At 65.9% G+C, this 57002-nt stretch carries 54 protein-coding genes and 1 pseudogene (2 of these 55 running past the window's edge); 15 read left to right on the plus strand and 40 right to left on the minus strand.

Features of this window, described 5'->3' with window-relative positions:
- On the minus strand, positions 1–81 hold the start of the coding sequence (locus M4J40_RS04505; protein WP_251752459.1) for a hypothetical protein. Its footprint begins 135 nt before the window's first position; only the first 81 of its 216 coding nucleotides appear in the window; it begins with the start codon at positions 79–81; its stop codon lies off the left edge, out of view.
- Positions 82–377: 296 nt separating this feature from the next.
- On the opposite strand from M4J40_RS04505, the gene M4J40_RS04510 reads away from it, so the two are divergent.
- Positions 378–2795: an ATP-dependent helicase gene (locus tag M4J40_RS04510; protein ID WP_251752461.1), complete on the plus strand. Its 2418-nt coding sequence runs from the start codon at positions 378–380 to the stop codon at positions 2793–2795.
- A gap of 16 nt (positions 2796–2811) precedes the next feature.
- Here M4J40_RS04510 and ehuA read toward each other — a convergent pair whose 3' ends face one another.
- The 9 genes from ehuA to ectA all read right to left on the minus strand — a co-directional run bounded on the left by ehuA (position 2812) and on the right by ectA (position 10835).
- Positions 2812–3582, minus strand: a complete 771-nt coding sequence (gene ehuA, locus M4J40_RS04515; protein ID WP_251752463.1) for an ectoine/hydroxyectoine ABC transporter ATP-binding protein EhuA — start codon at positions 3580–3582, stop codon at positions 2812–2814.
- Positions 3579–4271 carry an ectoine/hydroxyectoine ABC transporter permease subunit EhuD gene (ehuD, locus tag M4J40_RS04520; RefSeq protein ID WP_251752465.1) on the minus strand — a complete coding sequence of 231 codons (693 nt, stop codon included), beginning with the start codon at positions 4269–4271 and terminating at the stop codon, positions 3579–3581. The genes ehuA and ehuD overlap by 4 nt, the downstream gene beginning before the upstream one ends.
- 3 nt (positions 4272–4274) lie before the next feature.
- Complete coding sequence (ehuC, locus tag M4J40_RS04525; protein WP_251752467.1) at positions 4275–4946, minus strand: ectoine/hydroxyectoine ABC transporter permease subunit EhuC; 672 nt, start codon at positions 4944–4946, stop codon at positions 4275–4277.
- A gap of 183 nt (positions 4947–5129) precedes the next feature.
- Positions 5130–5993 (minus strand): ectoine/hydroxyectoine ABC transporter substrate-binding protein EhuB, encoded by an 864-nt coding sequence (ehuB, locus tag M4J40_RS04530; protein WP_251752469.1) that lies wholly within the window; start codon positions 5991–5993, stop codon positions 5130–5132.
- 64 nt (positions 5994–6057) lie between these two features.
- Entirely contained in the window at positions 6058–7500 is a 1443-nt protein-coding gene (locus tag M4J40_RS04535) for an aspartate kinase (protein ID WP_251752471.1), read from the minus strand.
- Between the two features lie 77 nt (positions 7501–7577).
- A complete protein-coding gene (thpD, locus tag M4J40_RS04540) occupies positions 7578–8507 on the minus strand; it encodes an ectoine hydroxylase (protein ID WP_251752473.1) in 930 nt (309 codons plus the stop codon).
- 40 nt (positions 8508–8547) lie between these two features.
- The gene (locus tag M4J40_RS04545; RefSeq protein ID WP_251752475.1) at positions 8548–8937 is read right to left on the minus strand and encodes an ectoine synthase; all 390 of its coding nucleotides are present in this window, start codon (positions 8935–8937) and stop codon (positions 8548–8550) included.
- Between the two features lie 15 nt (positions 8938–8952).
- Positions 8953–10242 carry a diaminobutyrate--2-oxoglutarate transaminase gene (gene ectB / locus M4J40_RS04550; RefSeq protein ID WP_251752477.1) on the minus strand — a complete coding sequence of 430 codons (1290 nt, stop codon included), beginning with the start codon at positions 10240–10242 and terminating at the stop codon, positions 8953–8955.
- Positions 10243–10295: 53 nt separating this feature from the next.
- On the minus strand, positions 10296–10835 hold the full coding sequence (gene ectA / locus M4J40_RS04555; protein ID WP_251752479.1) for a diaminobutyrate acetyltransferase: 540 nt from the start codon (positions 10833–10835) through the stop codon (positions 10296–10298).
- Between the two features lie 311 nt (positions 10836–11146).
- Between ectA and M4J40_RS04560 the strand changes: the two genes are divergently transcribed.
- Together M4J40_RS04560 and M4J40_RS04565 are read left to right on the plus strand one after the other, a co-directional pair.
- Positions 11147–11620, plus strand: a complete 474-nt coding sequence (locus M4J40_RS04560) for a MarR family winged helix-turn-helix transcriptional regulator (RefSeq protein WP_251752480.1) — start codon at positions 11147–11149, stop codon at positions 11618–11620.
- Between the two features lie 168 nt (positions 11621–11788).
- The gene (locus tag M4J40_RS04565; RefSeq protein WP_251752482.1) at positions 11789–13423 is read left to right on the plus strand and encodes a bifunctional UDP-sugar hydrolase/5'-nucleotidase; all 1635 of its coding nucleotides are present in this window, start codon (positions 11789–11791) and stop codon (positions 13421–13423) included.
- A gap of 83 nt (positions 13424–13506) precedes the next feature.
- Here the strand turns inward: M4J40_RS04565 and M4J40_RS04570 are convergent, their stop codons facing one another.
- The 6 genes from M4J40_RS04570 to M4J40_RS04595 form a co-directional block, all read right to left on the minus strand.
- On the minus strand, positions 13507–14145 hold the full coding sequence (locus tag M4J40_RS04570; protein ID WP_251752484.1) for a dihydroxyacetone kinase subunit L: 639 nt from the start codon (positions 14143–14145) through the stop codon (positions 13507–13509).
- A gap of 10 nt (positions 14146–14155) precedes the next feature.
- On the minus strand, positions 14156–15157 hold the full coding sequence (locus M4J40_RS04575) for a dihydroxyacetone kinase subunit DhaK (RefSeq protein ID WP_251752485.1): 1002 nt from the start codon (positions 15155–15157) through the stop codon (positions 14156–14158).
- A 19-nt stretch (positions 15158–15176) separates the two neighbouring features.
- The gene (locus M4J40_RS04580; RefSeq protein ID WP_251752486.1) at positions 15177–16211 is read right to left on the minus strand and encodes an ABC transporter permease; all 1035 of its coding nucleotides are present in this window, start codon (positions 16209–16211) and stop codon (positions 15177–15179) included.
- Positions 16208–17755, minus strand: coding sequence for a sugar ABC transporter ATP-binding protein (locus tag M4J40_RS04585; RefSeq protein WP_251752487.1), 1548 nt, complete (start codon positions 17753–17755; stop codon positions 16208–16210). The genes M4J40_RS04580 and M4J40_RS04585 overlap by 4 nt, the downstream gene beginning before the upstream one ends.
- Positions 17756–17859: 104 nt before the next feature.
- The gene (locus tag M4J40_RS04590; protein ID WP_251752567.1) at positions 17860–18843 is read right to left on the minus strand and encodes a substrate-binding domain-containing protein; all 984 of its coding nucleotides are present in this window, start codon (positions 18841–18843) and stop codon (positions 17860–17862) included.
- Positions 18844–18935: 92 nt separating this feature from the next.
- Positions 18936–19922 carry an ABC transporter permease gene (locus M4J40_RS04595; protein WP_251752488.1) on the minus strand — a complete coding sequence of 329 codons (987 nt, stop codon included), beginning with the start codon at positions 19920–19922 and terminating at the stop codon, positions 18936–18938.
- A gap of 200 nt (positions 19923–20122) precedes the next feature.
- Here M4J40_RS04595 and M4J40_RS04600 point away from each other — a divergent pair, with 200 nt between their 5' ends.
- Together M4J40_RS04600 and M4J40_RS04605 are read left to right on the plus strand one after the other, a co-directional pair.
- A complete protein-coding gene (locus tag M4J40_RS04600; RefSeq protein ID WP_251752489.1) occupies positions 20123–21223 on the plus strand; it encodes a LacI family DNA-binding transcriptional regulator in 1101 nt (366 codons plus the stop codon).
- A gap of 147 nt (positions 21224–21370) precedes the next feature.
- Complete coding sequence (locus M4J40_RS04605; protein ID WP_251752490.1) at positions 21371–22243, plus strand: 50S ribosomal protein L11 methyltransferase; 873 nt, start codon at positions 21371–21373, stop codon at positions 22241–22243.
- A gap of 152 nt (positions 22244–22395) precedes the next feature.
- On the opposite strand, the gene M4J40_RS04610 is transcribed toward M4J40_RS04605, so the two are convergent.
- Positions 22396–22608, minus strand: coding sequence for a hypothetical protein (locus M4J40_RS04610; RefSeq protein WP_251752491.1), 213 nt, complete (start codon positions 22606–22608; stop codon positions 22396–22398).
- A 390-nt stretch (positions 22609–22998) separates the two neighbouring features.
- Between M4J40_RS04610 and M4J40_RS04615 the strand changes: the two genes are divergently transcribed.
- From M4J40_RS04615 to recN, 4 genes are all read left to right on the plus strand, one after another.
- Positions 22999–24813: an aminopeptidase P family protein gene (locus tag M4J40_RS04615; protein ID WP_251752492.1), complete on the plus strand. Its 1815-nt coding sequence runs from the start codon at positions 22999–23001 to the stop codon at positions 24811–24813.
- 213 nt (positions 24814–25026) lie between these two features.
- Positions 25027–25956: a UDP-3-O-acyl-N-acetylglucosamine deacetylase gene (gene lpxC, locus M4J40_RS04620; protein WP_251752494.1), complete on the plus strand. Its 930-nt coding sequence runs from the start codon at positions 25027–25029 to the stop codon at positions 25954–25956.
- A gap of 231 nt (positions 25957–26187) precedes the next feature.
- A complete protein-coding gene (locus M4J40_RS04625; protein ID WP_251752495.1) occupies positions 26188–27015 on the plus strand; it encodes an outer membrane protein assembly factor BamD in 828 nt (275 codons plus the stop codon).
- Positions 27016–27024: 9 nt separating this feature from the next.
- The gene (gene recN / locus M4J40_RS04630; RefSeq protein WP_251752496.1) at positions 27025–28689 is read left to right on the plus strand and encodes a DNA repair protein RecN; all 1665 of its coding nucleotides are present in this window, start codon (positions 27025–27027) and stop codon (positions 28687–28689) included.
- Here the strand turns inward: recN and M4J40_RS04635 are convergent.
- Entirely contained in the window at positions 28676–29527 is an 852-nt protein-coding gene (locus M4J40_RS04635) for a helix-turn-helix transcriptional regulator (protein ID WP_251752497.1), read from the minus strand. The genes recN and M4J40_RS04635 overlap by 14 nt on opposite strands.
- A 149-nt stretch (positions 29528–29676) precedes the next feature.
- On the opposite strand from M4J40_RS04635, the gene M4J40_RS04640 reads away from it, so the two are divergent.
- From M4J40_RS04640 to M4J40_RS04655, 4 genes are all read left to right on the plus strand, one after another.
- Entirely contained in the window at positions 29677–30156 is a 480-nt protein-coding gene (locus tag M4J40_RS04640; protein WP_251752498.1) for a GNAT family N-acetyltransferase, read from the plus strand.
- A gap of 76 nt (positions 30157–30232) precedes the next feature.
- Complete coding sequence (pncA, locus tag M4J40_RS04645) at positions 30233–30853, plus strand: bifunctional nicotinamidase/pyrazinamidase (protein ID WP_251752499.1); 621 nt, start codon at positions 30233–30235, stop codon at positions 30851–30853.
- Positions 30854–30978: 125 nt separating this feature from the next.
- Positions 30979–31698: an AzlC family ABC transporter permease gene (locus M4J40_RS04650; RefSeq protein WP_251752500.1), complete on the plus strand. Its 720-nt coding sequence runs from the start codon at positions 30979–30981 to the stop codon at positions 31696–31698.
- Entirely contained in the window at positions 31695–31994 is a 300-nt protein-coding gene (locus M4J40_RS04655; RefSeq protein WP_251752501.1) for an AzlD family protein, read from the plus strand. Before M4J40_RS04650 ends, M4J40_RS04655 begins: the two co-directional genes overlap by 4 nt.
- Positions 31995–32066: 72 nt before the next feature.
- Here the strand turns inward: M4J40_RS04655 and ftsZ are convergent, their stop codons facing one another.
- The 18 genes and pseudogenes from ftsZ to efp form a co-directional block, all read right to left on the minus strand.
- Positions 32067–33881 carry a cell division protein FtsZ gene (ftsZ, locus tag M4J40_RS04660; protein WP_251752503.1) on the minus strand — a complete coding sequence of 605 codons (1815 nt, stop codon included), beginning with the start codon at positions 33879–33881 and terminating at the stop codon, positions 32067–32069.
- A gap of 130 nt (positions 33882–34011) precedes the next feature.
- Positions 34012–35295, minus strand: coding sequence for a cell division protein FtsA (gene ftsA, locus M4J40_RS04665; protein WP_251752568.1), 1284 nt, complete (start codon positions 35293–35295; stop codon positions 34012–34014).
- A gap of 29 nt (positions 35296–35324) precedes the next feature.
- Positions 35325–36233 carry a cell division protein FtsQ/DivIB gene (locus tag M4J40_RS04670; protein WP_251752570.1) on the minus strand — a complete coding sequence of 303 codons (909 nt, stop codon included), beginning with the start codon at positions 36231–36233 and terminating at the stop codon, positions 35325–35327.
- Entirely contained in the window at positions 36230–37153 is a 924-nt protein-coding gene (locus tag M4J40_RS04675; RefSeq protein ID WP_251752505.1) for a D-alanine--D-alanine ligase, read from the minus strand. The genes M4J40_RS04670 and M4J40_RS04675 overlap by 4 nt, the downstream gene beginning before the upstream one ends.
- Positions 37154–37214: 61 nt before the next feature.
- Positions 37215–38159 (minus strand): UDP-N-acetylmuramate dehydrogenase, encoded by a 945-nt coding sequence (gene murB / locus M4J40_RS04680; RefSeq protein WP_251752506.1) that lies wholly within the window; start codon positions 38157–38159, stop codon positions 37215–37217.
- Positions 38159–39571, minus strand: coding sequence for a UDP-N-acetylmuramate--L-alanine ligase (murC, locus tag M4J40_RS04685; protein ID WP_251752508.1), 1413 nt, complete (start codon positions 39569–39571; stop codon positions 38159–38161). The genes murB and murC overlap by 1 nt, the downstream gene beginning before the upstream one ends.
- Positions 39568–40695 (minus strand): undecaprenyldiphospho-muramoylpentapeptide beta-N-acetylglucosaminyltransferase, encoded by a 1128-nt coding sequence (murG, locus tag M4J40_RS04690; RefSeq protein ID WP_251752510.1) that lies wholly within the window; start codon positions 40693–40695, stop codon positions 39568–39570. The genes murC and murG overlap by 4 nt, the downstream gene beginning before the upstream one ends.
- A 3-nt stretch (positions 40696–40698) precedes the next feature.
- Positions 40699–41856 carry an FtsW/RodA/SpoVE family cell cycle protein gene (locus tag M4J40_RS04695; protein WP_251752512.1) on the minus strand — a complete coding sequence of 386 codons (1158 nt, stop codon included), beginning with the start codon at positions 41854–41856 and terminating at the stop codon, positions 40699–40701.
- Complete coding sequence (gene murD, locus M4J40_RS04700) at positions 41856–43265, minus strand: UDP-N-acetylmuramoyl-L-alanine--D-glutamate ligase (RefSeq protein WP_251752513.1); 1410 nt, start codon at positions 43263–43265, stop codon at positions 41856–41858. The genes M4J40_RS04695 and murD overlap by 1 nt, the downstream gene beginning before the upstream one ends.
- A gap of 14 nt (positions 43266–43279) precedes the next feature.
- Positions 43280–44383 carry a phospho-N-acetylmuramoyl-pentapeptide-transferase gene (mraY, locus tag M4J40_RS04705; protein ID WP_251752515.1) on the minus strand — a complete coding sequence of 368 codons (1104 nt, stop codon included), beginning with the start codon at positions 44381–44383 and terminating at the stop codon, positions 43280–43282.
- A gap of 119 nt (positions 44384–44502) precedes the next feature.
- Positions 44503–45930 (minus strand): UDP-N-acetylmuramoylalanyl-D-glutamyl-2,6-diaminopimelate--D-alanyl-D-alanine ligase, encoded by a 1428-nt coding sequence (locus M4J40_RS22595; protein WP_405030717.1) that lies wholly within the window; start codon positions 45928–45930, stop codon positions 44503–44505.
- Positions 45931–45954: 24 nt separating this feature from the next.
- Positions 45955–47388: pseudogene (locus M4J40_RS22600) on the minus strand (UDP-N-acetylmuramoyl-L-alanyl-D-glutamate--2,6-diaminopimelate ligase); the annotation flags it as partial.
- Positions 47389–47496: 108 nt separating this feature from the next.
- Entirely contained in the window at positions 47497–49224 is a 1728-nt protein-coding gene (locus M4J40_RS04720; protein WP_251752517.1) for a penicillin-binding protein 2, read from the minus strand.
- Positions 49221–49598: a hypothetical protein gene (locus M4J40_RS04725; protein ID WP_251752519.1), complete on the minus strand. Its 378-nt coding sequence runs from the start codon at positions 49596–49598 to the stop codon at positions 49221–49223. The genes M4J40_RS04720 and M4J40_RS04725 overlap by 4 nt, the downstream gene beginning before the upstream one ends.
- Positions 49595–50605 (minus strand): 16S rRNA (cytosine(1402)-N(4))-methyltransferase RsmH, encoded by a 1011-nt coding sequence (gene rsmH / locus M4J40_RS04730; protein WP_251752521.1) that lies wholly within the window; start codon positions 50603–50605, stop codon positions 49595–49597. The genes M4J40_RS04725 and rsmH overlap by 4 nt, the downstream gene beginning before the upstream one ends.
- The gene (gene mraZ, locus M4J40_RS04735; protein ID WP_251752522.1) at positions 50602–51069 is read right to left on the minus strand and encodes a division/cell wall cluster transcriptional repressor MraZ; all 468 of its coding nucleotides are present in this window, start codon (positions 51067–51069) and stop codon (positions 50602–50604) included. Before mraZ ends, rsmH begins: the two co-directional genes overlap by 4 nt.
- Before the next feature lie 607 nt (positions 51070–51676).
- Positions 51677–51838, minus strand: coding sequence for an entericidin (locus tag M4J40_RS04740; RefSeq protein WP_251752523.1), 162 nt, complete (start codon positions 51836–51838; stop codon positions 51677–51679).
- A 147-nt stretch (positions 51839–51985) separates the two neighbouring features.
- Complete coding sequence (efp, locus tag M4J40_RS04745) at positions 51986–52555, minus strand: elongation factor P (RefSeq protein ID WP_251752524.1); 570 nt, start codon at positions 52553–52555, stop codon at positions 51986–51988.
- Between the two features lie 107 nt (positions 52556–52662).
- Here efp and epmA point away from each other — a divergent pair, with 107 nt between their 5' ends.
- Positions 52663–53712, plus strand: a complete 1050-nt coding sequence (gene epmA, locus M4J40_RS04750) for an EF-P lysine aminoacylase EpmA (protein WP_251752525.1) — start codon at positions 52663–52665, stop codon at positions 53710–53712.
- 4 nt (positions 53713–53716) lie between these two features.
- Here epmA and M4J40_RS04755 read toward each other — a convergent pair whose 3' ends face one another.
- From M4J40_RS04755 to M4J40_RS04770, 4 genes are all read right to left on the minus strand, one after another.
- Positions 53717–54097, minus strand: a complete 381-nt coding sequence (locus M4J40_RS04755) for a VOC family protein (RefSeq protein WP_251752526.1) — start codon at positions 54095–54097, stop codon at positions 53717–53719.
- Between the two features lie 11 nt (positions 54098–54108).
- Positions 54109–55248 (minus strand): MFS transporter, encoded by a 1140-nt coding sequence (locus M4J40_RS04760; protein ID WP_251752527.1) that lies wholly within the window; start codon positions 55246–55248, stop codon positions 54109–54111.
- A 72-nt stretch (positions 55249–55320) separates the two neighbouring features.
- Positions 55321–56091, minus strand: a complete 771-nt coding sequence (locus tag M4J40_RS04765; RefSeq protein ID WP_251752528.1) for a DeoR/GlpR family DNA-binding transcription regulator — start codon at positions 56089–56091, stop codon at positions 55321–55323.
- Between the two features lie 148 nt (positions 56092–56239).
- The gene (locus M4J40_RS04770; protein WP_251752530.1) at positions 56240–56890 is read right to left on the minus strand and encodes a TetR/AcrR family transcriptional regulator; all 651 of its coding nucleotides are present in this window, start codon (positions 56888–56890) and stop codon (positions 56240–56242) included.
- A 71-nt stretch (positions 56891–56961) separates the two neighbouring features.
- Here M4J40_RS04770 and M4J40_RS04775 point away from each other — a divergent pair, with 71 nt between their 5' ends.
- Positions 56962–57002 carry the 5' portion of an SDR family oxidoreductase gene (locus tag M4J40_RS04775; RefSeq protein ID WP_251752532.1) on the plus strand. It continues 688 nt past the right edge of the window, so the window shows 41 of its 729 coding nt (coding positions 1–41); it begins with the start codon at positions 56962–56964; its stop codon lies beyond the right edge, outside the window.

Consider the following 57002-nt stretch of genomic DNA (forward strand, 5'->3'; position numbering starts at 1 on the left):
TGCGCGGCCGACATTGGCCGGAGGCACTCCGATGAAATAAGTGTTGATTGCGGTAAGCGTCCCATCGGAGGTCATCTTCATGTCCTCTCTCCTTGGAGAAAAGGCCTGATCGGCGGCCAACGAGACGATTTGGCGCCCAATCCTTGAAGGACCGGTAAACGAAAACCGGAAACTCCCTTTCTAGTCTCCGCAAATACGGTTCAGAACAAAACCGAAAACATAGGCTTTCCTTGGACCATTTCAGAAACTACACGACGTTAGTGAAAAATACCAAGGAAACTACCTTCCATTAACCCAACGCGCCCCACCCGAGATCGGTCGACGGTGGAGACACGACACTCTCGCGCCCGTCGCTTCGTTGCTTTATTGTTCTCGTCATGACTGCTTCCCAGAATCACGACGATACCGACTTCGACGCCTCTCCTTCGCTCGGCATCGCCGCCCGCGCCATAGCCGCCGCCCGCCCCTCCGGTGGCGCCGTCGGCTATCTCAGCGGCATGAACCCCGAGCAGCGCGAGGCGGTTGAGGCGCTGGATGGTCCCGTGCTGGTGCTGGCCGGCGCCGGCACCGGCAAGACGCGCGTCCTGACCACCCGCATCGCCCATATACTGGCGACGCGGCGGGCCTTTCCCTCGCAGATCCTGGCGGTGACCTTCACCAACAAGGCGGCGCGCGAGATGAAGGAGCGCGTCGGCCAACTGGTCGGCGGCGTCGTCGAGGGCATGCCCTGGCTCGGCACCTTCCACTCCATCGGCGTCCGCATGCTGAGGAAGCACGCCGAACTGGTCGGCCTCAAAAGCAACTTCACCATTCTCGACACCGACGACCAGCTTCGCCTCATCAAGCAGTTGATCCAGGCCGAAGGCATCGACGAGAAACGCTGGCCGGCGCGGCAGTTCGCCTCGGCCCTCGACGGTTGGAAGAACAAGGGCCTTCGCCCGGCCGACATTCCCGAGGGCGAGGCGCGCGCCTATGTCAACGGCTTGGGGCGCGAGCTCTACGCCGCCTATCAGGCGCGCCTCAAGGTACTCAATGCGGTCGACTTCGGCGACCTGCTGCTCGAAGCGGTAACGCTCCTGCGCCAGAACCCCGACGTTCTCGCCGACTATCACAAGCGGTTCCGCTTCATCCTGGTCGACGAGTATCAGGACACCAACGTCGTCCAGTATCTCTGGCTGCGCCTCCTCGCCCAGGGCTCGCACAACATCTGCTGCGTCGGCGACGACGACCAGTCGATCTACGGCTGGCGCGGCGCCGAGGTGGACAACATCCTGCGCTACGAGCGCGACTTCCCCGGCGCCAAGGTGATCCGGCTGGAGCGCAACTACCGCTCCACCGCCCACATTCTCGGCGCCGCCTCGCACCTCATCGCCCACAACGAGGCGCGGCTCGGCAAGACGCTGTTCACCGACCTGCCGCAGGCCGACGACGAGGACAAGGTGTTCGTCGCCTCGGCCTGGGACTCCGAAGAGGAAGCCCGTTCGATCGGCGACGAGATCGAGCGGTACCAGCGGTCGGGCACGGCGCTGAACGATATCGCCATCCTCGTTCGCGCCTCTTTCCAGATGCGCGAGTTCGAAGATCGCTTCGTCACCTCCGGCATTCCCTATCGCGTCATCGGCGGCCCTCGTTTCTATGAGCGGGCCGAGATCCGCGACGCCCTCGCCTATTTCCGCATCGTCATGCAGCCGGCCGACGACCTCGCCTTCGAGCGGATCGTCAACACGCCGCGCCGCGGCATCGGCGACACCTCCGTCCGCACCCTGCACGACTACGGCCGCGCGGAGAGCGTGCCGCTCACCGAAGCGACGCGGCAACTGGTCGCCACGGAGGAGTTCAAGGGCAAGACGCGCACGTCGCTGCGCGACTTCCTCGAAAGCGTCGAGCGCTGGCGAGACCTCGTGCCGGCGATGAAGCACACCGAACTCGCCGAACTGATCCTCGACGAGAGCGGCTACACCGCCATGTGGCAGAACGACCGTTCGGCCGAAGCGCCGGGCCGGCTCGAGAACCTCAAGGAGCTCATCCGCTCCATGGACGAGTTCGAGAGCATGGAAGGCTTCCTCGAACACATCTCGCTGGTCATGGACCGCGACAGCGGCGAGGAACTCGACGCCGTGTCCATCATGACGCTGCATTCGGCCAAGGGCCTGGAGTTCGACACGGTGTTCCTGCCCGGTTGGGAGGAAGGCCTGTTCCCGCACCAGCGCGCCCTCGACGAAGGCGGCAGGTCTGGCCTCGAGGAAGAGCGGCGCCTTGCCTATGTCGGCCTGACGCGCGCCAAGAAGCATTGCCTGATCTGGTTCACCTCGAACCGACGCATCCACGGCTCGTGGCAGTCGTCGATCCCCTCGCGGTTCCTCGACGAGTTGCCAGCCGCCCATGTCGAGATCAAGGAAACCGGCAGCGCCTACGGCGGCTACGGCTCGTCCTTCGGCAGGCAGAACCCCTACGGCGCCTCCCGCTTCGACAGCGTCGATCGCTTCCAGTCCAACTACGAGACGCCCGGTTGGCAGCGCGCCCAGAAGGCCCAGAAGGCCGCCGCTGGCGGCCGTGGTGGCTTCTCGGCGCCGTCGCAGTCATCCTATGGACGCAGCCAGCCCAAGCTGATCGAGGGCGAACTGATCGCCAAGTCGGTGGTATCGGGCGCGCCGAAGTTCGGCGTCGGCGACCGGGTGTTCCACGTCAAGTTCGGGCCCGGCACGGTCTCCACCGTCGACGGCAACAAGGTCACCGTCGACTTCGACAAGGCCGGCCAGAAACGGGTGGTGGACAGCTTCCTCGAAAAGGCGTGACCGGACCGCGAGTGCGTTAATCCAGAACCGCCTTCAGGAACTCGCGGGTACGGTCCTCCTTGGGGTCGGTGAACAGCTCTTCGGGCGCGCCCTCCTCACGGATCTGGCCCTGGTCGAAGAAGCAGACGCGGTCCGAGATCTCGCGCGCGAAGCGCATCTCGTGGGTGACCAGCAGCATGGTCAGGTCGTGCTCCTCGGCCAGCCGGCCGATGACGGTGAGCACCTCGCCGACCAGTTCCGGATCGAGCGCCGACGTCGGCTCGTCGAACAGCAGGACGTTCGGCCGCATGGCGAGCGCCCGGGCGATGCCGACGCGCTGCTGCTGGCCGCCGGACAGCTGATGCGGGTACTTCTGCGCCTGATCGGCGAGACCGACGAGTTCAAGCAACTCCTCGGCCCGCTCCCTGGCTTCAGCCTTGCTGAGCCCGAGCACCTTGACCGGCGCCTCGGTGATGTTGCGGAGCACCGTCATGTGCGGGAACAGGTTGAACTGCTGGAACACCATGCCGAGCTGGGCGCGCATCTTGCGCAGATGCGCCTCGCTGGCCGGCTTGAGCCCGTCCGGCCCCTGTTCGTGCCAGAGCGGCTCGCCGTTCACCGTGACCACGCCGCCTTCGATGCCTTCGAGGGTCATCAGGATGCGCAGCACGGTGGACTTGCCCGAGCCGGATGGACCGATGATCGACACCTTCTCGCCGCGCCCGACCTCGAAGTCGAGTTCGTCGAGCACGGTCAAATCGCCGAAGCGCTTGATGACCTTGTCGAACTTGATGATGGGGTCGTTCATTTCAAGGGTATCCCCTGCTTGGGCAGCCAGCCGTCGAGCAGGCGCACGCCCGCCGACGCGACCAGCGTCATGACCAGATAAAGGCCGCCGACCATGGAGAGCGGCACGAGATAGTTGAACGTCCTGTCGCCGACGATCTTGGCGACGTTGAGCATCTCCAGCACCGTCACCACCGACAGCACGGGCACGTCCTTCATGATCGAGACGAGATAGTTGCCCATGGCCGGCACGATGCGCGGCACGGCCTGCGGCACGACGATGTGGGTGAAGGTGCGGGACGCCGAGAGGTTCAGCGCGCGCGCCGCCTCGTGCTGGTCCTTGGCCACCGCTTCGATCCCGGCGCGATACACCTCCGAGGTATAGGCGCTGTACTGGATGCCGAGCGCCAGCGTCCCCGTCATGAAGGCGGGCAAGACGATGCCGTATTCGGGCAGCACGTAATAGAGAAAGAACAGCTGGACGAGCAGCGGCGTATCCCGGATGAACTCGGTCATGAGCGACGCCGGCCAGGAGATGACCCGGAACGGAGCCGCCTTCAGCACGGCCCAGATCAGTCCCAGCGCCAACGCCACGGCAAAGCCGATCACCGTTGCCTGGATCGTCACCCACATTCCGATCAAGAGGATCGGCAGGATCGAGGCGGCGTAGGTCGCCGGGCTCGAAAGGTCCCATTCGAATCCGAACAACATGGCCTAGCTCCTCGCCCTGCGCCAACGCGTGACGTAGCGTTCCAGGCCGCGCATCAGAACGGTGAGAACCAGCGCCATGCCGAAGTACATCGCCAGCAGCATCGAGTAGATCGTGGTGCTGTCCTGGGTGTAGTTGCGGATCTGCTCGGCCCTGAACGTCAGGTCGCCCAGGCTGATGAGGGACACCAGCGCGGTGTCCTTGAGATTCTGAACGGCGAGATTGCCGAAGGGCGGCATCATCTCCGGAATGGCCTGCGGGATCACGATGTCCCACAGCGTCTGCCGCTCTGTGAAGTTCAGCGCCCGAGCCGCTTCGCGCTGATCGGGATGGACGGACGCGATGGCGCCCCGAACCACCTCGGCGCCATAGGCGCCAATGTTGAGGCTGAGCGCCAGAACGCCGGCGAGAACGGGGGGAAGCCGCAGATCGATGCCGATCGCACTGCCGGCCAGCGGCAAGGCGAAGTACAGCCAGAAAAGCTGAACCAGCAGCGACGTTCCACGAAAGAGTTCAATATAGGCCACACAAATGGCGTTGATCGTCCGATGGCGGGAAAGCTTGCCGATACCGGAGGCAAAGGCCAACACGGCGCCCAGGACCGTCGAATACAGCGTCAACTGGACGGTGACCCAGGCGCCCTGCATCAGGGGCTCAATATAGTCTGTCAATTGCATGAATTGATCCAGCCTACTTGGGCATCATCCGACCGGAGTGTCGCGAGGATCGATAAGATGATGCTTCAAAACAAATCTTGGAGCGTCGATCCGATGCAACGGACCGAACTCTGCTCCAAAGGGGTAACGCGCCAAAGGCGGGCGCCGTAGCACCCGCCCAAGGCAGCTCTCGGGAGAATGAGGCTACTTGGCCGCGCAGAGCTCGGCCGTCGTGTGCATGCCCGAACCGTCGACATCGGCCTGGGTAAAGCCGTAACCGGTCAGGACCTTGGACCACTCGGGCGTCTTCTTGAACTTGGCGAGGGAGTCATTGACGGCATCGCGAAGCTCTTCGTTGCCCATGGCGAAGGTGAAACCACCCCAGCTGCGCACCGCCTCGCCATCGATGACCGGATCGGTGAACTTGCCGGCGACCTCGACGCCCTTGCCCTGCTTGGCAAGACCGCTGACGGTCAGGCCGGTGGCGGCGTAGGCGTCGGCGCGGCCGGTCGACACCGTCGAGATGGCGTCGGCATTGGAGGCGATCGTCACCAGGTTGCCCTCGGACACGCCCAGCTTCTGCATCATCTCCAGCTGATCGGCGCCGGCCATGATGGCGACCTTCAGCTCCGGCTTGGCGGCGAAGTCGGCATAGGCGTGAATGTCCTTGGGGTTGCCCTCGGCCACCAGCAGCCCTTCGCCATAGGACGTGTTGGGCTCCGAGAACAGCACCTGGCCACAGCGGTCCGGCCGGATCGCCATTTCGGCGGCGACCATGTCGAAGCGATCGGCCTTGAGCCCCGGAATGAGCGAGGAGAAGTTGGTGGTGACCCACTCGATCTTCTCGATGCCGAGATCCTTCATCAGGGCCTTGGCGACATCGGGTCCGGCGCCCATTGCCTCGCCTTTCGGATCGACGTAGCCGTAGGGGATCTCGTTGGCGACGGCGATGCGGATCGTCCCCGCCTCGCGGATCTTTTCAAGCGACGCGGCGCTGGCCGCGCCGGCCACCGCCACGAGAGCCAGCGTCGAAACCGCCAGCATGGCCGTCTTGCTCAAGATGTTCATGTCATCCTCCTGTGTTGGGATAGGAAATGTCCGGCCGCGCCCCGTCGGCGGCGACCGGCAGCGGTCAGGCGACCGCGGATAGCTGCACTGGCTCCGTCAGCGCCCAGTCCTCGACCAGCCCCTTGTGCAGGGCCGATATCGCCGCCTCGAAATCGGCCGGCTCGACGATGATCTGCAGGTCGACCTTGCGGATGAGATCATGCACGCCGAGCGGACAGATGCCGGCCGACGCCAGAACGCCGATGGCGCTGGTCAGGATCGAGATGTCGCCGATGTTGCGGCCGATGGCCGACACGAGCGACACCTTGCGCAGGGTCATCTGGGCAGTCGGGAAGGCCCTGGCGAGGTCGGCCTTGACCGCCTCTATCGCCTTCGCCTTGCCCTTGAGGAAATGGGTGATGGTGTTGGCATTCGACGTCTTGGACAGAATGCCCACCTTGTGCCGCTTCAGCGCATCGAGGATCGCCGAGTCGTAACCCTTCACCCCCACCATGTCCTGGTCGTGGAACTCGAAGGCGAAGACGTTGCGGATGCCGGTGACGATCTCCACCTGCGGCGCTCCGGCCCCGAGGTCGGCGCGAAACACCGTTCCCTCGTGATCGGGCTCGAAGGCGTTCTTGACGCGAAGGGGAATGCCGGCCTGCCTCAGCCCCTTGGCGGCGCGCGGATGGATCGCCTCCATGCCCAGGTTGGAGAGCTGGTCGGCCACGTCGTAGTTGGTCTCGCCGATGACCCGCACGCTCTCCAGCCCAACCACGCAAGGGTCGGCCGAGGAGAGGTGGAACTCCTTGTGGATGATCGCCTCGCGCGCGCCGGTGACCACGGCCACCCGCGACAGGGTGACCTCGCTGTAGCCCCGGTCGTAGGTGCCCATCAGCACCTCGCGGCACTGCGCATAGCCGGTGACGATGGGGAGCTCGGAAGCAAGGTCGACATCGGTGAAGGCGTGCTCGATCACCTCGTCAAGCGGCAACTGGCGATCGTCGCGCCAGCCCGTGAGGTCGACGAGGCGCGACCGAATCCCGCGCCGATCGAGCAGCAGCGTGGTGTTGAAGGCCGAGTGCGCCTCTCCGAGCGAGGCCAGCATTTCGCGGACGGTCAGCAGGTGCTGGTCGAGCCGGAAGTGACCCGACGAGCAAAGACGCCTGAGGTCGACAAGGCACGAGCGGACGCCTTCGACCCGCTCGTGAACGAAACCGTCGGCGATCCGGCGGTCGTTGGGGTCGGTGAAGATTCGCTCGTTTTGCGAACGCATCTGGTCGGCGACGCCGGTCAGGGCATCGGCCCAGGCGGCTCCCTTGTCTGCGTCGGCGAAAAGGGCGTAGACCCCCGGCTTGCCGGTCTTCTTGTGCTCCAGGAGCGCGTTGGTGATACCGGCATAGGCCGACACCACGAAAATTCGGTTGTAGAGCGCCGCGCCCGTGCGATCGCCGATCAGCACGGTATCCAGCAGCTCTCCGGTTCGGGACATCGAGGTGCCGCCGATCTTCTCAACGGTATGGCTCATGTTCGTCTCGGTCATGGGTTCTCAGTCGCTGCCCCGACAAGGGAAGCGCTGCCTTTATTGGTCATCACTCGAAATGGTCAGCCCAGCTCGCCGCTCTCAATGGCGAGCGGCGCCTGCGGATCACGCGAACTCAGAAACGCCGGCCGAGGCGCCTTGGCGGCAAACGGAGCGCCGAGACGGTTGGACCATGCGTTGTAGACGAAGAAGGCGTTCGAACGCGGGAACGGCGTGATGTTGCCGTTCGAGCCGTGCAGGGTGTTGCAGTCGAACAGGATCACCGTGCCGGCGCGGCCGGCGGCATAGTCGATGCCAAACTGCTCGGCCATCCGGGCCAGGCTCTCGTGGGACGGCACGCCGATTTCCTGCCGCTTCAGCGAAGTCTTGTGGTTGTCCTCCGGCGTCTCGCCGGCGCAAGCCACGAAGGTCCGGTGCGAGCCGGGGATGAGCATCAGCGGTCCATTCAGCGGGCCGTTGTCGGTCAGCAGGATCGAGGCCGAAATCGCTCGCATGCGCGGCATGCCGTCCTCGGCGTGCCAAGTCTCGAAGTCGGAGTGCCAGTAGAACTCCTTGCCGGTGAAGCCGGGCTTATAGTTGAGACGCGACTGGTGCAGATAGACGTCGTCGTCCAGCAGGAAGCTGACGCGGCCAGCGACGCGCCGATCGCGCGCGAGACGGGCGAACAGCGCGCTCTGCTCGTCGAGACGGAACACGGTGCGGACCTCGTCGGAATCCGGCTCGGTGATGACGTCCTCCGGCGCCAGGCCGGCGCCGCCCGAGCGAAGCCCCGCCGACTCCCCTTGCAGAGCGGCGATCTCCGTTTCGGAGAACACGTTTTCGAGGATGAGGAATCCGTTCTTGTCGAACGCCTGCATCTCCGCGCGGGTCAACGGCGCTTCCGGGCTCCATTGCCGCCAGACGGTGGGGTCCTTCCGCTCAAGCCAGCGTTCCTGCGGCAAGCGGGTCGGATAGTCGTCGTGATTGGCGTTGTTGATGGCTGGTAATGTCATGTCGACGCCTTTCGTTGTTCGATTGGAAAGCGGGACAGGCTCACGCGTCTTCAAGGGGAGCGTAGGAGCCATCGGCGCGATGGACTTCCTGGCCGCTCACCGGCGGGTTGAAGCAGCAGGCCATGACCATTTCGCTTTTGGCCGACAGGCGATGTCGATCGTGGAGATCGAGCGCGTACATGACGCCCGGCCGGATCTGGTGAACGACCCCGGTATCGAGCTCTTCGATGGTCCCTTCGCCCGAGACGCAGTAGACGCTCTCGAAGTGGTGCTTGTAGTGGAAGACGTGGCTGGTTCCCGCGTGGATGCGGGTGATGTGGAAGCTGAAGCCCATGGCATCGCCCGCCAGCAGCAGACGCGTGCTGTCCCAGCCATCGGCCTTGACCAGACGATCGGTGTTGCGCGCCTCGGTGAGATCTCTGACGATCATTTTTCTTTTTCTCCCTTACTCGGCCGCCGCCCGGTGCGATCCCGCGACCGAGCCGAAGGCCGCTTCCAGGACATCGAGGCCGGCGGCGAGTTCGGCCTTGGTAATGGTGAGCGGGGCGAGCACCTTGACGACTTCGTCGAAGCTGCCGGAAGTCTCGATGATCAGACCGTTCTCGAAGCATCGCTTGCAGATGGCGGAGGCCTGCTCGCCACTGCCGGTCTCGATGCCCAGCATCATGCCGCGCCCCTTGACGCGCAGACCGTAGTCATCGGCGATGGCTTCGAGGCGGCGGGCAAGATAATCCGCCTTCTCGGCGACCTTTCCGGCAAAGCCGTCGTCGGCCCAGAACTTCTCCAGCGCCGCCGCCGCCGTGACGAAGGCATGGTTGTTACCCCGGAAGGTGCCGTTGTGCTCGGCCGGCTTCCAGATGTCGTATTGCGGCTTGATCAGCGCCACCGCCAGCGGCAACCCCATGCCCGACAGGGACTTGGCCATGGTGATGATGTCGGGCGACAGGCCCATGCCGTCGAACGAGAAGAACCCGCCGGTACGGCCGCAGCCCGCCTGGATGTCGTCGATGATGAACAGCGCCCCATGACGACGGGCGATGTCCTGGATCTGGCGCAGCCATTCCGGGGACGCCGCGTTGAGCCCGCCCTCGCCCTGCACCGTTTCCACGATGATGGCCGCCGGCGCGTCGATGCCGCTGGAGGGATCGGACAACTGGCTGTCCAGAAGATCGGCGGTATTGATGTCGGGGCCGTAATAGCCGTCGAAGGCCGCCCGGGTGACGCCAGACAACGGCGTCGACGCTCCGCCCCGGTGCTTGCCGTTGCCGGTCGCAGCCAATGCGCCCAGAGTCACGCCATGAAAGCCGTTGGTGAAGGAAATGACGTTGTCTCGGCCGGTGACCTTGCGCGCCAGCTTGAGCGCGGCCTCCACCGCGTTGGCGCCGGTCGGCCCCGTGAACTGCACCCGATGGTCGAGCCCGCGCGGCTTGAGAATGAAACGCTCGAACCTGTCGAGAAACCGCTTCTTGGCGCTCGTGAACATGTCGAGCCCGTGCGCGATGCCGTCGCTGGCGACATAGTCGATCAGCGCCGCCTTGAGGTCGGGGTCGTTGTGCCCATAGTTCAGGCTTGAGCAACCGGCGAGGAAATCGGTGTAGGCGTTGCCCGCGATATCGTAGAGGGTCGCGCCCTGCGCTCGGTTGAACATCTCGGGAAAGCTGCGCGAGTAAGATCTTACCCGGCTCTCGACGCGGTCGAACGTGGCAAGGGGCGTCACGCTTGCAGATGCTGTCATTGGTCGGGGCCTCCTGTGGTCTTGATGGGCGGGAACGGCGGGTTGAGGGCGCGTTACGCCTTCAACCCTGCGATCTGTCCCCGCTCGAACGGTCCGATGGTCACGCCCATTTCGCTGTCGTGCGTGCCATCGAAGTGCGTATCCCGCGAAAAAAGCTCGGAACGCTGGATCTGAGCGCCCATGGCTCGGGCAACCGAACCGAACAGCGCCCATGAAGCGGCATTGTCCTCGGTGATCGTGCACTCGAGGTAGCGGATGCCCCTGGAGGCATCGCGGCCGAGAACCTCACCGATGAGCGCCTTGGCCACACCCTGCCCGCGCGCCTTCCGCCCAACGCAAACCTGCCAGACGAACAGCGTGTCGTCCCGCCCCGGCGGCACGTAGCCCGACAACCACCCCACGACCTCGCCATTCAGTTCGGCGATGGCGCAGGTCTGTGCGAAATGGCTGCACTGCAACAGGTTGCAGTAGAGCGAGTTCCTATCGAGCGACGGCGTCGAGTCGATCAGCCTCCAGACGGAAGGTCCGTCGTCGGCCCGTGGCGCCCTGACCAGAGGCGAGGCATTTTCGCGCGCCACCGCCAGAGCAATCAAACCAAAATCGCCATAAACCATGCAGACAATTTAGCTATATCAAACTAAGTGTCAACCCTTCGATCCGCCAAACCCCTTATGCGAAACCTCAAAATAGCGCCATATGCCAAGGGAAATAGCAACTTAAGGCGATATACAAATTTCATACACGCACCATTAATGCCCTGCGATAAGACCATATAATTAGCTGAATCTAACGATATAGACTTTTGGCTATCAGCTTGGGTTTGACAGGTTTGCGGGATATGATCGCCGCAACGATCGATACGGGTGCCAATTTGGAAGACCTGACCAAACGAGCCTTGACCGCGATGCGCAGGATCCTGCGAACGACAGAGCTCAACAGCAAGCAGGTGATGCGGGAAACCGGCCTCACTCCCTCTCAGCTCATTTTCATGCAGATCCTCGACGAGGGGCACGAGCAGACGGCCGGCCAGATCGCCGCGCGCATGGGCATCACCCAGGCGACGACCACCGTCCTGCTCCAGAAGCTCGAGGCGATGGGCATGATCCAGCGTCGCCGGGGCGAGCACGACCGGCGTCAGGTGTGGCTGTCGTTGACCGCGGCCGGCCAGAAGGCCCTCGCCATCTCCCCGGACGGAGCCCATGCCCAGTTCCACAAGCAGTTCATGGCGCTACGGGATTGGGAGCAGGCCATGCTGATCGCCTCGCTGGAGCGCGTCGCGGCCATGCTCGGCGATCACGAGCCGGACGTCGCAGCCGTGCTCGACTCCTCCGAGATGCTGGCCGGGCAGGAACACGCCCGTACCGAGACCACGAGCTAGCCACCAAGGCTCGGTCTCCGGCGACTGGAGGCGGCTCCCTGTCATAAAAACCGATCCTCGCCGTGCAAAACTGCCCGCCATGGCTTGAAGCCGACAGGCGGAACACGCCAAGATTGCCTGAGCGACCGCGCCACACGGCCGGCGCAGCATGAACGGGGAGACAGGAGCATGACGAAAAGACTGGCCATCGGCATTCTTTCGGCCGGCGCACTGGCGCTTTCGGCCGGCACGGCGCTGGCCGACTTCCAGCTCACCATCCTGCATATCAACGACTTTCACTCCCGCATCGAGCCCATCAACAAATACGACTCCACCTGCTCGGCCAAGGAGAGCGACGCGGGCGAATGCTTCGGCGGTATCGCCCGCGTGAAGAGCGCCATCGACGCCAAGCGCGCGGAGCTGGCGGACGCCAACCTCTTGGTGCTCGATGCCGGCGACGAGTTCCAGGGCTCGCTCTACTACAGCAAGTTCAAGAGCGGCCCGGTCGCCGAGTTCATGAACGGTATCGGCTTCGACGCCATGGCCATCGGCAACCATGAGTTCGACGACGGCCCGGAGGAGCTCGACAAGCTGATCGGCGCGGTGAAGTTCCCGATCATCTCCGGCAACACAATCTCGTCGAAGGGTTCGCTGCTCGACGGCAAGTACAAGGGCTACGTCATCAAGGAGATCGGCGGCGAGAAGGTCGCGGTCGTCTCGGTGCTGGCGACCGATACCGCCGAGACCTCCTCGCCCGGCAAGGACACCACCTTCGAGGACGAGATCGCCTATCTTCAGAAGGCGGTGAAGGAGATCCAGGCCGAAGGCGTCAACAAGATCGTCGCCCTCACCCACGTCGGCTACGTCAAGGACCAGGAAATCGCGGCCAAGGTCGACGGCATCGACGTGATCGTCGGCGGCCACAGCCATACCTACCTGTCGTCCACCGACGAGAAGGCGTCCGGCCCCTATCCGACGCTGGTGAAGGGCCCGTCGGGCGTACAGGTGCCTATCGTCACCGCCTACGCCTATTCCAAGTATCTCGGCGACCTCACCGTCAACTTCAACGACCGGGGCGTCGTCACCGCCACCAAGGGCGCGCCGATCCTGCTCGACGCCTCGGTGACGCCGGACGAGGGCTACGCCGCGCGGGTCAAGGAACTGGGCAAGCCGCTCGAGGAACTGAAGGCCAAGGTGGTCGGCTCGGCCGCCGACACCATCGACGGCGACCGCAAGTCCTGCCGCGCCGTCGAATGCTCCATGGGCAACCTCGTCGCCGACGCCGCGCTCGACCGCGTCGCCAGCCAGGGCATCACCATCTCCATCGCCAACGGCGGCGGCCTCCGGGCGTCGATCGACGCCGGCGACGTCACCATGGGCGAGGTGCTGACCGTGCTGCCGTTCCAGAACACCGTCGCCACCTTCCAGATCGACGGCGCCGGCATCAAGGAAGCGCTGGAGAATGGCGTCAGCCAGGTCGACGAAGGCGCCGGCCGCTTCCCGCAAGTGTCCGGCCTGAAGTATACGTTCGACCGCTCGAAGCCGGTCGGCAGCCGCGTCACCTCCGTCGAGGTGAAGGAAGGCGATGCATTCGTGCCGCTCGACCCGGCCAAGACCTACGGCGTCGTCACCAACAACTACGTGCGCGGCGGCGGCGACGGCTTCAAGACCTTCGCCACCAAGGCGGTCAACGCCTACGATTACGGTCCGAACCTCGAGGACGTGGTGGCCGAGTACCTGACCACCCACAACCCCTACAAGCCCTACACCGACGGTCGCATCACCGACGCGACCCCGGCCGACTACGTGCCGCCGAAGAAGTAACGGCGCAAAGATCCGTCCCAAAACGCGTCAAGCCGGGGCACGCTTATGCCCCGGCTTTTCTGCCCTGACACTCGGAGGAAGTGTCAGCCCGCCTTAACGAACGCGGCCATGGTGTCGACGATGAACATGGCGACCGTCGCACCCGCATCCTGCAAGCCACGCGATTTTTCCTGGAACGCCGCCGCCTTGCCGTGCTGGGCGACGAGGAGCTTGGTGGCTTCGAGCGACTTGGCGGCGACCTCCGAGGCCTCCGCGAGGGCCGCCTCGAGCGACTTGCCGCTTGCGGCGGCCGCCTCAAGGCTGACGGCGACCGGGTCGAGCACGTCGAGCACCGTCTTGTCGCCGACCTTGGCCTTGCCGCGCTCCTGGACGCCATCGCGATAGGCGCGCCAGAAGGCGGCCATCTCGGCGGTCCCGATCGTCTCTGCCGCGTCCACCGCCTTGCCACCCCGCATGAAGCCGGTGGCCGTCAGCGTGCCCATGGTCGAGGGAGCCGCCTTGGCGATCGACAATCCGGCCTTGCTGAACAGTTTGCCGACCGAGCCGTCCGTCGCAGCGGCGACCGCTGCGTGGGCGGCGGCGAACGACTTGCTCATGGTGATGCCGAGATCGCTGTCGCCGACCTTGCCGTCCAGCGCGATCAGAAACTCGCGCTGATCGGCGAACGTCTTCTCCAGAGCCGCGAACAGCCCCACCACGTCATTGGCTGTCAAAGCCTGCATCGCCCTCTCCTCACCGACCGACGTGCGTGAAGAACGGCGTGCGCGCCGGCGCCGCCATCAGACGATCGAGCTCGGGATCCAGCTTGAGGACGGAGATCGAGGCGCCCGCCATTTCCATGGCGGTGGCGAACTCGCCGATCCACACATGCTTGACCTTGACGTTGCGGGCGGCAAACAGCTGCGAGACGCGGCGGTAGAAAATGTAGAGCTCTTCGCGCGGCGTGCCGCCAAGACCGTTGACCAGCACGGCCACTTCGCCGGCCTTGCCATAGTCCTGTTCCTTGAAGATGCGGTCCATCATCTCGTCGACCACCGCGTCGGCCGGCTCCAGCTTCCGGCGGCTGATGCCCGGCTCGCCATGGATCCCCATGCCGATCTCCATATCGTCCTCGCCGAGCGAGAAAGTCGCATGGCCCACTTCCGGCACGACGCAGCTGGACAGGGCGACGCCGATGGTGCGGGTGTTGAGGCGCGCCTTGTCGGCAAGGCGAGTGACCTCGTCGAGGTCGAGCCCCTCGGCCGCCGCGGCACCGGCCGCCTTGTAGACGAAGAAGATGCCGGCGACGCCGCGCCGCTTGTGCTCCTCGCCGACGACCGACGAAGCGGCATCGTCGTTGCCCACCACCGACGTCACGCGGATGCCGTCGACATCCGCCATCTCGGCGGCCATGTCGAAGTTGATGATGTCGCCTGTGTAGTTGCCGTAAATGTAGAGAACGCCGGCGCCCTGGTCGATGTACTTGGTCACTTCGTACATCTGATCGGAGCTCGGCGACTGGAACACGCCGCCGACCGCGCAACCGTCGAGCATGCCGTCGCCGACATAGCCCAGGAACAACGGCAGATGGCCGGAGCCGCCGCCGGTGGCGATACCCACCTTGCCCTTCTTGGGATGAGCCGTGACGTAGCAGCGCTTGTCATCGTTGGTGTAGGTCACGTCAGGATGGGCGGCGTAGATGCCCTCGAGCATCTCGTCGACGAAATCCTTGGGATCGTTGAGAAACTTCTTCATGGCCTTTCCTTCCTAAGGTCTAGTTCCGACGCTGGCGCACGACGAAGAAGGCCGCGGCGAGCAAAATGAATGTTCCGACGACGAAGCGCTGCCAGGTGCTGGGAATTCCCACCATCACCAGCACGTTGTTGATGACGGTGACCAGCAGCACGCCGAGCAGCGTACCGATCACCGTGCCGGTGCCACCGGTAATGCGGGCGCCACCGAGCACAACGGCCGCGATGACGTTGATTTCCGTGCCGACAAGATCGAAGGGATTGGCGAGGCGATTGCTGCTGACGTGAATGATGCCAGCAAGACCGGCTAATGCCCCGGCGAAACCGAAGAGGAACAGGTGGACGGTCCTGAGGTTGTAACCAAGCCTCTCCGCCACCCGGGCGCTACCTCCCATGGCGAAGATCGCCCGCCCCATCAGCGTGCGGTTCAGGATCCACCAGGTCAACACGGCGGCGGCAGGCAGCACCAGCACATAAAGGGGAAGCGTGACGACGGCGCCATTGGAGTTGGTGAACTGCACCATCGGCGCCCGGCCGAAGGTCAGCATCTGCTCGGGCAACGCCATGATCCACACGGTGCCGACGAAGGCCAGGAGGATGCCGCGAAACAGATACTGGGTCCCGATGGTGACGATCATCGCCGGAACGCCGAAGTTGTAGACCAGGAAGCCGTTGAACATGCCGAGCAGAACTCCGCCGCCCACCGCCATGGCCAGCACGAGAACCATCGGCAACCCCGGTGCGTAGCTCGTGGTCAGAAGAGTGATCGAATACATCGTCAGCGCGGCAATGGCCGTGAACGACACGTCGATGCCGCCGGCGGCGAGGATGACGAACACGCCGAGAGCGAACAGGCCGGTGACGACGCTGGCGCGCCCGATGTCGATCAGCGACGACGGCTGCAGGAAGTCCGGATTGAGGATGGCGACAACGACGCAGATCACCACCAGCAGTGCCGCCGTCACCGTCTCGGGATACTTGTGGACAAAGCCGGCAAAGCCGAGGCGGTCTCCGTCTCGTTCGGCCGTCCGCGCCTTTCCGGTCGAGAACAGGGTCATTGGACGGTCTCCGAATTTGACGCCAGCATGGCGTGATAGATGTCCTCCTCGGTCGCCTCGGAGGCATCGAGGTCGGCAACGAAGCGCCCACCGTTCATCACCAGGATGCGGTCGCAGTTCTGCAGCAGCTCCGGCAGGTCGTCGCTGATCACGATGAGCCCGATCCCCCGTTCCGCCAGAACCTGGATGGCGCGATAGATGGTGTCCTTGGACCCGACGTCGACGCCGACGGTCGGGCCGTGCAGGAGCAGGATCTTCGGTTCGATGGTGAGCCAACGCCCAATCAGCACGCGCTGCTGATTGCCGCCGGACAGCGAACCGACGGGCATGTCGATGTCGGTGGTGTTGAGCCGCATGTCCTTGGCGACTTCGGCGGCGATCTCGCGTCCCCTGCCGTCATCGATGACGCCCCAGGAGTTGGCAAGCTTGGCCACCACCAGCGCTATTTCGTTGTCGAGGATGGACTTTTCCAGAAACAGCCCTTCGTCGAGCCGGTTTTCCGGCACATAGCCGATGCCGTGCCGAATGGAATCGGAGGGATGACGAATGCGCGCCTTGGCTCCCCCGACGGCTATCGCCCCGGAGGCGGCCGGGCGAACCCCGGAAATGGCCAGCGCCAACTCGTTGCGACCGGAGTCGGCAAGGCCGGTGATTCCGAGGATCTCGCCCCGTCGGAGGCTGAAATTGACGTCGAAGAAGCTTGGCGAGGCGGTCAGCCCCTGCACGAGCAACAGCTCCTCGTCCGCCGGCTTGCCGACGCGATAGCGGTGCGCGTCGATCTTGCGACCGGTCATCAGCTCGGCGATATCGGCCTTGCTGTAGCTCGCGAGCGGCCCCTGCGCCACGCACTCGCCATCGCGGAAGACAATGGCATGCCCGCCGATGCGGTAGCACTCGTCGAGCTTGTGGGTAACGAACAGCACCGCGATGTTGTCGGCCCGAAGACGCGACACGACCTCGATCAGGTTTTCGACCTCGCGTCGGGTGAGCGATGTTGTCGGCTCGTCCATGATGACGAGCTTGGCCTTGGTGGCAATCGCCCTGGCGATCGCCACGAGCTGACGCTGAGCGAGCGGCAACTCGGATACCACGGACGTCAGAAAGGATCGCGTTGTCGGCAGCCCGACCGAGGCGAGCGCCGCGCTGGCGGTCACCCGCAACTGGTTCCGGTCCAGACGTCGGACAAGACGCCCCTCGCCATGCACAAGCTGCTCGCTGAGCGCCACGTTCTCGGCGACCGTCAGGTTGGGAATGAGAGACAGATCCTGGTAGACCGTCTCGATGCCGGCGGCGAGCGACTGAATGGGCGTCAGAGCCGAGAAGCTCTCTCCGTTCAGGATGATTTCGCCCTCGGTTGGCGATATGGCGCCCGACATCACCTTGATGACGGTGCTTTTGCCGCAACCATTCTCACCGAGCAGGTGGTAGGCTTGGCCGAGTTCCAGAGTCAGGTCGACACCGCGCAACGCATGAACGCCGCCAAAGCGCTTATGAATCTGCCTGAGCTGCAGGAAACACTGGTCGGTCTGCGAGTCTTCCGCCACTCCCAGAATCCTTTCATGACTTCACCCGGGCCGGCGCTACGGACAGCCGCGGGAGTTCCCGAAGGACCGAAGTCCTCCGGGGTTTCGTTGCAATGGCTGGACGATCAGAAGAGATGAGCCTTGTAGCTGTCCTTGTCGTCTAGCATCATGCCGTTGCCGATCACCAGCAGGCCCTCGCCGGCGCCCTTGGTGACGGTGACGCTGTTGTAGCCCTCGACGCCGAGGTCCATGCCGGTCTTGAGCTCCTTCTTCTCGAGAAGCAGCTTGGCGACAGCGTTCATCGCCATTCCGGCCTTTTGGGGATCCCAATAGCCGATGGCCGTGATGGCGCCGGAATCGAGATAGGGCGCCGACGGGTTCGGCAGACCGGTGCCCACCAGACAGACCTTGCCGGCGAGACCGGCTTCCTCGATGGCGCGACCGACGCCGAGCACATCGTTGCCGGCAGAGGTTTGGAAGCCCGCGAGATCCGGGTGCTTGCGCAGCAGCTCCTTGGCCTTCTCATAGGTGCCGTTGGCGTCATCGAACGACTCGTTGTTCGGATCGACCAGCTCCATGTCCGGATACTTCTTGGCGTTCTCCTCGCCAGCGCCAACCCACTGCATGTGCGTGCGGCTGCCGAGCGAACCGACAAAGGTCGTCCACTTGCCCTTCTTGCCCATGCACGAGGCGAGACGCTCATTGAGGGCGGCGCCATAGAACGAGTTATCGAAGGCTTCGACGTCGGCCATGGTGTTGACCTGGTTGTCGGCCTCATGGGTGACGACGATGGTGCCGCGCTCCATGGCCCGCTTCAACGTGCCTTCAAGAACCGCCGGATCCATGGGAACCACCGCCAGCGCGTTGACGCCCTTTGCGACGAGATCCTGAACGATCTGCAACTGCTGGGCCGAGTCCGACGTCGCCGGACCATACTGGGTGGCGACCACATCCGGGTTGGCGGCCTGGAAGGCCTTGACGCCCGTCTCGAGGCGATCGAACCAGGGAATACCGGCGATCTTGACCACGGTGGCGATCACCGGCTTGTCGTCGGCGGTCGCGAAACCCGTCGTCGCAGCGACGACCGTGGTGGCCATCAGCGCGGCCATGACCGTGCGAATGCTTTTCTTCATTTTCTTCTCCTCCACTAATTCCCCCAATTTCTCCCGTCCGACGCGTGGGGGAAGCGCGGTCGGCTGACCTAGCGACGCTTGTCGGGGAACACGAAGCTGACGAGGTCGTACCGGGCGATCGCAAGGAAGGTGAGCAACAGCGCACCCCAGGCGAAATCGCGAACGAAGTTGGACAGACCGCCAAAGTTGAGCAGGCTGGACATCAGCTGCAGCGCGACCGCCGAAAAAACGACGCAGACGATTCGTCCGTAGCCTCCCTCCGGACGAACGCCGGCCATCACCGCGATCAGAATGGCGATCAACAGATAGGACGCACCGTAATCCCACTTAACGTTTACGTTACGCGCGGCGATGATTACGCCCGACAATCCGGAAAGCGTGCCGCTCAACGCGTAGGTGGCCATCACCACCGCCGATCTGGGGAAGCCGGCATAAAGAGCCGCCTTGGGATTGGACCCCGACAGCATCAGCCACCGGCCGAACGGCGAAAACTTGAGCGCGGCGCCAACCAGCGTTGCGACGACGATGAACACGATGAAGCTGATCGGCGCACCAAACCAGAACTCGTTCCCGATCGACGACAGCGGCTCAGGGCTCCCAACGACCACGGCCTTGCCGCCGGAAACGATGACTGACAGGCCGGTGAACGCCATCTGCGTGCCCAGCGTGCAGAGGATCGGCGTAATTCCGAAGCGGGTAATCAGGGTGCCGTTGACCAGACCACCCAGGAAGCCAATGACCAGGGCGCCGAAAATGAACAGGGCCGAATAGAGCCCCTCCTGCTCGACGTTCGAGACGAAGTGGGCGACGATCACCGCCGACAGCACACCCGACAGATTGGCAAGCGCGATGCCCGAGAGATCGATGCCGCCATCGCCGGCGCACATCGCCAGCATGACGCCGATCGCCAGCAGCCCGATCTCCGGCACCTGTCCGGCCATCGATTGCAGATTGAAGATGGACAGGAAAGCCCCGTCCGAGATGGCCGCCCCGAGCCCCAAGAGGATCACATTGATGGCAGCGAGGACCAGAAACTGGCCGTCCACTCTCCTCACCGTCCCCTCCATTTGTTTATTGAAAAATACGTTAGTTTAGTAAATCATAGGCGGCGTTTATTGGCAACGCAAGACCATCTCCGCGCATTAGCCAAAAGTCGAGTCCGCCCCAGCCGGTGTTGGCTGGCCAAACTGGCCTTTGTTTAGTAAACGGGATAAAGTGGTGACGACGCGTGGGAAATCGAAGAAGCAAGCGTGGAATGAGTGACAAGAAGCCCCTGACAATGAGGGACATCGCCAAGGCGGCTGGCGTCTCTGCGGCAACCGTCTCGCTGGTCCTAAACGGAAAGGGCGAGATATCGGGAGCGACACGCGCCAAGGTGCTCGACGTCGTCGCCGACCTGAACTACGTGCCGCGACCGGCGCGCGTCCGGGCGCCCGACGGGGCCAATGACACCCTGCGTTTCCTGAAGATCGCCAAGCACGGACACACCGTGAATCGCGACCATAGCCATTTCATTTCCGACTACATCGACGGCATGTCGCAGGAAGCGACACGGCGAGGTTATTCCCTGGAAGTGGTCAGCCACGAGCGGGAGACCATTCAGGGCATTGTCCAGTCGCTGGCCGCGACCGGCGTCAAGGGGGTGGTGGCTCTTGGCACCGAGCTCAGCGAAGCCGACATCCGCCTGCTGCTCACGACCGGGATCCCCACGGTGTTCATCGACACCTTTCACGAGCTGATCGACGCCAATTTCGTCAACATGAACAACGAGGATGCGGTCTACAAGGTCTTGTCGCGCTTCAAGTCGCAAGGCTTTCAGGACATAGGCTTTGTCGCAAGTCCCGTCGAAACGACCAACTTCGGTTTGCGCCGCCAGGCATTTACCAAGAACATGCTGCGGCTTGACCTGCCGATACGCGAGGAGAACACGCTCTGGGTCGAGTCGACCTTCGATGGCGCCTACGAGGCGACGGCGCAGCACCTCGCCTCCGGCGGCAAACTGGCGGAGTGCTATTTCTGCACCAACGACGTGATCGCCTATGGCTTCATCAAGGCGCTAAGGGAACACAACATTCGCATTCCCGCCGACGTGTCGATCATCGGCTTCGACAATTTGCCGATGAGCGTCACCATGGACCCGCCACTGACCACCATCGACGTATCGAAGCGCAAGATCGGCTATCTGGCCATCACCATACTCGATGACCTGATCAACGCATCCGAGCTCCAGCCGCCAGTGAAGATCCTGGTAGGGGCCGATCTGGTCGTTCGGTCGAGCGACAAGCAGGCGAAGCGAAGGAAGCCCCTGCTGCCTTCGACAGGGAAAGACCCCTCCGACAAGGGGGAAGCGGCCTGATCGCTCACCGACGGCCTGGAGTGACGCCCCACCCCTTGCCCGGACGCGCATCTCGAATACCCGTGCATGTCGATGAGGTCTCGCTTTGACAAGCTGTCGGGCTGCGACTAAACCGCCGCCAGCCCGGATTTCACCTCAGGAACCGCCATGCGCCAGTACCAGCTCCATGTTCCCGCCGCCGATGCGGCGGCCGCCGAGACGATTGCCGATGCGGTCGAGGCCGCCTTCGTCGAAGCCGGTCCAGTGAGCTGGTATGAGACCGACGATGGCTGGGCGGTGGATGGCTTCTTCTTTGCCGAGGATGGCGACGAGATTCTGGCTCCCGCCCGCGCCGCCCTCGGCGGCATCGTCGATGCCGCGCTGGTAACGGTCGAGCCGGTTCCCGAGGATGTCGACTGGGTGGCGCAGAGCCTCGAAGGCCTGAGCCCGGTGGTCGCCGGCCGCTTCGTGGTGCATGGCGCCCATGATCGCGACCGCATTCCCAAGGGGCTGATCGGCCTCCAGATCGAGGCGAACCAGGCCTTCGGCACCGGTCACCACCCGACCACCTGGGGCTGCCTGACGGCGCTGACCCGCCTGCTCGCCGTCTATCGCTTCGACAACGTGTTCGACCTTGGCACCGGATCGGGCGTCCTCGCTATCGGTATCGCGCTCGCCACCAAGCGGCCGGTGCTCGCCTCCGACATCGACCCGCTGGCGGTTGAAATCGCTTTGGAAAATGCCGAGATCAACGGCGCCGCCAACCTCGTCACGGCGGTAACCGCCGCCGGCTTCGCTCACCCGGCCATCGTCGGCCGCAAGTTCGACCTGATCGTCGCCAACATCCTGGCCGACCCGCTGAAGATGCTGTCGCCGCAGTTCCGCACCCACGCCCAGCCGGGCGCGGCCGTGGTTCTCTCGGGTATCCTCAGAACCCAGGCCGAGAGCGTGCTCGCCGCCTTCCGCGCACAAGGCTTCGTGCGCGAGCGACACCTCGTCAAGGATGTCTGGAGCACGCTGGTGCTGCGTTACGCCGGCTGAAAACAGACCTCATACCGTTTCCGTCGGGTTTCGACCTTTCGGGCGGAACCCGACGGGAGCAGAAGCGCCCGACCGGGCGCCGGCCGGTCCGGCCGAAACCCGCTTGAGCCACCCGCTTGAGCCGGATGCGTCCGGATCAAGCGGAACGCGTATCACAGAGCGGCGTCGATGGCGCGCGACCGCATGATTCCGGTCGAGCTGCGACCGGATCCCTGCTCGCGCCCGGCCTGGTCGTCCATGGACGCGAGATAAGGCGCGACATAACGCTGTGCCTGCCGCTCGCGCGTGCCGAGCGTGGTCTCGTAGGTCCTGCGGAAAACGCCACTTCGGTAGGATGTGGCGGTAGTTGGGGCAAATCGGCTCATTTTAGCACCTCTTGAATGTTATCGGCGTCCGCCGACCGTTCTCAAAAGCGCCGTTATCCTCATGGGACGCGAAACCAGCCCTCCGAACTGCTCTTATAGTAGCAGACTACGACTTTAGTATGAACGAATGACATTGCAGGCCACCCTTGCAGGTGACTCATGGCTGCCGCCTCCCTTTCGCCGCAACCCTCACTTGCCGCCGGATTCGCGCCAAAAGGGTGAATGAAGGATAACCGCCTCGACTGGCCCGAAGCCGGGCCAAGGCTCTCCGACGGTATCCGGCGACGTATGGCGCCGGATGGAGCAGTGCTCCCGGAAAGGCCATCCTTGACGACTCCCGAAGCCAGGGGCCACAACTCTCGCTCTTTCGAGCATGGCGGAGTGACAGAGGTGTTCCAGACATTCGATAACGTCAGCGATCCCAGCCACGGCAAGGCGCGGATCGCCGCCCTGAGGGCCGAGCTGAAACGGCGTGGCCTCAAGGGTTTCCTGGTGCCGCTCGCCGACGAGCATCAGGGCGAGTACATTCCCGCCGCCGCCGCACGCCTGCTCTGGCTGACCGGATTTGCCGGCTCGGCCGGCCTCGCCATCGTTCTTGAGGATCGCGCCGCCATCTTCGTCGATGGCCGCTACACGCTTCAGGTGCGCGAGCAGGTCGACCTCGCGGTCATCGAGCCGCATCACCTCATCGAGGAACCGCCGCACGACTGGTTGAAGACCATCGTCGCCAAGGGCGACCGCATCGGCTTCGATCCCTGGCTGATGACCGCCGCCGAAGTCGGCCGCTTCGAGACGGCGCTCGCCGCCAGCGGCGCCGAGTTCGTCGCCGTTGACGGCAACCCGGTCGATGCGGTCTGGACGGATCGTCCCGAACCACCCAAGGGCCGGGTGTCGCTGTTCCCCGAAAGCCTTGCCGGCGAGAGCGCCGAGTCCAAGCTCGCCCGCCTCGGCGAAGCGATCGGCAAGGCCGGCGCCGACGCCGCCGTGCTGACGCGCCCCGATTCCATCGCCTGGGCCTTCAACATCCGTGGCGAGGACGTTCCGCACACGCCGGAGGCGCTATCCTTCGCCATCCTGCGCAAGGAAGGCCGCCCCTCCCTGTTCATCGACGGCGCCAAGCTTGACAACATCGTCCGCGACCGGCTGGAGCAGATCGCCGCCGTCGAAACGCCCACCGCCTTCTCCCCGGCGCTGACGGCGCTCGGCGGCTCGGTGCTGGTCGACAAGGCTTCGGCGGCCTTCGAAGTGGTGCGCCGCGTCGAAGCCGGCGGCGGCAAGGTAGTGGCCGGGGCCGACCCGGTGCTGCTGCCCAAGGCGTTGAAGAACGCCACCGAGCTTGCCGGCATCCGCGCCGCCCACGTCCGTGACGGCGTCGCCATGGTGCGCTTCCTCGCCTTCATCGACCGCGAGGCGCCGAAGGGCGGGCTCGACGAGATCGCCGTCACCAAGCAGCTCGAGGCGTTCCGCGCCGAAACCGGCGCGCTGCGCGACATCTCCTTCGACACCATCGCCGGCGCCGGCCCCAACGCCGCCATCCCGCACTATCACGTCAGCACCGCCTCCAACCGCAAGGTGGAGATGAACGGCATTCTCCTTGTCGATTCCGGCGCCCAGTACGAGGACGGCACCACCGACATCACCCGCACCATGATCGTCGGAACCCCGACCGAGGAGATGATCGACCGCTTCACCCGGGTGCTGATCGGCCATATCCGCCTGACGCTCGCCCGCTTCCCCAAGGGCACCTCCGGCGCCCATCTCGACGTGCTCGCGCGCGAAAAGCTGTGGGAAGCCGGCCTCGACTTCGATCACGGCACCGGCCACGGCGTCGGTCACTATCTCTCGGTCCACGAGGGACCGGGCCGCATCGCCAAGACCGGCCACGTGCCGCTGGAGCCGGGCATGCTGATGTCCAACGAGCCGGGCTTCTACAAGGCCGGCGCCTGGGGCATCCGCATCGAGAACCTCGTCATCGTCACCGCGCCCGAGCCGATCGACGGTGGCGAGCGGCCGATGATGGGTTTCGAGACGGTGACGATGTGCCCGATCGATCGTCGCCTGATCCGGCCGGCGATGCTGGCGGAGCGCGAACGCGCCTGGCTCGACGCCTATCACGCCGAGGTCCGCGAGAAGCTGCTGCCGCTCCTGGAGAACGAAGCCGACCGGGCCTGGCTTGTCGCCGCCACGGCGCCGCTCGCCGCCTGACGCGATTCGATTTTTCACGCCTTTCGCGCGACCTTGCGGCCGCGCGCGCTACCCTTCCGGCAATCATTTGAAACTCAAGGAGAAAACACGTCGCCGACAGCGTAACACTCGGTAAGAAAGAGTGACTTTCCTGGGGCGCTTCCGTGTGTTTTATGAAAAATGTGCCGGCTCGGCTCGTACTGCGCTTACCGGTCTTTTTTTGGAAAATACTCGATGCGAATGTCCTACGGCAAGCAGACCACCCTCGGCGAAAGTGTCCGGTTCTCGGGCATCGGCGTGCATTCCGGCAAGCCGGCGACCATCGTCCTGCACCCCGCCGACGCCGACCGGGGCATCGTCTTCGTTCGCACCGACGGCGAGGAGGTGGAGATCGCCGCTCGCCACGAGAATGTGGTTGCTACCGAACTCTGCACGATGATCGGCATTGGCGGCCGCACGGTCGCCACCATCGAGCATCTGATGGCCGCGCTGGCCGCCTCCGGCGTCGACAATGTCGTCGTCGAGATCGACGGCCCGGAAATGCCCATCGCCGACGGCTGCTCGGCCATGTTCATCGACCTGATCGCCGAGGCCGGCCTGCGCCGCCTCACCGCGCCGCGCAAGCTGTTGCGCGTCCTCAAGCCGGTGCGCCTCGAAGTTGGCGGCGCCGTGCTGGAGTTCCTGCCCTACGACGGCACGCGCTACGACGTCACCATCGACTTCGCCAATCCGCTGATCGGCCATCAGTCCTACGTGCTCGACCTCAACACGCGGACTTTTGCCAACGACATCGCCCGCGCCCGCACCTTCGGCTTCATGTCCGACGTCGAGAAGCTCTGGAAGATGGGCTTCGCGCTCGGCTCGTCGCTTGAAAACTCGGTCGCCATCGGCGAGGACCGCATCCTCAATCCCGAGGGCCTGCGCTGGCCGGACGAGTTTGCCCGCCACAAGACGCTCGACGCGGTGGGCGACCTGTCGCTGATCGGCATGCCCTTCATCGGCCATTTCCGGTCCTACAAGGGTGGCCACAAGCTCAACTGGATGGCCGTCAAGGCTCTCGTCGCCGACACCGGCGCCTATGAGATCGTCCACGATGCCGTGACGGCCCGCGAGACGGCTGGCGGCATCCTTCAGACCGCCGCGCTCGCACCCTCGCGCGACTGACGTCACCCCGCTGCTTTGCCGGGGTCTTGCGGCCTTCTCGCCATAATGTGGCCGAACATCACGGGCACGTAGCATCCGCGACGGCTTTGCGATAAAAGAGCTTCCTGTTATCCGGAGTGCGTCCGACTCGCGCCGGAGGCGTGGGCGGCTTGGCATCGGACGGTGACCGGCGAGCAGTACGCGTGGGATGGATGGCGGCCGCGAGCGGTTGCGTACGGTGATGGGGTTTTCATGAGGCAGAGTTTCGTTCGTGTGGCCGCCGTGCTCGTTCTCCTCGGAGGCGCCACCGCCCTCGTCGGGTGTTCGTCCGACGAGCCGCTGGAACCCTTCGTGGAAATCCCGGCGGAGCAGTCCTACAACGCCGGTATCGCCTACCTGCAGCAGGGCGATTACAAGAAGGCCACCGAGAAATTCGAAGAGGTCGACCAGCAGCACCCCTATTCGGAGTGGGCGCGCAAGTCCCTCATCATGACCACCTACACCAACTACACGCGCGGCAACTTCACCGAGGCCATCACCCAGGGCAAGCGCTACCTGACGCTCTACCCCGGCTCGGAAGACGCCGCCTATGCGCAGTGGATGATCGCGCAGTCCTATTTCAACCAGATGCCGGACATCACGCGTGACCAGAAGATGACCCAGCAGGCCATGCAGGCCATGCAGGAGCTGGTCGACCGCTACCCCGACAGCCCCTATGCCGCCGAAGGCCGCAAGCGCCTCGATATCGCCAGGGATCAGCTCGCCGGCAAGGAAATGGAAGTCGGGCGTTATTACCTCGACCGCCACCAGTACATTGGCGCCATCAACCGCTTCAAGACCGTGGTGCAGGAGTACCAGACGACCCGCCACATCGAGGAAGCGCTCGAGCGCCTCACCGAGGCCTACTTCGCCATGGGCATCGTCGACGAGGCGCAGACGGCCGCCGCCGTGCTCGGCCACAACTATCCTGACAGCCGCTGGTACAAGGATGCCTATAAGCTCCTCAACACCAATGGCCTGGAGCCGCGCGAGAACTCCCAATCCTGGATCTCCAAGGCATTCAAGGCCGCGTTGCTCTGACGGGACGCCATGCTGCAGACGCTCGCAATCCGCGACATCGTTCTGATCGAGCGGCTTGAGATCGCCTTCTCCGACGGTCTGACGGTGTTGACCGGTGAGACCGGCGCCGGCAAATCCATCCTGCTCGACGCGCTGTCGCTCGCCTTGGGCGGGCGCGGCGACGCCGGTCTGGTTCGTCATGGCGCCGACCAGGGGCAGGTGACCGCCGTCTTCGACCTGCCGGCCGCCCACCCGGCCCGCGCCCTTCTGGTCGAGAACGACCTCGACGATGAGGGCGACGTCATCGTTCGCCGTGTCCAGACGGCAGACGGCCGCACCCGCGCCTTCGTCAACGACCGTGCCGTCTCCGCCAACCTGCTGCGACAGCTCGGCGCCGCCCTGGTCGAGATCCACGGCCAGCACGACGACCGCGCCCTGGTCGACCCCGCCATCCATCGCGGCCTGATCGATGCTTTCGGCGGTCTCGAAGCCGAAGCAAAGACGGTTGCCGTAGCCCATCGCGCCTGGCGCGACGCCGAAAAGGCGCTCGCCGACCTCGAACGCCGCATCGCCGACGCCCGGCGCGAAGGCGATTATCTCCGCGCCTCCGTCGAGGAGCTGCAAAAGCTCGCCCCCGAGCCCGGTGAGGAAACGGCCCTTGCCGAGCGCCGGCAGGAAATGATGCGGGCCGAAAAGGTCGCCGTCGACCTGCGCGAGGCCTACGACCATCTCAACGGCTCCGGCTCGCCGGTACCCGAACTGTCCGGCCTGCTGCGCCGCCTGGAGCGCAAGGGCGAGGTGGCGGCCTTGGCCGGCCCGGCCCTGCAATCGATCTCCACCGCGCTCGACGCGCTGGAGGACGCCCGTTCCGTGTTCGAGGCCGCCCTGCGCGCCGCCGATTTCGACCCGGCCGAGCTGGAACGGGTCGAGGAGCGCCTGTTCGCCATCCGCGCCGCCGCCCGCAAGTACTCCGTGCCGGCTGACGAGCTGGGTGCGCTGGCCGCCCGCATGGCCTCGGACCTTGCCGACCTCGACGCCGGCGAGGACCGCCTCAACGCCTTGGCACAGTCGGCCACCACCGCCCGCGCCGACTATGACAAGTTGGCCGCCAAGCTTTCCGTCGCCCGCGAGAAGTCGGCCCGCCTGCTCGAAGACGCCGTCGGCGCCGAGTTGCCGGCCTTGAAGCTCGAACGCGCCCGTTTCATCGTCAACCAGCTCGCCGACCCCGAGACGCGCACTGCCGACGGCATCGACACGCTGGAATTCTGGGTGCAGACCAACCCCGGCACCCGGCCGGGACCGATGATGAAGGTGGCCTCGGGCGGCGAACTTTCGCGCTTCCTGCTCGCCCTCAAGGTGTCGCTGGCCGACAAGGGATCGGCCTCGACGTTGGTCTTCGACGAGATCGATACCGGCGTCGGTGGCGCGGTGGCGGAGGCCATCGGCACCCGTCTCGCCCGCCTCGCCCGCAAGGTCCAGGTGCTCTCCGTCACCCACGCGCCGCAGGTCGCCGCCCGCGCCGACCATCACTTCCTGATCGCGAAAGACAGCGTCGATGACGGCGCCCGCGTCGCCACCTCGGTATCGCGCCTACCCGACGGTCATCGCCGCGAGGAGATCGCCCGCATGCTGGCCGGCAGCCGCATCACCGAGGAAGCCCGGGCGGCGGCGGAGCGGTTGCTCAAGGGGCACTGACACCGGCGTTCGCCGACTGGATCAGCCGCCGTACCTCCGCCGCGACTTCGGGCGTCGCCGGGTTGTAGACCACCATGGACAGATCCGGTCGCCCGTCGACCGAGAAGGACGAATACTCGAGCGACAGGACGCCGAGCGTCGGATGGCGTAGCGTCTTGGTGCCCTCGCCGTGGTGTCCGACTTCCTTCTCACGCCACATCGCCAGGAACTCGGGACTTGTCCGGCTCAGTTCGTCGACCAGCGCTTCGACGTTGCCGGCCGCGCCGGCCCGGGCCGCGTCGGCGCGAAAGGTGGCGACGACGAAGCGGGCAACGCTTTCCCAGTCGAGCTGGCGTGCACGGACTGCCGGGTCCGAGAACATCATGCGCAGCACGTTGCGCTCGCGCGGCGCCATGGCGCCGTAGTCGGCGAGCAGCACCGTGGCTGCCCGATTCCAGGCGATGACGTCCCAGGTGGCGGTCTTGATGAGGGCCGGGCTGTGTTCCAGCGTGTCGAGCACCCGCTGCAGGCGCGGCGACACCCCGTCGCTCTCTCGATAACGCACCTCCGGCGGGCGCCCCAGACCGATGATGAACAGATGCTCCCGCTCGACATCGGTCAGCATCAGCGCCCGCGCGATCCGGTCGAGCACGTCCGCCGACGGCGCGCCGCCCCTGCCCTGCTCCAGCCAGGTGTACCAGGTGACCGACACGTTGGCCCGCTGGGCCACTTCCTCGCGCCTCAGGCCCGGCGTCCGCCGACGCGACATCGGCAGCCCCAGGGTGGCGGCGTCCATCCGGCATCGGCGGTCGCGCAGGAAGGCGCCGAGCGCGTTGTCGTTGCGAACGTGAGCATCCATGCGATCGCCCCTATACCGGGATAAGAGCGTCATCTTACCCGGATGAGAGATGGAACGGAACGCTTTTGCCGAGACGCTGCCGACGACGTGAGGATACCCTTTGTCCTCCAGGCAGCTTATGGTTCCCAAAACTCTGAAGGAAGTACGAGATGTTGATCCGTCCCGCCATGGCCGCCGACGCCGAGGAGGCCGCCTCGGTTCTTCGCCAGTCCATCTGCGATCTTTGCCTGTCCGATCACAGCGGAGATGCCGAAACACTGGCGCAGTGGCTCGCCAACAAGACGCCGGAGAACGTTCTTGCCTGGATCGAAGCGCCCGACCGCTTCATCGTGGTGGTCGAGGAGAATGGGGCCATTATCGGCGTCGGCGGCGCCTCGCATTCGGGGGAGATCAATCTGAACTACGTGGCGCCGGAGGCGCGCTTCAGGGGCGTGAGCAAGGCGATCCTCAAGTCGCTCGAGGCCTATCTCAGCCTTCTGGGATGCCCTGAGATCACGCTGACCAGCACCAAGGCCGCCCGCACCTTCTACATAGCCATGGGCTACGAGGATGCCGAGGCGCGGGAAGGCTCGAGCGGACAGTCCGGCCTGCCGATGCGGAAATCGCTTGGGTCCAAGGAGCCGGCCTGACGCCCGCCAGCTCGCTTGCCGCCTCCCCTTGCCAGTGCAATAAATCGTGTCCGACCAGCCAACCCGGAGTCGCGCCATGCCCTCGCCCACCACCGCCCTCATCGTCGTCGATGTTCAGAACGATTTCTGCCCCGGCGGCGCGCTGGCAGTCGGCGGAGGACACGCCATCGTGCCGGTGATCAACGCGCTGGTACCCCGTTACGAGCAGGTGGTGGTCACCCAGGACTGGCACCCCAAGGGGCATACCTCCTTCGCCTCCGCCCACCACGGCAGCGAGCCCTTCGACACCATCGAAATGCCCTATGGCACCCAGGTGCTGTGGCCCGATCACTGCGTGCAGGGGACGCCCGGCGCGGAGCTGCACCCCGACCTTGAGGTCACCTCCGCCCAACTCGTCATCCGCAAGGGCTGGCATCAGGGCGTCGACAGTTACTCCGCCTTCCGCGAAGCCGATCGCGAAACGCTGACCGGTCTCGCCGGCTATCTCCGGGAGCGGGGCGTCGATGAGGTTCATGTCGTCGGTCTCGCCACGGATTACTGCGTCGGCTGGACGGCCCTAGACGCCGCCGCCGGCTTCAAGGTCACGGTGATCGAAGATGCCTGCCGCGCCATCGACCTCTCCGGTTCGCTGAAGCGGGCCTGGGCCGACATGGCCGCCGCCGGTGTCGCGCGCACCATGAGCGACCAGATTCTTTAGGATTATTGCGGCGCCGAAGCATCAATATGTCGGATGTTGCGGTTTTCGGGTGGACAGCGCCCATGAGATAGGTCATATACACTGACCTATAAAGGTCAGTCATATTGACCTAAAGAAAGCTGGACATGACAACACCTCTTGCCGACTTCCGGGCCGGACTGTTGGCGGTTTTTCCAACCGTCGCCGCCGCCGTGCCCTTCGCCCTCATCCTTGGCCAGCAGGCGACGGCCAAGGGCCTGACGCCGGCCGAGATGCTCGCCATGTCGTCCATCGTCTTCGCCGGGTCCTCGCAGCTCATCGCCGTGGGCCTGTGGAGCACGCCGGCTCCGATCGCCGCCCTGGCGCTGATGGCTTTCCTGGTCAACCTCCGCCACACGCTGATGGGCGCCTCGCTGTCGGGCAAGATCGCCCATTTCGGCAGCCTGCGCTGGCTGGCCGCCTTCCTGCTCACCGACGAGGCCTGGGCGCTCAGCGAGCGTCGCGCCCTAGACCGGCCGATCAGCCGCACCTTCTATTTCACCGTGGCGCTGACGATGTTCGTCTGCTGGCAGGTCGCCTCTGTGCTCGGCACCGTGTTCGGCGCCTATCTCGAACACCCCGAAGCCTGGGGACTCGACTTCGCTTTCCCCGCCATCTTCATCGCGCTGGCCCTCGGCTTCTGGAGGGGCGCCCGCCGCACCGGGCCGGTGCTGGTGGCGAGCGCCGTCGTTGCCGTCGCCGTCCATGCCACGGTGCCCGGCGCCTGGTACGTGATCGCCGGTGCGATCGCTGGCATTCTCGCCGCCGTGATCACCGCCCCCCGCGAGCAAGCCACCGAGGCCCTGGCCGGGGAGGCGACGCGATGACCATCGATCCCGTCAACTTCGCCGCCATCCTTGCCATGGGCGCCCTCACCTATTTCACGCGCATCCTTGGCTTCCTGGTCGCCGACCGGTTGCCGAAGTCCGGCCCGGTCCGCGTCGCCCTCGATGCGCTGCCGCCCGCCGTTCTGGTAGCCGTCATCGCCCCAATCGTCATGGCCGGCCCGATCGAAGCGGCCGCCGGTGTGGTGGTGCTCGTCCTGGCATTGCGGCTGCCGCTGATCGCCACGGTCGCCGTGGGCGTCGCCGTCGCCGCGCTGCTGCGGTTCGCCTTTCTCTGACGCGGCCCACAGAAAAGAAGAGGCCCGCGAAGTCACCTTCGCGGGCCTTTGTCTTTTACGCTCGTGACCGGATCACTTGCGGCGGAGGAACGCCGGGATCTCCATGTCATCGTCGGTAGCACGCGGCGCCGGCTGCGGCGCCATGCGGCCCTGCTGGTCGAGGCGGCCGGTAGCCCCCTGAGCCGGCGCGGCCGGACGCTTCACGAACTCGCTCGCCGCCGAGGGACGCACGGCCGGCTGGGGAGCTGCGGCGCGCGGCGCTTCGGGCTGAGCCTCTTCCTCGCGACGGCCGAGGCCGACGGTGGCGAGGCGACGGAGCAAGCCGAGCGGACGACGCTCTTCGTCATGGTCTTCCGGATGCACCTGCACCGAGGCGGCCTGACGCTGGGCGATCGGCGGGAACTCCTCGATCGACGGCACGCGGCTGCGCTGGGCGACGGCCGACGGACGCTCGGCGACCGGCGGCACGTAGGGCTGCTGGGCGGGCGCCGGCTCAGCGGCGCGGGCCGGCTGCGGCTGGGCAGCCGGCGCGGGCGCGTCGTAGTGGTTCATCGACGGCTCGTAGGGCTCGATCGACACGCGCGGATCATGCGGCGTCGTGACGGAGCGAACCGGTTCGGGCTCGATGGACGCTTCCGGCAGCGCCAGCGCCGCTTCGAGGGCCTCGACGGAGACCTGCGCGGCGGCGGCAGCAGCCTGGGTGTAGTTCGGAACCGGCGCGGGCGCAGGGGCGATCGACGCGACCGAGGCGGCCTCGCGGATCACCGCCGGGCGCACGGCCGGCTGGTTAAAAGGCTGCCGCACCTCCTGAGCCGCGACGGCGGCGGCAGCAGACGTGGTCACCTGAACGGGGCGGGTCGGCGAGGTGCGGCCCACGGCATCGGCGCTGTTGTTGCGGACGACCGATTCCTGACGGACCAGCTCCGGCTCGATGCCGGTGGCGACGACCGACACGCGGATCATGCCTTCCATGGTGTCGTCGAAGGTGGCGCCGAGGATGATGTTCGCCTCGGAGTCCACTTCCTCGCGGATGCGGGTTGCAGCCTCGTCGACCTCGAACAGCGTCAGGTCCTTGCCGCCGGTGATCGAGATCAGGAGGCCCTGCGCCCCCTGCATCGACACTTCGTCGAGCAGCGGATTGGCAATCGCCGCCTCGGCGGCCTGGATGGCGCGCTTCTCGCCAGAGGCTTCGCCGGTGCCCATCATCGCCTTGCCCATGCCGCGCATGATCGAGCGGACGTCGGCGAAGTCGAGGTTGATCAGGCCTTCCTTGACCATCAGGTCGGTGATGCAGGCGACGCCCGAGTAGAGCACCTGGTCGGCCATCGCGAAGGCGTCGGCGAAGGTCGTCCGCTCGTTGGCGATGCGGAACAGGTTCTGGTTGGGGATGCAGATCAGCGTGTCGACCGAGTTCTGCAGCTCCTGGATGCCGGCGTCGGCGATCTTCATGCGGCGGGCGCCTTCGAACTGGAAGGGCTTGGTGGTGACGCCGACGGTGAGGATGCCGTGCTCACGGGCCGCGCGGGCGATCACCGGCGCCGCGCCGGTACCCGTGCCGCCGCCCATGCCGCAGGTGATGAACACCATGTGGCTGCCGGCGAGATGGTCGTTGATCTCGTCGATCACTTCCTCGGCGGCCGCGCGGCCGACTTCCGGCTGCGAGCCGGCGCCAAGGCCCTCGGTGACCGCCACACCCATCTGGATGATGCGTTCGGCCCGAGAGGACGCCAGGGCCTGCGCATCGGTGTTCGCCACGACGAACTCGACGCCCTGAAGGCCGGACTGGATCATGTTGTTGACGGCGTTGCCGCCGGCACCGCCGACGCCGAAGACGGTAATTCTCGGCTTGAGCTCCGTGAGGTCGGGCATCTTTAGATTAATAGTCATGGTTGCCTCGTTATTCTGCAAGCGGCTCTCGCCGATACGTCCTCTGTCCTCAAATCAGCGGCCGCCGCTGCAACCGCACGCTACTTTCCTACGCCTGTTACGCACCGACCCGCTCCGTTGCCGGCGCGGATCAGAAACTCTCGCGGAACCACGCCCCCATGCGGGAAACGAAGCCACCGTTGGCGGCCAGCGCCATCGACTTTCGCCGGCCTGAAAACTGCTCGATCTGCGCCACCTGCGGGTAGATCATCAGACCCACCGCCGTGGCGAAGGCTGCCCCGCGCGCCGCTTCCGGCAGACCGGCGACGCCGACCGGCCGACCGAGCCGGACGTTGCGGCCGAGCACCTTGCGGGCGAGTTCCGGCAGGCCGGTGAGCTGGCTGGCGCCACCGGTCAGCACGACGCGGCGACCGACCCGACCGGCAAAGCCCGAGGCATGCAACCGGTCGCGCACAACTTCCAGCGTCTCCTCGACGCGCGGACGAATGATCTCGACCAGTTGGGCGCGCGTCACCTGATGGGCCACGTCGTCGTCGCCCACCGGTTCGACGGTGACCATGTCGCGTTCGTCGCTGTCGGTGGCGATCACCGAGCCATAGAGCGCCTTGATGCGCTCGGCGTCGACGAGGCGGGCCGACAGCGCCCGCGCCAGATCCATGGTCACGTGATGGCCGCCGAGGCCGAAGGCGTCGACATGGACGCACTGACCGTCGGCGAAGACGGAAATCTTGGTGGTGCCGCCGCCGATGTCGACGCAGGCGACGCCCATCTGCGTCTCGTCGTCGACCAGCGTCGACAAGCCGGAGGCGTAGGGGGTGGCGACCATGGTCTCGACTTCGAGATGCGCCCGGTTGACGGAGATCTCGAGGTTGCGCAGCGTCACGGCGTCGGCCGAAACCAGATGCGTGTCGACCGACAGCGACGAGCCGATCATGCCGCGCGGGTCGCGGATGCCACGGTTGTTGTCGAGCGCGTAACCGATCGGCAGCGCATGAACGATGGTGCGGCCGTCCTTGACCTTGTAGGAGGCGCCGATCTCCAGCACGCGCTGGATGTCGCTCTCGGAGACTTCCGATCCGGACAGGTCGTACTTGACCGAGAAGGTCTCCGAACCGAGCCGACCGCAGGACAGCGAGACGATCAGGGACTCGACGGTCAGGCCGGCCATGCGCTCGGCCGCGTCGACGGCGAGGCGGATCGCCTTCTCGGCCTGGTCGAGGTCGACCACCGCGCCGGCCTTGATGCCGCGCGAGCGCTGGTAGCCGAAGCCGAGCACCTCGATGAGATGGGTGCGGCCGGGCAGAATGTCGCCGATCGGCCGCGGCGTCAGGCGGGCGATGACGCAGCAGATCTTGGAGGTGCCCACATCGAGCACCGAAACGATGACCGGCCGCTTGGGCGGCAGCGGCCGCATGCGCTGAACGCGGGCGTCGGATGCGTGCGTCATGCGCCCTGCTCCCGCTTCTTGAGGGCCTTGTTGCGCGCCGACACCAGTTCGTCGCGGGCCTTGCGCGCGTCGTCGGTCAGGCGAACCACCAGCCGGTCGGGCAGGCGCAGGTCGACGACGGTGATGTCGCGATCGAGAAGGCCGGATTCCTTGTCGGTCTCCTGAAGCTCGGTCACCGCCTTCTGCGCGTTCTTCTCCGGCAGCATCACCTGTACGCCGTTATCCAGGAACAGGTCCCAGCGCCGGTTGGAGACCAGCATCGAGGCGCGCACCTTCTTCTGCAGGTCCGGCACGTCGTCGAGCAGCGACGTGATCTCGGCGACCTTGAGCTGGGCGCCCTCGCCGACCACGCGCGGCAGGCGGGAATAGCGTGTCTCCAACCGGTCGGTGATGACCTTGCCGGCGCTGTCGATCACCACCACGGGCGCATCGATCGTCGGCTGCCACAGGGCGGCCGGGACACGCTCCTCGATGATCACCCGGAGCGTGCCGGGATAAAGCTTCATGACCGATACGTCCTGCACCCATGGGATGGATTGCAGGCGCTCGCGGGCGGCAGCGGCGTCATAGAAGAACAGCGACTGGCCCGAATGGATCGACAGCGTGTCGAGCACATCGGCCTCGTCGATCTCGCGCTGACCGGTGATGCGGACGGCGGAGATGCGGAAGCCGAGCTCGGCGGACGTGTCGTTCAGAACTTCGCCTGTGCGGCCGGACAGCACCATGCCGTAGGCGCCCCAGGCGAGAAGATAGGCAACGGACATGGCGAGACCGGCGCCGCGCGGCAGCGCCGCGAGCAGACCGGCCGGACGCCAGATGGGCTTGCGACGCAGGCGCGAAACACCGCGACGACCGAAGAGGAAGAACCTCTTTCGCCCCGCCGGCTTCGCCATGCCTGTCGTCATCGCCTGCAACTTGCGTCCTCCACCATCCAACTGACCAGCTCGCCGAAGCCGATGCCCGCATAGGCGGCCATCTCCGGCACAAGCGAGGTCGCCGTCATTCCCGGTTGCGTGTTCACTTCGAGGCAGATGACCTGCCCCGTACCGTCGCCCTTGTCATCGAAGCGGAAATCGGCCCGGCTGACGCCGCGGCAGCCGAGCGAACGGTGCGCTTCGAGGGCTAATGTTTGAATATTTTGGTAAATAAAGGGTGAAAGGTTGGCGGGCAGAACGTGTTTGGAGCCGCCGGGCCGATACTTGGCGTCATAATCATAGAAAGCATCGCCTTGCGGCAACACTTCGATGACGTCAAGGGCGCGGTCGCCCATCACGCCGCAGGTAAGTTCCCGCCCCGGAATGTATTTTTCCACCATCACCATGTCGCCGAACCGCCAGTCGGGACGGGCGAGTTCCTGCGGCGGATGGGCCGCGTCGGCCGGAACGATGAGCACGCCGAAGCTCGATCCCTCGGCCGGCGGCTTGATCACATAGGGCGGTTCCAGCACGTGGGCGTTAACCACTTCAAGCCTGTGGACAAGTTTGTGCTCGGCCACGGGAATGCCGGCCGCCTTCATCACGTGCTTGGCCTTGGGCTTGTTCATGGCCAGCGCCGAAGCCAGCACGCCCGAGTGCGTATAGGGAATATCCATCACTTCGAGGATGCCCTGCACGGTGCCATCCTCGCCGTAGATGCCATGCAGCGCGTTGAAGCAGACGTCGGGACGGAGCTCCTCCAGCACGGCGGCGACGGTGCGATCGACGTCGACGCGGGTGACGCGGTAGCCGCGCGCCTCCAGCGCGTCGGCGCAGGCCTTGCCCGAGTTGAGGCTGACCGGCCGCTCCGACGACCACCCGCCCATCAGTACCGCCACATGCTTGGCCATCGCTCTGTCCCCCTTGCTGGCGGCCCGACGCGATACAGCCGCTCAAATCCCGCCGTGCGGATCACTTGCCGAGAAACGGCTCGACCTCGGCGCCGGGCGCGAAGGCGCCCAGTCGCTTGATTTCCCAGTCGAGGCGGATGCCGGAAGTCTCCAGCACGCGCGAGCGAACCGTCTCGCCGAGCAGCTCGACGTCGTGCGCGGTCGCCTCGCCGGCGTTGATCAGGAAGTTGCAATGCATCTCGCTGACTTGCGCATCCCCGACCCTGAAGCCGCGGCAACCGGCTGCGTCGATCAGCTTCCAGGCCGAATGCCCCGGCGGATTCTTGAAGGTGGAGCCGCCGGTGCGCGCCTTGATCGGCTGCGACGCCTCGCGGTGCTCGGTGACCGCCTTCATGGCCTGGGAGATGCTATCCTTGTCGGCGGGGATGCCTTTCAGGACCGCAGAAGTGAAAATGAAGCCCGCCGGCGGCGCCGAATGGCGATAGGAGTAGCCGAGCTCGCCGACCGGCAGCGTGAGCAACTCGCCCTCACGGGTGACGCCACGCACCTCGACCACCCGTTCGGCGGTCTCCGAGCCATGGGCACCGGCATTCATGGTCAGCGCGCCGCCGAGGCCGCCGGGAATGCCGTGGTAGAAGGCAAAGCCGGAGAGCCCGAGCTCCAGCGCCTTGGCGGCCAGAAACTTGTCGGGAATGGCGGCGCCCGCCCGAATGCGGGTGGGCGACAGCGCCTCGGTGCCGCCGAAGCCGCGGACCGACAACCGGATCACCACCCCTCCGATGCCGCCGTCGCGGATCAGGAGGTTGGAACCGAGCCCGATGACGGTGACCGGCACGTCCTCCGGCACGAGTTTCAGGAAGGCCTGAAGATCGGCCTCGTCGGCCGGCTGGAACAGGATCTCCGCCGGTCCGCCGACCCGGAACCACACGAGGTCCTTCAGCGACCGGTTGTCCTCGATCGGGCCACGGATATGCGAGGTGTCCCCAAGACGGGCGCGCAGTGCCATCACGCTCCCTCCGCCTGCGCCTTGAGCTGACCGGGCAGCGCGTAGGCCCACTGGGTGATGTTGCCGGCGCCGAGGCAGACCACCATGTCGCCCGGTCGCGCGACCGAGGCGATGGTGGCCGCCAGCTTGTCCGGTCCTTCGAGGGCGCGGGCGTCGCGATGGCCGGCTGCCTTGATGCCGGAGACGAGATGGTCCTTGTCGGCGCCCTCGATCGGCTGCTCGCCGGCCGGATAGACGTCGGCGATGATCACCGTGTCGGCGTCGTTGAACGCCTTGCAGAAGTCGGGGAACAGCGACTGCAGGCGGCTGTAGCGATGCGGCTGCATCACCGCCACCACCTTGCCGGTCGCGCCTTCGCGCGCCGCCCTGAGCACCGCCATGATCTCCACCGGATGGTGGCCGTAGTCGTCATAGATGGTGACGCCGTTGAAGTCGCCCGTGCGGGTAAAGCGGCGCTTGACGCCGCCGAAGGCGCCGAGCCCCTTGCGGATCGCCTCGGCCGAGATGCCGAGCCGGTGGGCGACGGCGATCGCCGCCGTGGCGTTGGAGACGTTGTGCCGGCCGGGCATCGGCAGCTCCAGCGCCGGAATGACGGTCTCGGCGCCGGTGACGCGGTCGCGGATCTCGACCGAGAAGCGCGAATGGCCGCCCTCGATGCGGAGGTCGGCGAAGCGGACGTCGGCCTGCGGGTTCTGCCCGTAGGTGATGATGCGCCGGTCCTCGATCTTGGACACCAGCGCCTGCACCTCCGGATGGTCGAGGCACATCACCGCGAAGCCGTAGAAGGGGACGTTCTCGATGAACTGCCGGAAGGCGGCGCGGGCGGCGTCGAAGGTGCCGTAGTGGTCGAGGTGCTCGGGGTCGATGTTGGTGACGATGGCGATGTCGGCCGGAAGTTTGACGAAGGTGCCGTCGCTCTCGTCGGCTTCCACCACCATCCAGTCGCCGGCGCCCATGCGGGCATTGGTGCCGTAGGCGTTGATGATGCCGCCGTTGATGACGGTGGGATCGAGGCCACCGGCGTCGAGCAGCGCCGCCACCAGCGAGGTGGTCGTCGTCTTGCCATGGGTGCCGCCGATGGCGATCGCCTGCTTGAAGCGCATCAGCTCGGCCAGCATCTCGGCGCGGCGGACGATGGGAAGGTGCCGCTCGCGGGCGGCCACCAGCTCGGGATTGTCGCGCTTGATAGCCGAGGAGACCACCAGCACCTCGGCAGCGCCAAGGTTCTCGGCCTTGTGGCCGACCGTCACCGGAATGCCCGAGGCCCTGAGACGCTCGACGTTGGCGTTCTCGGCCTGATCGGAGCCCTGCACGCGGTAGCCGAGATCGGCCAGCACCTCGGCGATGCCGCTCATGCCGATGCCGCCGATGCCGACGAAATGAACCGGCCCAATGTCGCGGGGCATTTTCATGGACGTGTTCCCTTGGAAGCGAAATCGGCGGGTTTGCCGCCGGAAGCAATGAGTTCGACGAGATCGGCCAGTCGCTCCACCGCGTCCGGACGGCCCTCGCCCCTGGCAGCGGCGGCCATGGCGGAAAGGCGGTCAGGCCCGCGCACGAGGCCGGCGATGAGTTCGGCCAGCTTGTCCGGCGTCAGCGACGCCTGCTCGGCCATGATGGCGCCCCCCGCTCGTTCGAGGCCGAGGGCGTTGGTCTTCTGGTCGTTGTCGAGCGCATGCGGCAGCGGCACCAGGATCGACGGCCGGCCGATGACGGTCAGTTCGGCCACCGAGGAGGCGCCCGACCGGCAGACGACGAGATGGGCGTTGGCGATGCGATCCGGCAAGTCGACGAAGAAAGGCGCGATTGCGTGCTCGATGCCGAGCCGGGCGTAGACCGCGCCGACGCGCTCCATGTCCTCCGGCCTCACCTGCTGCACGAGGCGGAGCCGCGCCGCCACATCAGACGGCAGCTTCTCGAGAGCCGGCGGCATCAGATCGCCGAACACCCGGGCGCCCTGGCTGCCGCCGAACACCAGAAGGTCGATCTTGCCGTCCTCGGTGGGCTCGCGGTAGGGGGCGACGGCGGCCAGCACCTTCGGCCGCACCGGGTTGCCGGTGACCACGGCGCGGGCGGCGCCCGCTCCCATAAGGCCCGTGTCCTTGAAGGTGGTGGCGATGGCGGTGACGCGCGGCGCAAGAAACCGGTTGGCCCGGCCCATCACCGCGTTGGCCTCATGGACGATGGTCGGACGCCTCGTCAGCCAGGCGGCGACGAGCGGAGGCAACGTCGGGTAACCGCCGAAGCCGATGGTCACGGCCGGGTCGAGCTTGCGCACCAGAGACAGCGACTGCAACTCGCCGCGCGCCAGGTTGGCGGCCGACTTCAGAAGGCCGAGCGGCGAGCGGTCGCCAAAGGTTGCCGAGGCGATGATGTGGATCTCGCGGGCGGGAAACTCCGAGCCGTAGTTGTTGGCCCTGTGGTCGGTGGCGAGATGAATGTCGAAACCGCGCGGAGCCAACGCAAAGGCGAGGGATTCGGCGGGAAAGAGATGACCGCCGGTTCCACCGGCGGCGATCAGGATCGTACGGGTCATGGATCAGCCTCGGCCGGGCAACGGCGAAAATTCGATCGGCGCCACGAACCGGGTCTGGTCGGGCCGCTTGCGGGTGAGCGCCAGCAGCATGCCCATCGAAAGGGCCACCGCCACCAGCGACGAACCGCCGTATGAAATGAAAGGAAGCGTCATGCCCTTGGCGGGCATCAGATGCAGGTTCACGGCCATGTTGATGCAGGACTGCAAGCCGAACAGCATGATGAGGCCGGTGGTGGCGAGGCGGACGTAGCCGTCGTTCTCCCTCATCGCGTGGCTCATGCCGCGCAACACCACGAAGGCGAACACCAGCGCCAGGCACATGCAAAGCACGAGGCCGAATTCCTCGCCCAGCACGGCGAACACGAAGTCGGTGTGGCTGTCGGGCAGGATGCGTTTGAAGGTGCCCTCACCCGGCCCCTGGCCCCACCAGCCACCATTGATGAAGGCCTCCTGCGCCGTCTGCACCTGGAAGGTGTCGCCAGCCTCGGGGTTCATGAAGCGCTCGATGCGCGAGCGGACGTGCGGCACCAGCGTATAGGCGGAAAGGATGCCGGTGGCGCCGGCGCCGGCAAAGGCCACGATCCACATCCAGCTCATGCCGGAGATGAAGAACAGGCCGCCCCAGGTGAGACAGATCAGCATCGTCTGTCCGAAGTCGGGCTGGGCCACGAACAGCGCCGCCACGATGCCGAGCAGCAGCATCGAGAAGCTGCGCCCCGGCAGGTCGGGCCGCTTCTGCCCCTCGGCGAGCAGGAAACCGACGAGGACGGCGAACATCGGCTTCATGAACTCGGACGGCTGCACCGACATGCCCAGGATGGTGATCCAGCGGCGCGACCCTTTCACTTCCGGGCCGATCAGCAGCGTCAGGACCAGCAGCATGACGCAGACGACGAAGCCTGCCAGCGCCGCCCGCCGGATCTGCTTGGGGTTCAGGAAGGAAACGCCGATCAGCGTGACGATGGCGGGGAAGGCGAACATCGCCTGCCGCTTGACGAAATAGTAGCTGTCGGCGATGCCGATGCGCTCGGCGACGGCGGGGCTCGCCGCCAGCGACAGCACGATGCCGCCGAAGATCAGCGCCAGAAAGGCGATGAGCAGGAGCTTGTCGACGGTGAACCACCAATCGGCCACCGGATTGCGTTCGGCACGCGAAACCATCAGGCTTTCTCCTGGAACGGCGTGACGCGGGGGTCGGTCAGCACGAGCTCGCGGAAGTGGTCGCCGCGCACCTCGAAGTTCTTGAACTGATCGTAGGAAGCGCAGGCCGGCGACAACAGCACCACCGCCTCGCCGCCGGACGCCTCGGTGGCGGCCAGCGCGTCGGTCAGCGCCTCGGACACCGCGCGGTCGAGCGTCTCGACGATGGCGTGCGGCGCCTCGCCGTCGATGGTGGCGGCGAACTCCTCGGCCGCGACGCCGATCAGATAGGCCTTGGCGATCTTCGGGAAGAAACCGCTGAGCGGAGCGATGCCGCCGGTCTTCGGCTTGCCGCCGGCGATCCAGTAGATGTTGTCGTAGCTGGCAAGCGCCTTGGCCGCCGCGTCGGCATTGGTCGCCTTGCTGTCGTTGACGAGGATGACCGAGCCGCACCGGCCGATCGGCTCCATGCGGTGGGCAAGACCCGGGAAGGTCTCGATGCCCTTGCGCACCTGGTCGAGCCCGAGGCCGAGCCGGCGCGTCGCCGCCACCGCCGCCGCCACGTTCTGGGCGTTGTGGACGCCCTTCAGGATCGGGTGGCCGTGCAGGTCGTAGACCACCGTCTGGGCAAGACCCATCGGTTCGATGATCCGGCCCGACACCGCCCAGACGCCCTGCGCCACCGCGCCACGCGTCGAGATGCGGATCGTCTCGAGCCCCTTGGACTCGCGCCGCGTCGCCATGGCGGCGCTATAGGCATCGTCGACGCCGACGACCGCCACCATGGCGCCATCCACCAGCTTCTCCTTGACCGCCGCGTAGCCCTCGATCGAGCCATGGCGGTCGAGGTGGTCCTCGGTGAGGTTGAGCTGGATGCCGATGCTGGCGTCGATGCCCGGCGCGAGGTCGATCTGGAACGACGAGCACTCGATGACATAGAAGCGGTCGGGCGCGAAATCGCTGAGACCGAGCACGGCCGGACCGAAGTTGCCGCCGATCTCGACGTCCTTGCCGGCCGACTTCAGGATATGATGGACCAGAGCCGTCGTCGTCGACTTGCCGTTGGTGCCGGTGATGGCGATGAAGGGCGTCGTCGGCGCGCGGAAGGTCCGCTCGCGGGCGAACAGGCAGATGTCGCCGATGATCTCCACGCCGGCCTCGCGGGCGATCTTCACCGTCCAGTGCGGCTCGGGATGGGTGAGCGGAACGCCCGGCGCCAGCACCAGCGCCGAATAGGCGCCGAACTCGCTGCCCCGCCAGTCGGTGACGGGGATGTCGCGCTCCTGGGCAGCGGCGCGGGCCGCCTCGTTGTCGTCCCAGGCGATGACCTCCGCCCCGCCGGCCATCAGCGCCTCGGCGGTGATCAGCCCGGACCCGCCGAGGCCGAAAACCGCGACGTGCTTGCCTTTCATCGAGGTGATGGGGATCATCGCCGGGGCCTCCGTCAGCGCAGCTTGAGGGATGACAGACCGATCAGCGCCAGGACGACGGCGATGATCCAGAAGCGGATCACCACCTGCGATTCGGTCCAGCCGAGCTGTTCGAAATGATGGTGGATGGGCGCCATCTTGAAGACGCGCTTGCCGGTCAGCTTGTAGGAGGCGACCTGAATGATCACCGACACCGCCTCCAGCACGAACAGGCCACCGACGATGGCCAGCACGATCTCGTGCTTCACCGCCACCGCCACCGTGCCGATCAGGCCGCCGAGGGCCAGCGAACCGGTGTCGCCCATGAAGATGGCGGCGGGCGGCGCGTTGAACCACAGGAAGCCGATGCCGGCGCCGATCACCGCGCCACAGATGACGGCGAGCTCGCCGGTGCCGACCACGTAGTGGATCTGCAGGTAGTTGGCGAAGACGTAGTTGCCGGCGAGGTAGGAGATCAGCGCGAAGCTCGCCGCCGCGATCATCACCGGCACGATGGCGAGGCCGTCGAGGCCGTCGGTGAGGTTCACCGCGTTGCCGGCCGACACGATCACGAAGGCGCCGAACGGCACATAGAAGTACCAGAGATTGATCATCAGCGTCTTGACGAAGGGGAAGGTCAGCGACGTGGCGAGATGTTCCTCGCTGGGCACGGCGGCGGCCTGCCCGGCCGACATGATGACGAGGCAGGCCAGCATGGCGATCACCGCTTCGAGCATCAGGCGGGCGCGGCCCGACAGCCCCTTGTGCGACTGCTTGGTCACCTTGAGGTAGTCGTCATAGAAGCCGATGGTGCCGAAGGCGACGGTGACGAGCAGCACCGTCCAGACATAGGGGCTGGCGAGATCGGCCCAGAGCAGCGTCGCCACCAGAATGCCCGACAGAATCATCAGGCCGCCCATGGTCGGCGTGCCCTTCTTGGCGAGGTGCGTTTGCGGGCCGTCCTCGCGGATCGGCTGGCCCTTGCCCTGGCGGAGACGCAGCGACGAAATGATGGCCGGGCCGAACAGGAACACGAACAGAAGCGCCGTGATCACCGCCGCGCCAGTGCGGAAGGTGATGTAGCGAAACACGTTCAGGACCGACAACTGCCCCGCCCAATCGGCCAAGTAGACCAGCATTTTTTACAGCTCTCCATTCCATCGCCGCATCCGGGGCATCCTTGCCCTGGTGGTTCGCGGCGCGGCCCCGTATTAGTCCCTCTTCCCCGCGTTGCCTACCCGCATCGGGGCGTGACAACTCAGCCCGACGCCTCGCTGCCGAAGCGGCCGATCAGGGCCTCCACCAGCGGCCCCATGGCGCTGCCGAGAGAGCCCTTGATCATCAGCACGTCGCCGGCCCTGACGTCGTCGAGAAGCGTGTCGGTCAGCGCCTTCGACGTCTCGGCATAAGCGCCGCGCATGCCGCGCGGCAGCTCCTGCCAGAGGTTGTGCATCAGCGGCCCGGCGCAGAACACCGTGTCCACCTTGGCGGCCTTGAGCGGCTCGGCAAGCCCCGCATGCAGATCCGCCGCGCCCGGTCCGAGTTCCAGCATGTCGCCGAGCACGGCGACGCGGCGCCCCTGCCCTTCCACCGTGGCCGAGCCGAGCACCTCGATCGCCGCCCGCATGGAGGTGGGGTTGGCGTTGTAGCTTTCGTCGATCAGTCGCGCCGTGCCACCGAACACCTGGAGCTCGTGGCGCTTGCCGCGTCCCTTTGGCTGCTGGTGCGCCTGCAGCGCCAGCATCGCCCGGGTGAGGTCGCCACCGACGATCTTCACCGCCGCCAGCACGGCAAGCGAATTCTGGGCGATGTGCCGCCCCGGCGCGCCGAGCTTGTAAGTCACGGTCTCGCCGAGGATGTCGGCGGTGACGGCGGTGCAGCTCTCGTTCAGCGAACACTTGATGAGCCGCGCGTCGGCATCGGCGTGCTCTCCGAAGAACACCACCTTGGCGCCATGAGCGCGGGCGCGCTCGGCCAGGAGCGAGGAGAACTCTCCATCGCGGTTGAGAATGGCGGTACCGCCCGGCTCAAGGCCGGAGAAGATCTCGGCCTTGGCCTCGGCGATCGCCTTGACGGAGCTGAAATGCTCGAGATGAACCGGCGCCACCGTGGTGACGATGGTGACATGCGGACGCACCATGCCGACCAGCGGCGTGATCTCGCCGGGGTGGTTCATGCCGATCTCGAACACGCCGTAACGACAACCGGATGGCATGCGGGCGAGCGTCAGCGGCACGCCCCAGTGATTGTTGAAGGACTTGGCCGAGGCATGCACCGAGCCGGACGGCGTCAGCGCCTCGCGAAGCGCTTCCTTGGTCGAGGTCTTGCCGACGGAGCCCGTCACCGCGATCACCTTGGCAGCGGTGCGCTCGCGCGCCCGGACGCCCAGCCGGCCGAGACCGGCGAGCACGTCATCCACCACCACCAGCGGGCCGATGTCGGCCGGCAGCGCGCCGCGCTTTTCGCTCGACACCACGGCCACCGCCGCGCCCTTGCGAAGCGCACCCTCGACGAAATCGTGGCCATCGAAGCGGTCGCCGGCGATGGCGAAGAAGGCCCCACCCCGCTCGACGGTGCGGCTGTCGATGGAAATGCTGTCGATCGGCGGCACCTCGCCTTCGGCCTCTCCGCAGAGCGCCTTGACGAACTCGTCCGGCGACCACAGCGACCGGTCGGCCGGCGTCACGCCGGGCGTGGCCAGCACCGCCTCGTGGTCGGAGTAATGCACCGTCTCGCGGCCAATGATCTGGCCGGTCTCGTGACCCTTGCCGGCAATCAGGAACACGTCGTCCGGGCCGAGCATGGCAATGCCCTCTCGCACCGCCGTCGCCCGGTCGCCGATCTCCACGCCACCGGGGCAACCGGCCATGACTTCGGCGCGGATGGTCGCCGCGTCCTCGGTGCGCGGGTTGTCGTCCGTGACGATGGCAACGTCGGCAAGGCGGGAACAGACCTCGCCCATCTGCGGCCGCTTGCCCTTGTCGCGGTCGCCGCCGGCGCCGAAGGCGACGATCAGGCGGCCGGAGGTGAAGGGACGCAACGTCTGCAACGCCACTTCGAGGGCAGCCGGCGTGTGGGCGAAGTCGACGAAGACCGGCGCGTCGGACGGCGCGTAACCGACCAGCTCAAGCCGCCCCTTGGCGCCTTTGATGCCGTCGAGCGCGTCGAGCGCATCGGAGAGCGACACCGAGCCGTCGGCGGCGGCGAGCGCCGCGGCGACCAGCGCGTTCGACACCTGGAAGGCGCCGACCAGCGGAATGCGAACCGGGCGCGGTCCGTCGCCGATGTCGACGGTGGCGATCTGCGCCCAACCGTCGCGGGCAACGTCGAGAATGCGAATACGGCTTCCGGCAGCGCCAACCGTCTGGAGATCGAGGCCGGAGATGCGCGCCGCCGAGGCAAAGGCCTCGCCGTAGACGTCGTCGAGGTTGACCACCGCGCCGGAGCCGGGATGCAGGATGGTGTCGAACAGTCGCATCTTGGCGGCCATGTAGGCCTCCATGGAGCCATGGTAGTCGAGATGGTCGCGCGACAGGTTGGTAAAGGCGCCGGCCGCCACCTCGACACCGTCGAGCCGACGCTGGATGAGGCCGTGCGAGGAGGCTTCCATCGCCACATGGTCGACGCCGTCGGCGGCAAGGTCGTGCAGCGTCCGGTGCAGCGTCGCCGCGTCGGGCGTCGTCATGTTACCGTAGGCGTTGCCCGCCTTGGTGGTCACGCCGACCGTGCCGATCGACGCCGCCTCATAGCCGGCGGCGAGCCAGATCTGACGGACGAAGGCGGCCACCGAGGTCTTGCCGTTGGTGCCGGTCACGGCCACCACGGTCTTGGGCTGCGGTCCATAGAAGCGCGCGAGCATGCGGGCGAAGCGCCGTGCGGGATCGTTGTCGCGCAGGACCGGCACCGTGAGGCCGGCCGGCAACTCGTCCTCGGTGTCGGCGAGCACCACCGCCGCCCCCTTTTCGATGGCCTGGGGAATGAAATCGGTGCCCTTGGCACGAGTGCCGGGCAGCGCCACGAACAGCGAACCGGGCACCACCTCGCGGCTGTCGGCGGTAACGCCGGTGATCGATACGCGGCGAAGGGCCGGATCGAGCGTGAGGATATCGGGCGCAAGTTCGGCGAGTTTCATATGATCGTCCATTATTTGATCGCGGGACGCCGCACACTGTCCTCGATTTGCGATCTAAATGAGGACAACTCACTCTTTTCACACCGTCCTTCGCCTCGCCGCCCGCGAGGGACAGTTTTCTCAGTAAGCTGCCATCAACGGCACGTCGACATCGTCGAAGCGCGGCTCGACATTCAGCATCGGGGCGATACGGCCGATGATGTTGCCGGCCGTCGGGCCAGCGTTCATGCCTGCGGTGGCCGGCAAGCCGGGCCGCTCCGCATTCGGTTCGTCGAGAACCACCAGCACGAGATACTGCGGGTCGTCGATCGGGAAGGTGGCGACAAAGGCGTTGAAGCGCTTGTTGCTGGAATAACGGCCGTTCTCGACCTTTTCGGCGGTGCCGGTTTTGCCGCCGATGCGATAGCCGGGGATGTTGGCCGATTTTCCAGAACCACCCGGCGCCAGCACGTTGAGGCGCATCAGGTAGCGCATCTGGTCCGAGGTCGACTGCTTCAGCACGCGCTTGCCGATCAGGCGGGCCTGCTCCTGGCTGCGCGGAAAGAAGGTTGGCGGAATAAGTATGCCGCCGTTCATCACCGCGCTCGCCGCCATGGCCGTGGCGAGTGGCGACACGGAAATACCGTGACCGAAGGAGACGGTAACGGTGACGAGGTCCGACCAACGCCGGGGCAGGATCGGCCGGGCGACCTCGGGCAGCTCCGTCGGCACCTTGTCCATCAGGCCGATTCGCCTGAGAAACTCCTGCTGCCCCTGCGAGCCGACCTTCAGCGCCTCCCGGCCGGTGCCGACGTTGGACGAGTAGATGAAGATCTCCGGCACGGTCAGCACGCGGTGCTTGCCGTGAAAGTCGTGGATGGTGAAGCCGCCGATGGTCAGGCCCTTCGTGGCGTCGAAGGTGTCGTTCAGCGTCACCTTGCCCGAATCGAGCGCCATCGCCGTGGCGAACACCTTGAAGGTCGAGCCCATCTCGTAGACCGCCGCCGAGGCGCGGTTCATGTTGTTGGGGTCGAGCGCCTCGGCCGGATTCATCGGGTCGTAGTCGGGCGCCGAGGTCATGCCGAGCACTTCGCCGGTCTTGACGTTGAGCACCACCGCCGCCGAGGACTTGGCCGTGTAGCGCTGCATCGCCGCCGTGATCTCGTCATGCAGCACCTGCTGCACGCGCAGGTCGATCGACAGCTTGATCGGCTCGAGGTTGGTGGCCATGCCGGCCTTCTGCAGGTCGCCGAGCCACTGATCGTCGATATACTTCTCGATGCCGGCGATGCCCTGGTTGTCGATGTTGACGTGACCGGTCACGAAGGCGACCGTCCGGCCCGACGGGTAGAAGCGCTTGTTCTCGGTGAGGAAACCGATGCCGGGAAGCCCCAGGGCATGAACGGCCGCCTGCTGGGCCGGCGTGATCTCTCGCTTCAGCCAGATGAAGCCCTGCTTGGAGGCGAGGCGCTGGCGCACCGCGTCGGTGCCGAGATCGGGGAAGACGGTGGCAAGCTGCTCGGTCGCCTCGTCGGGATCGACAATGCGGCGGGGCTCGGCATAGAGCGAGGCAAACTTGATGTCGGTGGCGAGGATCTCGCCGTTGCGGTCGAGAATGTCTGGACGGGCGGCCGACACCGACGCCTGGGCATTGCCCAGCGTCACCGACTCCTGCGGCAGGCTGACGCCCATCTGGACGAGGCGACCGACGATGGCGCCGTAGACGAGAATGAAGCACGCCGAGGCGAGGATGATCCGGCCACGCATGGTGTCGCCCGCGCCGCGGGGTGCGGATGCGCGAAACTCCTGGCCGGGGGCGGCGGCCATCGGCTCGGCGGACTTTCTGAACGGACCAAACCGCAGCTTCATTGTACCCGTCTCGTATCGTCTTGAATATGGGGCAGAACCGCCGAACCGTCGGCCGAACGCTCGATCGGCGCCTCGATCGGCGGCGCCACTGGCTTGGCGGGAATGTCGGCGAGCGTGCCGATATGGTTGGCGGAGAGCGGCGTGAGGTTCAGGATGTCCTGATGCCGCTCCACAAGGTCGCGCATGCGGGCCGGGCGGGTGAGCAGCGCCCATTCAGCCTTGAGCAGCGAGATGTCCTCGCGCGCCTGGGTGATCTCCGCCTGCTTTTGCTTGATGTTCTCGGCGGCGATTTCCGCCTCGTATTTCATGTCGTAGACGGCGGCCGCCGACAGCACCATCAGGAACACCAGAAGCGCGTTGATATAGCGAGTCATGGCCGTTCTCTCACAAGACTGGGCACGCCGAGCGCGGCGCGATCGATCGGACGGGGCGGCGCCTCGGTGCGAATGCCGAACCGGAGCTTGGCCGAGCGGGCGCGTGGGTTCGACGAAAGCTCCGCCTCGCCGGCATCGACCGGCTGACGCCCCTCAAGGCGAAAGGTGGCGGGCGGCACGGTCGCTTCCGGCTGATGGCGCGACCCTCCGGCCCGCTCGCGCGAGCGATCGGCGAAGAAGCGCTTGACGATGCGATCCTCAAGGGAATGGAAGGTGACGACGACAAGCCGACCACCCGGCTTCAACACGCGCTCGGCGGCGGCCAGGGCGTCGGACAGCTGATCGAGTTCGCCATTGACGTGGATGCGGAGCGCCTGAAAGGCGCGTGTCGCCGGGTGCATCTCGCCGAAGCGCTTGCCGCCCAGAACGCTTTCGATGGCCGACACCAGCTCGGACGTGCGGCTGAACGGCTGGCTCTCGCGACGCGCCACCACCGCCCTGGCAATGCGCATCGACTGCTTTTCCTCGCCGTAGATCCAGAACAGGCGCGCCAGTTCCTTGACGTCGAGCGTGTTGACCACGTCGGCCGCCGAAGGACCGGAAAGGCTCATGCGCATGTCGAGCGGGCCGTCGGCACGGAAGGAAAAGCCGCGCTCGGCACGATCGAGCTGCATGGAGGACACGCCGATGTCGAGCACCACAGCGTCGACCGACGCTTCGCCCGCCTCGTTGGCGAGCCTGTCGAGCTCGGAGAAGGTGCCGGGCACCAGCGAAAGGCGGCCAGAGCTGGCCGCGACGACGGCGGCTCCCGCCTCGATGGCTGTAGGATCCCGATCGATGGCGATGACGCGACCGGCGCCAGCCGCCAGGATGGCGCGACTGTAGCCACCGGCGCCGAAGGTGCCGTCGACCACGACGGCGCCATCGAGCGGCGACAGCGCCTTGAGCACTTCGGCAAGAAGAACGGGAACGTGCGGCGCGGCGCCGGCCTCGACGAGCTCGCTCATGCGCCGCCCTCCGGCTGCGGGACAGGCCTCGACGAACGCCGAAGCGCCCTCGCCCGTTCGCGCGCGGTCAGCTCGTAGGCGGCAAAACGCGTGGGTTCCCAGATCTGAAACTTGTACCCCTGGCCAACGAAGGTGACCTCGGTGGTGATGCCGGTGATTTCCAGAAGGGCCGGCGTCAAGCCGACGCGTCCCTCGCTGTCGATGGTCAGCCGATCCGACGAACCGTAAAAGGCCGTCGACAGGAGGTCGTGGTCCTCGGAAAACGGGGCATAGCGGGCAAGGTTGCGCTCGATCTCCGCCAGGAGTTGGTTGCCGCCGCAATCCACCGCTTCCATGTCGATGGACGGATAGCAGTAGAGCCCTTCGAAGCCATCGCGCGCCAGAACCTGACGGAACGGCGCGGGAATGGAGACCCGCCCTTTCCGATCGATCCTGTTGGTGACGCGCGATACGAAGCCGTTCATCGATCCCCGCAGCCCGCCGCGAGCGGTGCCTGACATCCTGTTTTTGGCGCCGGACCACTGCCTCTTGCGAAGCAATCCGACCTGGCGGCTCGCGTGACGCGGACACGACCGGCGGCCATGACGGTCGTTGCATTTTGCAAGCCTCCGTCTCGGCCGATCCCCGCCTCGATTGACCGCCCGACTCTCGAATGGAGAGAGACATCGGGCTCGGATCACCTGCTTGCCGGGATGATTTGGGATAGCATGGGATCATATGGGGCGTCAACGAAAGCCGAGCGAAACGCACTGCCTGAAGGCAGCTCTCCACATTTATGAAGCGTTAGGCTTAACAAGTCGTTCTACCGCCATGCAGCGGATCGGATCCTACCGCTCGACGGCGGATATCCGGGCATTCTGAGTGCCCTTCGCCCATCGCCGGGGCGCTCGCATGGGCCACCGGCGCGAGGCTCGGCCATGACCGCACTCCCTGGTCGGATCGGGTCTTTGGTTGATAAGCAAAAGGCCTCGCCACCCCTTTCGGGCAGACGAGGCCTCTGAAAAGCATCTTCGCGGACGGGAGGAGGCCAAACGGCCCATGTCATCCCATGCCAGACCGCTTCGAGGGCGATCAGCGGGCGGCGGCGTTTCCGACGCGGTTGCCGGCATCCTGCGTCGCATTGACGGCGCTGGCCGCGTCCTTGCCAACCCCGCGGATGGTGTTGGCGCAGCCGCCGAAGGCGACGACCGAAAGAATGACGACGCCGATGCTGAGAACGGATTTTGCGGACATGGAAAGCCCCTTTGTTGGATCGCGGCCGAATGGCCTGCTTCAAAGACGTATGAAAGGTGGCTTCGGTTCCCTCGCAGAAACAAAAAAACGCCCGGAAGACGAACTTCCGGGCGTCGCAATCCTCATGGAGCCTGCCTTGCGGCAGGATCAGTCCTTGGCGCGCTCGACGTAGGAGGCATCCTCGGTCATCACCACGATGCGGGTGCCAACGGCGACGAAGGGCGGCACCATGGTGCGCACGCCGTTCGACAGGATCGCCGGCTTGTAGGACGAGGCGGCCGTCTGGCCCTTGACCGCCGGCTCGGTCTCGGTGACTTCCAGCGTCATGCGCGCCGGCAGCTCGATCGACACGGGCACGTCGTTGTAGACGCCGATATGGCATTCCATGTTCTCGGCCAGGAAGGCGGCGCGGTCGCCGACCACGTCCTTGGGCACGGAGATCTGCTCGTAGGTCTCCATCTGCATGAAGGCGAAGCCATGCTCTTCCTCATAGAGGAAGGTGTAGGGACGCTCGTCGATCTGGGCGCGCTCGACCATTTCGGTGGTCTTGTAGCGCACCGACACCTTCACGCCGTCGTTGATGCGGCGCATGTCGATCTGCGTGGTGGGCGTACCCTTGCCCGGATGGAAGCTTTCGGCCAGCAGGACGACGTGGAGCTTGTCATCCAGCTCGACGACGTTGCCCTTGCGGATTTGGCTAGCGATGACCTTGACCATGACGTATCGGATATCCTGACAAAAGGGTGGCGTGGCCTCGGAACGGCGGCTCCGGGCGTGCTTCGCGTCTCTCCTGACATTTTTGAAGCGGAAAAGGAAGAGGCGGAATGTACGAAACGGCCGGAGAATCGCCCTGGTGGTCGGTCGAACGGCATCTTGCCCGTCGTCCGTTCCTTGCCGCGCGCGGCAAGATCAAGCGCGCCATCCGCTCCTGGTTCGAGGACGCCGGCTTCACCGAGGTCGAATGTCCGGCCCTGCAGGTCTCGCCCGGCAACGAAGCGCACCTGCACGCCTTCGCCACCGAAAAGGTCGGTCTCGACGGCGGCCGGGCGCCCCGCTACCTCCACACCTCGCCCGAGTTCACCGCCAAGAAGCTGCTGGCGGCCGGCGAGACGCGCATCTTCGATTTCGCCCGCGTCTTCCGCAACCGCGAGAAAGGCGCGCTGCATTCGTCCGAGTTCACGCTGCTCGAATGGTACCGGGCGAACGAGCCCTACGAACAGCTGATGGACGACGCCGTGACGCTGATGCGGCTTTCCGCCGAAACGCTCGGCCGCGACCGGTTCGTCTGGCGCGGACGCACGGCCGATCCCTTCGCCGAGCCCGAAAGGCTCACCGTCGCCGAGGCCTTCGAGCGCCATGCCGGCATCGATCTTCTCGCAACGCTCACCGACGATCCTGGCGCGCCCGACCGCGACGGCCTCGCGCGACAGGCGGAAGCGCGCGGCTATCGCGTGGTCGCCGACGACAGCTGGACCGACATCTACTCGCGCATCCTCGTCGAGAGCATCGAGCCGAACCTCGGCTTCGAGCGGCCGACCATCTTCTACGAGTATCCCGCCTGCGAGGCCGCCCTCTCCCGCCCCGTTGCCCGCGACCCGCGCCTTGCCGAGCGCTTCGAGCTCTATGCCTGCGGCGTCGAGCTCGCCAACGCCTTCGGCGAGCTGACCGACCCGACCGAGCAGCGCCGGCGCTTCGAGGAGGAGATGGACATCAAGGCGCGCATCTACGGCGAGCGCTATCCGATCGACGAGGAGTTCCTCGCCGCCCTCGCCCACATGCCCGAGGCCTCCGGCATCGCGTTGGGCTTCGAGCGCCTCGTCGTGCTGGCGAGCGGCGCCCGCTCCATCGAGGACGTCGTCTGGGCGCCGGTCTAGCCTATCAGGCGGTAATTTCCACGCGCGTGCCGTCGGGCGCGGCGATCACCGCCTCGTAGAAGCCGTCTCCGGTCCAACGCGGCCCGGAGACGAGGCATCCATCCGCATTGCAGCGGGCGGCCAGCGCATCGACGGTGGCCGCGCTGCCCAACGTGACGGCGACGTGGTCCCATCCGGTGCGCTCGACCTCCGCGGTCGGCTCGACCCATGGCCCGGCCATCAGTTCGACGGCGCCGCCATCAGGCAGCCGCGCGAAGCGAGACCGGAAGCCCGGCCGGTTGCGGCTCTCGTAAACTTCGCCGACTTCGGCATCGAAGTAGCGCTTCCAGAAGGCGGCGGCGGCATCGAGGTCGAGAGTCCACAGGGCGACATGGGCAAGGCGCATGGGCGTTTCCTTCAGTGCTTCGATCCGGCCACGCGACCGGCGGTCAGCGTGACCAGCAACATCAACCCCGTCAGCATCCATAGCGAAGCAGGAAGACTCGTCAGCTTGGCGACGAAGCCGATGCCCGCCGGTCCCAGCAGCACGCCGGCGTAACCGGCCGTGGTGACGGCGGCGACGGCGAGCCCGGCCGGCATCACCGACTGGTTGCCGGCCCGGCGGAACAGGATCGGCACGATGTTGGCGAGCCCGATGCCCACCAGCAGGAAGCCGACCATGGCGAGCGCGGCGAACGGCGCCAGCAGCACCACCGCGAAACCGGTAATGCCGATCACGCTGCCCCAAAGCAACGTCGCCCGGTCTCCGACCCGGCCGACCACCGCGTCGCCGGCAAGCCGCATCACCGTCATGGCGATGGAAAACACCATGTAGCCCATGCCGCCCTGCTCCGCCTCCACCAGCCCGGCGCCGGTCAGGTAGAGCGCGCCCCAGTCGAGCACCGCCCCTTCCACCAGGAAGACGATGGCGGTGAGTATGGCGAGCAGCAGCACGAAGCCGCGCGGCACCGCGAACAGCGGACCACCGTCGGCCCTCGCGGCCGTCAGGAGGCGCGGCGCGATGACCAGCGTCGCCACCAGCATCAGGGCGGCGGCGACCAGCATGGTCGGCAACGGCCCGAGCTGCACCGACAACAGGAAGATGGCGAACATCGAGCCGATGAAGCCGCCGACGCTGTAGAGACCGTGGAAGCCCGACATCAGCGGCCTTTTGGCCGCCTTCTCCACCTCGACGGCGTGGATGTTCATGGCCACGTCGAGCGAGCCGAGCGAGCCGCCGAACAGGAATAGCGTCAGGCCGAGCGTCAGCGGCGTCGGCACCACCGCCAGAAGCGGCAGGAACACCGCCATGCCCACGGCGCCGCCGAGGATGATCGGCTTGCTGCCATAGCGGGCGCTGAGCATGCCCGTCATCAGCATGGCAACCACCGAGCCTATGCCGAGACAGAGCAGAAGAAGCCCCAGCACGCCGTCATCGACGGCGAGCCGGGCCTTGGCATAGGGAATGAGCGGCGCCCAGCAGGCCACGCCGAAGCCGGCCACCAGAAAGGCGATACGCGTTGCAAGCCGGGTCGCCGGCCGATCTGCGGATATCATGTTGGCTCCCTAGGCATTCGCCCGATGATCCGTGAGATGTCCCGGATCAGGCGGATGCACGAAAAACTGGACTCATGAAGGATCGCCGGCCGAGACAACCTCGACCCCGGCTTTCCTGAGGTCGGCGACAAGCGCCTCGGGGGCGTCCTGTTCGACGACAAGCTGCGAAAAGGCACGCACCGGCCCGATCCGGTAAGGCGCGCGCGCCTCGAACTTGTCCGAGGTGACCAGCGCGACCCTCCGCCGGCTCGTCGCCATCACCGCGCGCTTGAAGATGGCGTCGGCGTGATTGAGGGCGACGACGCCCTGCTCCGCCGAGACGCCGCAGACGCCGACAAAGGACAGGTCGATGGCAAGGCGCGTCACCGCCTCGACGGCGACGGCATCGACCGCCCCACCGATGGTGGCATCCACCGCCCCACCGATCATCAGGAGATCGAGGTCCTGCCGCCCCATCACGGCGGCGGCGACATCCACCGAGTTGGTAGCCACCGTCAACCCGAAGTCCTCCGGCAGGGCATCGACCAGGGCGACATGGGTGCTGCCGGCATCAAGAAAGACAAGATCGCCCCGTCCGACCAGGGCGGCCGCGCGCGCCGCCAGCGCCCGCTTGGCCTCGACCCCTTCGCCAAGCCGCGCCGACAGTGGCCTGACGGCCAGCGGCAACGCGCCACCATAGACGCGCCGGCACAGCCCTTCGGCGGCCAGCGCCCTCAGATCGCGCCGGATGGCATCCTCGGACACGCCGAACTCGGCGGCCAATTGCACGGACGCCACCGACTGCCCCTCGGCGAGGCGGGCAGCGATCAGATCGCGACGTGCAAGCGGAAACTCATCAGTCATGCTGGCCTTGTATCGTGCACAAACAAGAACAACAACACGCATAAACAAGTATGAACCGATTTTATGAATCGGTACATACGCAAACGAGGGTCCCATCCGCCTAGAATCAGGCGACATCGCGCGCGGAAAGATGAGCTTGCCGGCGCACCTATGCCGTCACACACTCGGCTGGCAGCTTGACCGTCCGGATATAGGCGTTGCACATCAGAACGAGGTGCCGCAGCACGGCATCGGCTTCCTCAATAGGAAGATTGCGCTCGAACACGCTGCGAACCGTACCGAAGATGCTGGTAAGCAGCGTCAGCACCACGGTTGGCAGATCGGCGAAATCGGCGTCGGACGCGCTGGCGAGCATGGTGCTAGTCGCGGCATCGACGCGGCGGGCGAAGGCCTCGATCAGCGGCTCGTTGTCGAGTTCGACCACCGACTTGTAGAGCGCCCGAGTCACCTCGGCCCGCTCCGTCTTGACCTGCCAATAGGCCGTCACCAGCGCCTCGACCATCGCCGCGACCTCGGCGCCCTGCTGCGCTCGGCAGGCGTCCTCCACCCTCTCGGCAACGATGTCGAGGTAGCGCTCGTTGAGCGCATAGAACAGCGCCTGCTTGTGCGGGAAGTACTGGTACATGGTGCCGACGGAGACGCCGGTGCGCTCGGCCACCCGTGTCGTCGTCAGGCGTCGGGGCCCGTCACTGACCAAAACCTGAATGGTCGCCTCGAAGATGGCGTCGAGCGTCACCGCCGCGCGGGCCTGACGCGGCCTTTTCCGGGGCGACAGATGGGGCGGCGGATTGGTCGGCAAAAGCGAATCCCCAAACTGAACGATCCTTCATATTCTCAAGATAGCAAACCTGAGACCAGAAGGATGCAGTCATGACCGATATGCGCATTGCCCTCGTCACCGGCGCCAACAA

Source organism: Pleomorphomonas sp. JP5, from assembly GCF_023721815.1.
In the GTDB taxonomy this organism is placed as follows: Bacteria; Pseudomonadota; Alphaproteobacteria; order Rhizobiales; family Pleomorphomonadaceae; genus Pleomorphomonas.

Bases quoted from the DNA above. Each gene is read 5' to 3' on its own strand.
- M4J40_RS04510 (WP_251752461.1), top strand. From the start codon at position 378: ATGACTGCTTCCCAGAATCACGACGATACCGACTTCGACGCCTCTCCT.
- ehuA (WP_251752463.1), bottom strand. From the start codon at position 3,582: ATGAACGACCCCATCATCAAGTTCGACAAGGTCATCAAGCGCTTCGGC.
- ehuD (WP_251752465.1), bottom strand. From the start codon at position 4,271: ATGTTGTTCGGATTCGAATGGGACCTTTCGAGCCCGGCGACCTACGCC.
- ehuC (WP_251752467.1), bottom strand. From the start codon at position 4,946: ATGCAATTGACAGACTATATTGAGCCCCTGATGCAGGGCGCCTGGGTC.
- ehuB (WP_251752469.1), bottom strand. From the start codon at position 5,993: ATGAACATCTTGAGCAAGACGGCCATGCTGGCGGTTTCGACGCTGGCT.
- M4J40_RS04535 (WP_251752471.1), bottom strand. From the start codon at position 7,500: ATGAGCCATACCGTTGAGAAGATCGGCGGCACCTCGATGTCCCGAACC.
- thpD (WP_251752473.1), bottom strand. From the start codon at position 8,507: ATGACATTACCAGCCATCAACAACGCCAATCACGACGACTATCCGACC.
- M4J40_RS04545 (WP_251752475.1), bottom strand. From the start codon at position 8,937: ATGATCGTCAGAGATCTCACCGAGGCGCGCAACACCGATCGTCTGGTC.
- ectB (WP_251752477.1), bottom strand. From the start codon at position 10,242: ATGACAGCATCTGCAAGCGTGACGCCCCTTGCCACGTTCGACCGCGTC.
- M4J40_RS04560 (WP_251752480.1), top strand. From the start codon at position 11,147: ATGCGCAGGATCCTGCGAACGACAGAGCTCAACAGCAAGCAGGTGATG.
- M4J40_RS04565 (WP_251752482.1), top strand. From the start codon at position 11,789: ATGACGAAAAGACTGGCCATCGGCATTCTTTCGGCCGGCGCACTGGCG.
- M4J40_RS04570 (WP_251752484.1), bottom strand. From the start codon at position 14,145: ATGCAGGCTTTGACAGCCAATGACGTGGTGGGGCTGTTCGCGGCTCTG.
- M4J40_RS04575 (WP_251752485.1), bottom strand. From the start codon at position 15,157: ATGAAGAAGTTTCTCAACGATCCCAAGGATTTCGTCGACGAGATGCTC.
- M4J40_RS04580 (WP_251752486.1), bottom strand. From the start codon at position 16,211: ATGACCCTGTTCTCGACCGGAAAGGCGCGGACGGCCGAACGAGACGGA.
- M4J40_RS04590 (WP_251752567.1), bottom strand. From the start codon at position 18,843: ATGGCCGCGCTGATGGCCACCACGGTCGTCGCTGCGACGACGGGTTTC.
- M4J40_RS04600 (WP_251752489.1), top strand. From the start codon at position 20,123: ATGAGTGACAAGAAGCCCCTGACAATGAGGGACATCGCCAAGGCGGCT.
- M4J40_RS04605 (WP_251752490.1), top strand. From the start codon at position 21,371: ATGCGCCAGTACCAGCTCCATGTTCCCGCCGCCGATGCGGCGGCCGCC.
- M4J40_RS04610 (WP_251752491.1), bottom strand. From the start codon at position 22,608: ATGAGCCGATTTGCCCCAACTACCGCCACATCCTACCGAAGTGGCGTT.
- lpxC (WP_251752494.1), top strand. From the start codon at position 25,027: ATGCGAATGTCCTACGGCAAGCAGACCACCCTCGGCGAAAGTGTCCGG.
- M4J40_RS04625 (WP_251752495.1), top strand. From the start codon at position 26,188: ATGAGGCAGAGTTTCGTTCGTGTGGCCGCCGTGCTCGTTCTCCTCGGA.
- recN (WP_251752496.1), top strand. From the start codon at position 27,025: ATGCTGCAGACGCTCGCAATCCGCGACATCGTTCTGATCGAGCGGCTT.
- M4J40_RS04635 (WP_251752497.1), bottom strand. From the start codon at position 29,527: ATGGATGCTCACGTTCGCAACGACAACGCGCTCGGCGCCTTCCTGCGC.
- M4J40_RS04640 (WP_251752498.1), top strand. From the start codon at position 29,677: ATGTTGATCCGTCCCGCCATGGCCGCCGACGCCGAGGAGGCCGCCTCG.
- pncA (WP_251752499.1), top strand. From the start codon at position 30,233: ATGCCCTCGCCCACCACCGCCCTCATCGTCGTCGATGTTCAGAACGAT.
- M4J40_RS04650 (WP_251752500.1), top strand. From the start codon at position 30,979: ATGACAACACCTCTTGCCGACTTCCGGGCCGGACTGTTGGCGGTTTTT.
- M4J40_RS04655 (WP_251752501.1), top strand. From the start codon at position 31,695: ATGACCATCGATCCCGTCAACTTCGCCGCCATCCTTGCCATGGGCGCC.
- ftsZ (WP_251752503.1), bottom strand. From the start codon at position 33,881: ATGACTATTAATCTAAAGATGCCCGACCTCACGGAGCTCAAGCCGAGA.
- ftsA (WP_251752568.1), bottom strand. From the start codon at position 35,295: ATGCGGCCGCTGCCGCCCAAGCGGCCGGTCATCGTTTCGGTGCTCGAT.
- M4J40_RS04670 (WP_251752570.1), bottom strand. From the start codon at position 36,233: ATGACGACAGGCATGGCGAAGCCGGCGGGGCGAAAGAGGTTCTTCCTC.
- M4J40_RS04675 (WP_251752505.1), bottom strand. From the start codon at position 37,153: ATGGCCAAGCATGTGGCGGTACTGATGGGCGGGTGGTCGTCGGAGCGG.
- murB (WP_251752506.1), bottom strand. From the start codon at position 38,159: ATGGCACTGCGCGCCCGTCTTGGGGACACCTCGCATATCCGTGGCCCG.
- murC (WP_251752508.1), bottom strand. From the start codon at position 39,571: ATGAAAATGCCCCGCGACATTGGGCCGGTTCATTTCGTCGGCATCGGC.
- murG (WP_251752510.1), bottom strand. From the start codon at position 40,695: ATGACCCGTACGATCCTGATCGCCGCCGGTGGAACCGGCGGTCATCTC.
- M4J40_RS04695 (WP_251752512.1), bottom strand. From the start codon at position 41,856: ATGGTTTCGCGTGCCGAACGCAATCCGGTGGCCGATTGGTGGTTCACC.
- murD (WP_251752513.1), bottom strand. From the start codon at position 43,265: ATGATCCCCATCACCTCGATGAAAGGCAAGCACGTCGCGGTTTTCGGC.
- mraY (WP_251752515.1), bottom strand. From the start codon at position 44,383: ATGCTGGTCTACTTGGCCGATTGGGCGGGGCAGTTGTCGGTCCTGAAC.
- M4J40_RS04720 (WP_251752517.1), bottom strand. From the start codon at position 49,224: ATGAAGCTGCGGTTTGGTCCGTTCAGAAAGTCCGCCGAGCCGATGGCC.
- M4J40_RS04725 (WP_251752519.1), bottom strand. From the start codon at position 49,598: ATGACTCGCTATATCAACGCGCTTCTGGTGTTCCTGATGGTGCTGTCG.
- rsmH (WP_251752521.1), bottom strand. From the start codon at position 50,605: ATGAGCGAGCTCGTCGAGGCCGGCGCCGCGCCGCACGTTCCCGTTCTT.
- mraZ (WP_251752522.1), bottom strand. From the start codon at position 51,069: ATGAACGGCTTCGTATCGCGCGTCACCAACAGGATCGATCGGAAAGGG.
- M4J40_RS04740 (WP_251752523.1), bottom strand. From the start codon at position 51,838: ATGTCCGCAAAATCCGTTCTCAGCATCGGCGTCGTCATTCTTTCGGTC.
- efp (WP_251752524.1), bottom strand. From the start codon at position 52,555: ATGGTCAAGGTCATCGCTAGCCAAATCCGCAAGGGCAACGTCGTCGAG.
- epmA (WP_251752525.1), top strand. From the start codon at position 52,663: ATGTACGAAACGGCCGGAGAATCGCCCTGGTGGTCGGTCGAACGGCAT.
- M4J40_RS04755 (WP_251752526.1), bottom strand. From the start codon at position 54,097: ATGCGCCTTGCCCATGTCGCCCTGTGGACTCTCGACCTCGATGCCGCC.
- M4J40_RS04760 (WP_251752527.1), bottom strand. From the start codon at position 55,248: ATGATATCCGCAGATCGGCCGGCGACCCGGCTTGCAACGCGTATCGCC.
- M4J40_RS04765 (WP_251752528.1), bottom strand. From the start codon at position 56,091: ATGACTGATGAGTTTCCGCTTGCACGTCGCGATCTGATCGCTGCCCGC.